This is a genomic window from Halovulum sp. GXIMD14794, from assembly GCF_054457455.1.
This window is the reverse complement of sequence record NZ_JBTLNF010000005.1, coordinates 504385-559695: the sequence shown is the minus strand read 5'-3', so window position 1 is coordinate 559695 and position 55311 is coordinate 504385. Positions and strand designations below refer to the sequence as shown.

Sequence of the window (55311 nt, the reverse complement as noted above, 5' to 3'; positions counted from 1 at the left end):
TGCAGCAGGCGTCGAACTGACCTGACGAGGCCTGTGATAACCTGCCCCCTGGTCACGCTTGGGGCGGGTGCGCAACCCGACCGTCCGTGCTAACACACCGGTGACCCTGGCCGTTGCATCGTGCAACGGCCTCATGCAGTCACGGGAGGGCCCATGGGCCGCACGATCTTCGGCACCGACGGGGTGCGCGGAACCGCCAACATCCACCCGATGACCGCCGAGATGGCGCTGCGCCTTGGCGCGGCGGCCGGGCGGTACTTCCTGACCGGAGGTGACCGGCAACGGGTGGTGATCGGCAAGGATACGCGGCGCTCGGGCTACATGATCGAGAATGCGCTGACCGCGGGCCTGACCAGTGTCGGCGCGGATGTGCTGCTGCTGGGCCCGGTGCCGACGCCTGCCGTGGGGATGCTGACCCGCTCGATGCGGGCGGATCTGGGCGTCATGATCTCGGCTTCGCACAACCCGTTCCAGGACAATGGCATCAAGTTCTTCGGACCGGACGGCTACAAGCTGTCCGATGCCGCCGAAGAGGCGATCGAGGCGCTGCTGGAGGGCGAGCCGGAACTGGTGCCTTCCGAGGAGATCGGCCGCGCCAGCCGGATCGAGGGCGATCGGGCGCGCTATGTCGAGTTCGCGAAGACGACGATTCCGCGCCATCAGTCGCTGAACGGGCTGAAAGTGGTTGTCGACTGCGCCAATGGCGCTGCCTATCGCACCGCGCCCGAGGTGCTGTGGGAACTGGGCGCCGAGGTGGTGCCGCTGGGGGTCTCGCCCAACGGGTACAACATCAACCTCGGCTGCGGCTCGACCGACACCGCTGCTGCCGCCGAGGCGGTGGTCGCGCATGGGGCGGATCTTGGGATCGCGCTCGACGGGGATGCGGACCGGGTGATGATCATCGACGAAACCGGACGGATCGCGGACGGGGACCAGCTTATGGCGCTGATTGCCGGGCTGTGGGCGGATCAGGACCGTCTGGAGAAGGGCACGCTGGTCGCCACGGTGATGTCGAACCTCGGGCTGGAGCGCTACCTCAAGGGCCGGGGCCTGAAGCTGGAACGGACCGCTGTGGGGGATCGCTACGTTGTCGAGGCGATGCGCGCGGGCGGCTACAACCTGGGCGGAGAGCAGTCGGGCCATGTCGTGATGACCGACTATGCGACGACCGGGGACGGGCTGATCGCGGGGCTTCAATTCCTGTCCGCGATGGTCGAGAGCGGGAAGCAGGCCTCGGAACTTGCGCAGGTCTTCCAACCGGTGCCGCAGCTTCTGGAGAACGTTCGCTACGCGCCGGGTGCCGCGCCGCTGGAAGCCGACGCGGTGAAACGGGTGATCGCCGAGGCCGAGGCGCGGCTGGAAGGGGCGGGCAGGCTGCTGATCCGGAAGTCGGGGACCGAGCCGCTGGTCCGGGTCATGGGCGAGGCCGAAGATCCGGCGCTGCTGACCGAGGTGGTGCAAACCGTTGCCGCCGAGATCGCGCGCGTCAGCTGAGCGGGTTTCAGCGTGAAAAGCGGGGATTTCATCGTGAAAACCCCCTTAACCACATGAATTATAACGTGAAAAGTTTGTAAAAACTTCGTAAGCGCGAAAATCCGCCCGTCGAGATGGCTTCTTCAGACCGCCGCCACGGCCGGCCGCTGGCGTTTGCGCGCCAGCACCAGACCCCCGACGATCAGCGCGAACCCGGCCAGTTGCGGACCGGTCAAGGTCTCGTCCAGAAGGGTCACGCCCAGCAGGGTCGCCCACAGCGGGATCAGGTAGCCGACGGTGGACATGAACACCGGCCCCGAGCGCTTGACCGTGAAATAGCGCAGCACATGCGCCATGCCGGTCTGCACCACGCCGAGCACGGCGATGGCGATCAGAGGGCCGGTGCCGGGCATGGTGTCCGGCAGAGCCAGCGGCAGCAGCGGCAAGGCGAAGACCCCGGCGGCGATCTGCGCTGCGGCGCTGGCGGGGATCGGCGGGATCTCGGGCATCTTGCGGATCAGGATCGAGCTGCCCGCATAGCAGGCCGCCGCCGCCAGGAGCGCCAGTTGCGGCAGCACGTCGCCGGACCCCAGCTGCGTCAGGGCGCTGGGCCCTGTCAGCAGCACGATACCGAAGAAACCGACCGCGAATCCACCCCAGCGGCGGGCGCTGACCTCTTCGCCGAGCGCCAGCCGCGAGAGCAGCAGCACGAACAGCGGCGAGGCCGAAATGTAGATCGAGGCAAGCGCGCTGGGCACGCTCTGCTGGCCCCAGGCAATCAGGAAGAACGGCACCAGCAGCGACATCAGCCCGACGGCGGCGCACCAGGCCCAGATCTTCGGGTCACGGGGCAGGGGATGGCCCAGTGCCCGGGCCAGTATCGCCAGCGAGACCGCGGAAAACAGCACCCGGAACACCGCGACGCCGACCGGCGGGAATCCCTGCAACGCCACCGAGATCAGCGCGAAGGACGAGCCCCAGACCACCGTCAGAAGCGCCAGAGAGCCGATGCTGATCCAGTCCTGTTTCATATCCGCTCCGCCTGTTTCCTGCCCCGGCCCCCTTACGCCTGTCGCCGGGCGCGGGAAAGCGCAAACCGTCTTGACCGGTGCGCGGCGCAGGCGTAATCGGGCTGCGGGCGCGTCACCGGGTTATGGGTGAGCGGTGGCGGGCTCAGCAATGTCACCCTGACGACGGAGCCGTCCATGAGCCTCCCCGAAGCGACGCAGGTAGCGCCTGCGCGTGTGCAGCCGACCACCAAGCCTGCACGTCCCGAATTTTCTTCCGGTCCCTGTCCCAAGCGCCCCGGCTGGTCCGCCGAGACCGTTGCCGCGAAGGCCTGGCTGGGCCGGTCGCACCGCGCCGCTGGCGCCAAGGCGCAGCTGAAAGAAGCGATCGACCGCATGGGTGCCCTGCTGGGCGTGCCCGAGGGCTATCGCGTGGGCATCGTGCCCGCCTCGGACACCGGTGCGTTCGAAATGGCCATGTGGTCGATGCTGGGCGCGCGCCCGGTCGACATGCTGGTGTGGGAAAGCTTTGGTGCGGGCTGGGCCTCTGACGCGGTCAAGCAGCTGAAGCTGGACGACTGCCGGGTGATCGAGGCCGGTTATGGCGAACTGCCCGACTTCGGCACCGTGCGCGCCGATGCCGATGTATGCTTCACCCAGAACGGCACCACCTCGGGGGCCCGTATCCCGAATTTCGACTGGATCCCGGCGGATCGCGAAGGCTTGAGCTTCGTCGACGCCACCTCGGCGGTGTTCGCGCAGGACGTGGACTGGACCAAGGTCGATGTGCTGACCTTCTCGTGGCAGAAGGTGATGGGCGGCGAGGGCGCGCATGGCGTGCTGATCCTGTCCCCCCGCGCCGTCGAGCGGCTGGAAAGCTTCGACGCGGGCCGTCCGCTGCCGAAGATCTTCCGCCTGACCAGGGGCGGCAAGCTGATCGAGGACATCTTCCAGGGCGCGACGATCAACACGCCGTCGATGCTGGCCGTGGCCGATTGCATCGACGCGCTGGACTGGATCGAGGAAATCGGCGGCGTGGCCGCGACCAAGGCACGGGCGGATGCGAACTTCGCGGCGCTGCAGGCCTGGGTCGATGCGACCGACTGGGTCGAGAACCTTGTCGCGGATCCCGCGGCGCGGTCGAACACGTCCGTATGCCTGAAGATCGTCGATCCGGACATCGCCGCGCTCGACGATGCCGGGCAGAAAGTGTTCACCAAGGCAATGGTCAAGCTGCTGGAGAAGGCCGAAGCGGCCTATGACATCAACGGCTATCGCGACGCCCCCGCCGGTCTGCGGATCTGGTGCGGTGCGACCGTCGAGACCGCCGATGTCGAGGCGCTGACCCCTTGGCTCGACTGGGCCTTCGCCGAAGCCAAAGCCGCCCTCTGATCTATCTATCCGGGCCGCCCGTTGGCGCCGCGCATGGATCGCGGCCCCGGGCGGGCCTTTGCCACAGGATGACATGACATGCCCAAGGTACTGATTTCCGACAAGCTTTCCGATGCTGCCGTGCAGATCTTCCGCGACAATGGCGTCGAGGTGGATTTCCAGCCGGATCTCGGCAAGGACCCCGTGAAGCTGGCCGAGGTGATCGGCGACTACGATGGTCTGGCGATCCGATCGGCCACCAAGGCGACTGCAGAGCTGCTTGAGAAGGCGACCAACCTCAAGGTCATCGGCCGCGCCGGGATCGGGGTGGACAACGTCGATATTCCCGCGGCCTCGGCCAAGGGGATCGTGGTGATGAACACGCCGTTCGGCAACTCGATCACCACCGCCGAGCACGCCATCGCGATGATGTTCGCGGTCGCCCGCCAGATCCCTGCCGCCGATGCCTCGACCCAGGCTGGCAAGTGGGAGAAGTCGAAGTTCATGGGCTCCGAGATCACCGGCAAGACGCTGGGGCTGATCGGCGCGGGGAACATCGGCTCGGTGGTGGCCAGCCGCGCGCTGGGGCTGAAAATGAAGGTCGTGGCCTTCGATCCGTTCCTGAGCCAGGACCGCGCCAAGGAGATGGGCGTCGAGAAGGTCGAGGACCTGGGCGAGATGCTGGGCCGTGCCGATTTCATCACCCTGCACCTGCCCAAGACCGAGAAGACCGCGAACATCCTGTCGGCCGAGATGATCGAGAAGATCAAGCCGGGTGCGCGGCTGATCAACTGCGCCCGGGGCGGGCTGGTCGACGAGGCCGCCGTCGCCGAGGCGCTGAAATCGGGCCGTCTGGCCGGTGCCGCCTTCGACGTGTTCGCCGAGGAGCCGGCGAAGGAGAACCCGCTGTTCGGTCTGCCGAACGTGGTCTGCACGCCGCACCTGGGCGCCTCGACTTCGGAAGCGCAGGAGAACGTTGCGCTGCAGGTGGCCGAGCAGATGTCGGACTATCTGGTGAAGGGCGCGATCTCGAACGCGCTGAACGCGCCGTCGGTGACCGCCGAGGAAGCGCCGATCCTGAAGCCGTGGATCGAGCTGTGCGGCAACCTCGGCAGCTTTGCCGGCCAAGTGACCGAGCACGCGATCCAGGAGATCGAGATCGAATATGTCGGCCAGGTGGGCGAGCTGAATCTGAAGCCGCTGACCTCGGCGCTGACAGCGGCGATGCTGCTGCCGCTGGTGGGCGAGGGCGGCGTCAACATGGTCTCGGCCCCGATCGTGGCGCGCGAGCGCGGCATCCGGATCAGCGAGACGCGGAAGGACGCGCAGGGCGCGTTCGGCTCCTATGTGCGGTTGATCGTCACCACCGAGAAGCAGACCCGTTCGGTCGCGGCGACGATCTATTCGGATGGCAAGCCGCGCTTCATTCAGATCAAGGGGATCAACCTCGAAGCGGAGCCGTCGGAGTTCATGCTCTACACCGCGAACACCGACACGCCGGGCTATATCGGCGCGCTGGGCACGCTGCTGGGCGAGTTGGGCATCAACATTGCCACCTTCGCACTGGGCCGGTCGTCCAAGGGCGACGAGGCGATCGCGCTGCTGGGCGTGGATGCGGTGGTGTCCCCGGACGCGCTGCAGAAGATCCAGGGGCTGGCGCAAGTGCGGCAGGCGAAGGCGCTGCGGTTCTGATCCGCCGGTAATCCAGCGGAGCGCGCTGGCGCGCGCAAGACCTTCAGCACGGCCCCCCGGGTTGCCCCGGGGGGCCGTGCGCGTGTCGGGCGTGCGTGACGCTTGACCGGTCGCGTGGTTCGGGCACTCTGGTCGTATCTTGGGGAGGATCGGCCATGCTGGACATGCCGTTTATCGGGTTCGGATCGCGCGCCGTGCATCTGCTGCGCGAACTGGCCGCCGACAATTCGAAAAGCTGGTACGAGGCCAACCGCGACGGCTTCGAGGCGCAGATCCGCACGCCCATGGAGCGGCTGATCTCGGAGGCAGCCGAACGCCATGGCGGCGGCGTGAAGCTGTTCCGCCAGCATCGCGACGTGCGCTTTTCGAAGGACAAGAGCCCCTACAAGACCAGCACCTATGGATTGGTCTCGGGTCTGCCGAATGGCCGGGCGCTCTACGTCGCGCTGACGCAGAACGGGTTTTATGCCGGGACCGGTGTCCATCAGATGTCCCCCGATCAGTTGCGCCGGTTCCGGGCCGCCGTGGACGACGAGCAAAGCGGCGAAGCACTCCGTGAGGTCCTTGAGCGGCTGCGCGCTGCGGGGCTCGAGGTCAGCGGCGCCGGTCTGTCGGGCACCCCGCGCGGGGTCGCAAAGGACCATCCGCGAATCGAACTGATGCGCCTCAAGAGCCTGACTGCAGGGGCGCGGCTGGACCCGGACGATGCGGTGGACGGCCGCCGCCCGCTGGAACATGCCTTCCGTACCTGGGACACCGCCGCGCCGCTGACCGACTGGCTGGCCTCCCATGTCGGCGCACCCGAAGAGCTTCGCCGCAGGCCCTGAGCCCCTTTCGGTCGCCGCGCCGTTCGCGTATGGGGTCGGGGTAACTAACCAAGAGGACTTGGCATGGCGAACGTGTGCGTGGTGGGCGCCCAGTGGGGCGACGAGGGCAAGGGCAAGATCGTCGACTGGCTTTCCGAACGGGCCGACGTGATCGCGCGCTTCCAGGGCGGGCACAACGCCGGCCACACGCTGGTCATCGACGGCACCGTCTACAAGCTTCACGCGCTGCCTTCGGGCGTCGTCCGCCCCGGCAAGTTGAGCGTCATCGGCAACGGCGTCGTGCTGGACCCCTGGCACCTGGTGAAGGAAATCGCCGGGATCCGCGAGCAGGGTGTCGAGATCACCCCCGAGACGCTGGTGATTGCCGAGAACACCCCGCTGATCCTGCCCTTCCACGGTGAACTGGACCGCGCGCGCGAGAGCCAGAACTCGGTGGCGCGGATCGGCACCACCGGGCGCGGCATCGGCCCGGCCTACGAGGACAAGGTCGGCCGCCGGGTGATCCGGGTCGCGGACCTTGCCGACGACGCAACGCTGGAACTGCGCGTGGACCGGGCGCTGGTGCACCACAATGCGCTGCGCGCGGGCCTGGGGCTGGACCCGATCGACCGCGATGCGCTGATCGCCCAGTTGAAGGAGATCGCGCCGCAGATCCTGCCCTTCGCCGCGCCGGTCTGGAAACTGCTGAACGAGAAGCGCAAGGCGGGCAAGCGGATCCTGTTCGAGGGCGCGCAGGGCTCGTTGCTGGATATCGACTTCGGCACCTATCCTTATGTCACCTCGTCCAACGTGATCGCGGGGCAGGCGGCGACGGGCGTCGGTGTCGGCCCCGGTGCGGTAAACTACGTGCTTGGCATCGTGAAAGCCTATACCACACGCGTGGGGGAAGGGCCGTTCCCGACCGAGCTGCACGACGATGACGGCCAGCGGCTGGGCGAGCGGGGCCACGAGTTCGGCACCACCACCGGGCGCAAGCGGCGTTGCGGCTGGTTCGACGCGGCGCTGGTGCGCCAGACCTGCGCGATTTCCGGGATCGAGGGGATCTGCCTGACCAAGCTGGACGTGCTGGACGGGTTCGAGACGCTGAAGATCTGCGTCGGCTATGACCTCGACGGCGAGCGTCTGGACTATCTGCCGACCGCCGCCGACCAGCAGGCGCGCTGCACCCCGATCTACGAGGAGATGCCCGGCTGGTCCGAAACCACGCAGGGCGCGCGCAGCTGGGCCGAGCTGCCGGCGCAGGCAATCAAGTACGTCCGCCGCATCGAGGAATTGATCGAGTGCCCGGTCGCGCTACTCTCCACCTCGCCCGAGAGAGAGGACACGATCCTGGTACGGGATCCGTTTGCCGACTGATGAGCCTGAGCTACAAAGCACGAAGACGACTTTCGCTGCTGATCCTCGTGGTCGGTGTGCCGCTTTACATCATCGCCGCCGTCAACCTGGTGGCGCTGTTCGAGCGGCCGCCGATCCTGGTCGAGCTGGGCATCTACGTGGCGCTGGGTATCGTCTGGGCACTGCCCTTCCGCGCGGTGTTCCGCGGGGTGGGGCGCGCCGATCCGGAGGAGGACCGATGAAGCGTCTTGCGCTGGTGTTTTCGCTTCTGGCGGTGCCCGTCACGGCCGAGCAGGTCGGCGAAGTGGACACCGCCTTCAAGCTTCTGGGACGCAATCACAAGATCATCGTGGAGGCCTTCGACGATCCCGAGGTCTCGGGCGTCAGCTGTTTCGTCAGCCGGGCGCAGACCGGGGGGATCTCCGGCTCGCTGGGCCTGGCCGAGGACACGTCGGACGCGTCCATCGCCTGCCGGCAGACCGGGCCGATCGAGATCACCGGCGAACTGGACGAGGGCGAGGAGGTCTTCGGCCGCCGCACGTCGGTACTGTTCAAGCGGGTTCAGGTGGTGCGGTTCTACGACGAGGCACGGAACACGCTGATCTACCTGACCTATTCGGATCGGCTGATCGACGGTTCGCCCAAGAACGCGATTTCCGCCGTTGTGATCCGGCCCTGGGACGCCGCCAGCGGCGAGTGAGGGCAGGAGCCCTTGCGGGCTCCCGCCAATGGTTCAGACCAGTTCGTTGAGTTTCGCCTGAAACTCTTCTGCGGCTTCGGCCGAGAGGAAGAAGCTGCCGGCGTCACCGCGGATGATCTGGCCGCTGCGCACGAGTTTGCCGAACGCCTTGACCTTCGCCTCGGCGCTGATCGGACCGCCGCCAGCGATGGTCTGCACCATGGACATGATCTGTTGGCGGGAGATCCGGTCGGCGCCGTCGATCATCGTCATGTAGCCGGCCGCGGCCGCCATCATGTCCGGCAGGTTGGTCGCCCCCACGGCGCGGGCGAAGCCGGCGGGGGTGGACGGGTCTGCTTCCCCGTCCTCGAGGCGCACTTCGGTCGGGGCGGGTTCGGGCAGGCCACCGTAGCTGGCGTGCAGCCGGTCCTTCATCGAATTGTCCGATTTCCGGGACGCCTCTGCCGGGGCGCTCTGTGCGGGTTTGGCGGCTGCGGGTTTGGCCGGCTGCTCCGTCTCGGGGGCGGCATCGCCGCCGCTGAGCAAGGCACGCAGCGGATCGGCCTTGGCCGCCGGAGCTTCGGCATCGGCGATGGGCTCTGGCCGCAACGGCGCGGGTTTCAAGGGCTCGGGCTTGAGCGGTTCGGGCTTCAAGGGCTCAGGCTTGAGCGCCTCCGGCTTTGCCGGTTCTGCGGTCGCGGCAGGGTGCGCCGCGGCGGGGCCGCCTTCGACCAGGCGCAGGACGCCGCCCGCGGGTTTCTGCGCGGTTTCCGGTTCGGGCTGCGGCGCGTCGGGCGTGTCGGCCTTCTCGGCGGGATCGGCCTGCTTGCGGCGCAGCAGTCCGCCCAGGCGGAAGCCGCCGCGCTTGCCCGAGTCCTCTGCTTCGGCGGCTTTGCCGTCCTTTTCTGCCGTTACGGCCGGTGTCGGCTCGGGCGAGGCCGCGGACGGCTTGGTGCGGAACAGGCCGCCCTTCGGCGCAGGCAGTTCCTCGACCGTGTCGATGAAACTGGGCGTGGGCGGGACCTCGGGCTCGGCTTTGGCGCCCTCGACCGAGAGCTCCGGGCCAAGTCGGAGCGCGGCGACAGGTTTCGCGGCCGGCTTGGCGTCAGGCGACTCGGTCGCTGCCGCGGCCTCTTGCGGCTGGGCCGGGTTCTCGATCCGGAGCGGGGCCGGGCTGAGCGGTGTCTCGACCGTCGCGCGGGCCAGTTCCTTGGGCTGCTCGGTGAGAGCGGCGGCTATGTCCGCGGGCTCGGAGGGCAGGGGGACCGGTTCGGCCGCTTCCGGCGCGGGGTTGGATGCGGCAACGGGTTCGGATTTGTCAGGCGCGGCTGCGGCCGCCGGTGCCTGTTCGTCTGCCTTCGGTTCCTCTTCGGCCGGTTCCTCCCTGGCAGCTTCCTCTTCTGCCGGGGCCGGGTCGCCGAACATCATCGAATCGCCGTGCCAGGGCTCGTGCGCGGGTTCCGCCTCGGCGGTCATCTCCGGCTCAGCTTCGGGCTGGTCCTCCGAGACGGTTTCGTGCTCCTGCGAGGGGGCGGCCTCGGCCATGTGCGGCGCGGGTTGGTCTTCGGTCGGCTGTTCCTGAGGGGCATCCGCGTGGAGCGACTCTGCGTGCTCCGCGCCGTGGTCCCCGGTGGTCTCGGACGGAGCCTCGTGATGCTCGGGTTCCGTGTGCTCCGCCTCGGCCGCATCGGGCTGCGAGGGGACAGCGTGCTGTTCGGAGGCAGCCGAATGCTCCTCGGGCGTTTCGGCGGCTGCGGGCTCAATGATTTCGGGCTCGGCGACGTCGGGCTCTGAGTGCCCAGCCTCCGCAACCTCAACCTCTGCAACCTCAGCCTCTGCAACCTCAGGCTCTGGGGCCTCGGTTTCGGCGGTCTCGTGTGTCTCGTGCTCGGGGGCGTCCGGCGTAAATGGTTCTGTAGAGGCGGTGTCTTCGGGCGCGGGCTCTTCCGCCACGACGTCCGGTTCCACGCTCGGGACCGCGGCGGGCAGGGGATCGAAGCGGCGGATGTGCACGCCGCCGGCGATCGGCTCCAGAGTCAGGGCCGACTCGCCCGAGGCTTCGGCAAGCTTCTCGCGCAGTGCCTCGAAGTTCTCGATATCCTGGTATCCGGCGAAATCAGGGTCGCGTTCGGACAAATCCTGGTAGTAGCGCACCACCTTGCGCATCAGCGGAAAGGGGTTGTCGAAACCTTCCAGAACGCAGGCGAAACCGCCGTATGCCACGGCAAGCTTCTTGGTGTCCTCCATCTCGGTCCTCCACTCGTGCGGAGCCACGGGACCGGGGCCTGTTCCCGGCTGGTGTCCGCCTATCTTCGCCCGACCTTAGGCACTGCTTGCTGGAAACTGAACCCTCTTGCGACTACACCAACCCGGATGCCTGAAATCCTGCTCGACACTCCGGACAACATCACTCTTGTCGGCGGTTCCGCCGCCGCCCGGCCCGTGCTGTCTCGCGCGTTGGCCCTGGCCCCGGTGCTGGTCGCGGCCGACGGGGGGATCGCCCATGCGCTGGCCTGCGGTCATCACCCGGTGGCGGTCATCGGTGACATGGATTCGTTGCCTAATGGTGAAACTTGGCGGAATTCCGACATTAAGATGTTTCCGTTAAGTGAGCAGGAGACCACGGATTTCGAGAAATGCCTCTACTCGGTGCGCGCGCCGCTGATCCTGGGGTGCGGGTTCCTGGGCGGACGGGTGGACCACGCGCTGGCCGCGCTGAGTGCGCTGGTGGCCTATCGTGATCGCCCGGTGGTCCTGCTGGGAGAGGAGGACATTGTCTTCCACTGGCGCAACGGGCTGGCGCTGGACCTGGCCGAGGGCACGACCGTGTCGCTGTTCCCGATGCAGCCGGTGACGGGGACCGCGTCGCAGGGGCTGGAGTGGCCGGTGACGGGGCTGCGCCTTGCGCCTGGGGTGAAGGTCGGAACCTCGAACCGGGCGAAGGGTACGCCGGTCAGCGCCGCTTTCGACGGGCCGGGGATGCTGGGGATCCTGCCGCTGGACGCGCTGGATCAGGTTGCGGCTGCCCTCAGCACTCCGGAACGTTGACCGCGAGCCCGCCCAGCGAGGTTTCCTTGTATTTTTCGCTCATGTCGCGCCCGGTCTGGCGCATTGTCTCGATGCAGGCGTCGAGCGAGACCAGGTGCATCCCGTCGCCGCGCAGCGACAACGAGGCCGCCGATACCGCCTTGATCGCGCCAAGGCCGTTGCGCTCGATGCACGGGGCTTGAACGAGGCCGCGGATCGGATCGCAGGTCATGCCGAGGTGATGCTCCAGCGCGATCTCGGCGGCGTTCTCGACCTGCTCGGGCGTACCACCGAGCACCGCCGCAAGCCCGGCGGCGGCCATCGCCGAGGCCGAGCCGACCTCGCCCTGGCAGCCGACTTCGGCCCCCGAGATCGAGGCGTTGGTCTTGATCAGCCCGCCCACGGCGGCGGCGGTCAGCAGGAACTCGGGGATCTTCTCGCGCGAAGCGCCGGGGACGTGATCGAGGTAGTATTTCAGCACCGCGGGCACCACGCCCGCCGCGCCGTTGGTCGGTGCGGTGACGACCTGACCGCCGGCGGCGTTCACCTCGTTCACGGCCATCGCGTAGACCGAGATCCAGTCGTTGACCGTGTGCGGCGCGGCAAGGTTCTGGCCATGCTCGGCCTGAAGCGCTTCGTGGATGCGGCGGGCGCGGCGGCGCAGGTTCAGCCCGCCGGGCAGTATACCGTCCTCGGTGAGGCCGCGCTCGATGCAGTCGTCCATGACGGCCCATATCCGTGCCAGCCCGGCGTCGAGATCACGGGTGCCGTGCCCGCGTTCGTTGACCCGCTTCATTTCGGCAATGCTCATGCCGCTTTCACGCGCCATGCGCAGCATTTGCGCGGCATTGGCGAAGGGGAAGGGGACGTGGACCGGGCCTTCGTCGTCGTCACGCCGGGCGAGTTCCCGCTCGGTCAGGACAAAGCCGCCGCCGACGGAATAATAGGTCTCGCGCAGGTGCAGGTCGCCGCGGGCGTCGAACGCCTCCAGCACCAGCCCGTTGGCGTGGCCCTCGAGCGCCGGGCCATAGTCGAAGACGACGTCCGTCTCGGGATCGAAGGCGAGTTCGGACAGGCCCTCGGGGCGCAGCGTCTTGTCCTTGGCCAGGTTCGCCTCGGTCTCGGCCGCGCGGTCGGCGTCGAATGCGTCGGGGGCGAAGCCTGCAAGGCCCAGGACGACAGCGCGGTCGGTCGCGTGACCCTTGCCGGTGAACGCCAGCGAGCCGTGCAGGGTGCAGCGGACCGCGGCGGGTGCCCCGGCGCCGGGAATCGCCTCGCGCCCGCTGCGCAGCAGGTCGAGGAAGCGCGCCGCCGCCACCATCGGGCCCATGGTGTGAGAGCTCGACGGGCCGACGCCGATCTTGAAGATGTCGAACACGCTGAGGAACATCGCCGTGACCTCTTTGAAATTGCGTCGCTTTGGCTTTTGAACCCGCCGGTCAAACCGCCTATAAGCCGCCCATAACCTGTTTTTCACGGGATGCCAAAGGGATGCTCGATCGCCTCGACCCGCCTGCGCGGGCCAAGCTCACCGCCGCCTATCATGCCATGGAGTATGTCGAGGACGACATGCGGATCGGTCTTGGGACCGGCAGCACCGCCGAGTGGCTGGTCCTGCTGCTGGGCGCCCGCCGTCATATCGAGGGGCTGCGCGTGAAGGCGGTCTCGACCTCGGAACGGACCGAGGCGCTGGCGAAGAAGATGGGTCTGCAGACCGGCACGCTCGAGGAGATCGGCTGGCTGGACCTGACCATCGACGGCGCGGACGAGGTGGACCCGATGCTGTCGCTGATCAAGGGCGGCGGCGGCTCGCTGCTGCGCGAGAAGATCGTCGCGGCGGCATCCGAGCGGATGGTCGTGATTGCCGACGACAGCAAGCGGGTCGAGACCCTGGGCGCGTTCCCGCTGCCGGTCGAGGTCGTCCGCTTCGGCTGGACCGCGACGCGCAAGCTGATCGAGGACGTGTTGTCGTCGACGGATCTCGACGGCACCACGATCACTGTGCGCCAGAAGGACGGCGAGGCCTTCCTGACCGACGAGCAGCATTTCATCCTGGACCTGCACCTGGAATACATCGACGACGTCGACAGCCTGGGCCAGCGCCTGCTGGCGGTGCCGGGCGTGGTCGAGACCGGGCTGTTCGTCGACATCGCCGACACCGCGATCTTCGGCATGGCCTCGGGCGAGGTGAAGGTGCAGGTGGCTGACGGGGCCCCGGCGCCGCTGGACCCGCCCTCGGACGACCGTCTGCGGGAAATGCTCGCATATATCGAGACACATCAGGGCTGACCCGTACAGGGCGCTCGCCGCGACAGGAGACCTCTCTTGGCAGAATTCGACTACGACCTCTTCGTCATCGGTGGCGGCTCGGGCGGGGTGCGCGCATCGCGCTGGGCGGCCAAGGCCGGCGCCCGCGTCGGGCTGTGCGAGGAATACCGCTACGGCGGCACCTGCGTGATCAGGGGCTGCGTGCCGAAGAAGCTGATGGTTTTCGCCTCGGCCTTCTCGGAATCGGTGGAAGACGCCACCGGCTTCGGCTGGAGCTTCGAGCGCAGCGATTTCGACTGGCCGTTCTTCATCAAGAAGAAGGACGCCGAGATCGATCGGCTTGAAAGCGTCTACCAGCGCAACCTTGAAGCTGCGGACGTGACGATCCACCGGGCGCGCGGCGTCTTGAAGGACCCGCACACGGTCGAGCTGTCGACCGGCGAGACGATCACCGCCGGGCACATCCTGATCGCCACCGGCGGCACACCCTTCCTGCCGGATGTGCCGGGGATCGAGCACGCGATCAGCTCTAACGAGATCTTCCACCTGGAAGAGCAGCCGAAGCGGATGCTGATCGTCGGGGGAGGCTATATCGCCTGTGAATTCGCGGGGATCATGAACGGTCTCGGCACTGCGGTGACGCAGTTCTATCGCGGCGCGCAGATCCTGCGCGGCTTCGACGACGAGGTGCGCGGCCATATCGCCGAGGAGATGCGCAAGAAGGGCATCGACCTGCACTGCGGGCGCGATCTGGTCTCGATCGAGAAGACCGACACCGGCCTCATGGTGAAATGCTCGGACAACAGTCTGACCGAGTATGACGTGGTGCTCTATGCCACTGGCCGGCGGCCCAACAGCAAGGGGCTGGGGCTGGAGGATCTGGGCGTCGAACTGGGCCGTGGCGGCGAGATCTGCGTGGACGAGTATTCGCAAACCGCCGTGCCTTCGATCTACGCGATCGGCGATGTGACAGACCGGGTGAACCTGACGCCCGTTGCGATTCACGAGGGGATGGCCTTCTCGGATACCGTCTTCAAGGGCGTGCCGACGCCGGTGGATCACACGAACATCCCCACCGCCGTCTTCACCCAGCCCGAGATCGGCACCGTCGGCCTGACGCAGGAAGAGGCGCGTGAGCTCTACGATATTGAGGTCTATCGCACTGCCTTCCGTCCGATGTTCCACGCTTTCGCGGACCGCGACCAGCGAATGCTGATGAAGCTGGTGGTCGACAAGGACTCGCGCCGGGTGCTGGGCGTGCATATCGTCGGTCCGGCGGCGGGCGAGATGATCCAGATGGTTGGCATCGCCGTGAAGATGGGCGCCACCAAGGAGGATTTCGACCGTACCATGGCCGTGCATCCCACCGCCGCAGAAGAGCTGGTGACGATGCGCGAGGCGCTTCCGGGCTGACCCCCGGATACGAACCGGCCCGCGGGGCGCGTCAAAAGGCGCGCCGCGCACATCGGGCCGCAACTTGAATTTCGCACCCGGGCCCACACGTGGTAACGGGAATGCGATCAAAGTGTTGCAGAGAGGATAGATCGGCATATGCCAGGATCGAACAATTCCGGCGGCCCCTGGGGCGGGGGCGGCGGCAACAAGGGCGGCGGACGCGGCCCCTGGGGCGGTGACGACGGCAATCGCGGCTCGGGCGGCGGTCAGGGCGGGGGCGGTAATCGGCCTCCGGGCCAGGGCCCGGACATCGACCAGATCGTCCGCAAGGGCCAGGAGCAGCTGCGCGTCCTGATGGGGGGTCGCGGCGCGACCGGTAGCGGCGGGGGCGGTGGACGCCCCGAGGCGCCGAATATCGGCCGTGGCGGCTTTGCCATCATCGGCCTTGTGCTGGTCGGGCTCTGGCTGTTCATGTCGTTCTATACCGTGCGCCCTGAAGAGAAATCCGTGGAGCTGTTCCTCGGCGAATTCTCGTCGATCGGCGAGCCGGGCCTGAACTTCGCGCCCTGGCCGTTCATCACCTACGAAAAACTGGCGGTGACCCGCGAAAACACCGAGGACGTCGGCGTTGGCGGCCGCGGCAGCACGGACGAGGGTCTGATGCTGACCGGGGACGAGAACATCGTCGATATCGACTTCCAGGTCGTCTGGAACATCTCGGATCCGGCTGCCTACCTGTTCAACCTTGCCGATCCCGAGACGACGATCCAGGCGGTGGCCTCGTCGGCCATGCGCGAGGTGATCGGCCGCTCGGAACTGGGCCCGGTCCTGAACGAGGATCGTGGTGTCGTTGCGCGGGAAGTGCAGGGACTGATCCAGGAGACGCTCGACAGCTACGAGTCGGGGATCAACGTCGTCCGTCTGACGCTGGAAACCGTCGATCCGCCCGCCGAGGTGATCGAGGCCTTCCGTGACGTTCAGGCCGCCGAACAGGAGCGGACCACCTTCCGCAACCGCGCCGACGCCTATGCGAACCAGCGTCTGGCCGCCGCCCGAGGCGAGGCCGCCGAGGTTCTGGAGCAGGCCGAAGCCTATCGCGCCCGCGTCGTCAACGAAGCGCGCGGTGAAGCCAGCCGCTTCGTCGCCGTCTATGACGAATACGCCAAGGCCAGCGAGGTGACGCGCAAGCGTCTCTACCTCGAAACGCTGGAGCGCGTTCTGGGCGGCGTCGACAAGATCGTCATCGACGAAAGCGTCGCCGGCTCCGAGGGAGGGGGCTCGGGGGTCGTACCCTACCTGCCGCTCAATGAGCTGAACCGCCGCACCACCACGCAGGAGACCGCACAATGAGCCGTTCGATCATCCTGATCGTCACCATCGTCATTGCGCTGGTGCTGCTGCTGTCGTCGATCTTCATCGTCGACGAACGCGAGAAGGCGCTGGTGCTCCAGTTCGGCCAGATCCGCGATGTAAAGGAAGAGCCGGGCCTCGCGTTCAAGGTGCCGTTCATACAGGAAGTCGTGCGCTACGACGACCGGATCCAGTCGCTGGATACCGAGGAACTGGAAGTCACCCCGCTGGACGATCGCCGTCTGGTCGTGGACGCGTTCGCCCGGTGGCGGATCGCCGACGTGGTGCGGTTCCGCCAGGCGGTCGGCACCGGTGGCATCTTCCAGGCGGAAAGCCGGCTGAACCGGATCCTCGAGACCAACCTGCGCGAGGTGCTGGGTTCGGTGAACTCGAACCAGATCCTGTCCGAGGACCGCGTGTCGCTGATGGCCCGTATCCGCGATGCGGCAGCGACCGAGGCGCAGGCCCTGGGCGTCAGCATCGTTGACGTGCGGATCAAGCGCGCCGACCTACCGCGGGAGAACCTTCAGGCCACGTTCGAGCGGATGACCGCGGAACGTGAGCGTGAGGCGGCGGACGAACGCGCCCGCGGTCAGGAAGCCGCGCAGCGGATCCGGGCGCTTGCCGACCGTACCGCGGTCGAACTGGTCTCGGAAGCGCAGCGCGACAGCGAGATCATCCGCGGTGAGGCGGATGCGGACCGGAACGCGATCTATGCCGACGCCTTCGGACGCGACCCCGAGTTCTTCTCGTTCTACCGCTCGCTCAGCGCCTATGAGCGTGCGTTGAGTTCGGACAACTCGACGATGGTGATCACGCCGGACAGCGAGTTCTTCGAGTATCTGAAATCCGACAGCGGCAATCTGGCGCAGGCGCCGCAGCCCGCCTCGCCGCCCAGCGACGCTGCCGGGGGCGAGGAGTTCGATCCGATCCCGGAGGGTGAGGAGCGTTCTGCCGCACCGTCGGACGATCCCGAGGTGGTGCTGCCCGAGGGCGCGCTGGAGCCCGAGGTGATCGAGCCCGCGGACGAGTCGATGCCGCCGGCAGCCGAAACTCCGACGCCCGAGGTCGAGACCGCGCCGGCGGAGGAAACTGAAGCGGAGACAGAGGCTGACGCCGCTTCCGAAACCGAGGAGGAGCCCGCGAATTGACCTTCGCGGACCTTCTGACAGGGCTCGGCCTTGCGGCCGTAATCGAGGGGCTGGTGCTTGCACTGGCCCCTTCGCGTATGGACGACATTCTTGACCTTCTGCGCAGCATTCCGGTCGACGCCCGCCGCAGTCTCGGCCTCGGTGTCATCGCGCTCGGCGTCGCGCTGGTCTGGATCGCGAACGGCTGAGCGCCCGGATTATCACGCTGCGGTGAGACAAGTGACACAGGGGTTTTGTTGACCTCCGCCCGGAGCGCTCTCAATATGGAGACAGAGGCTTTCCGAAAGACTCTGCATCGATCACCCGACAGGAGGAGATGACGGTTGACCCGGGTTCTGACAGCTACGCGTACCGTGACGGCCGAACAGGGGGTGCGCGCGGCGGCGATCATGCTTCTGACCGCGATCCTGCTATTCGCGCTGCAGGTCGCCCGCGTCGAGGCGCGCGCTCCGGACAGCTTTGCGGATCTTGCAGAAAGACTGAGCCCTTCGGTGGTCAACATCACCACGACCACAGTTGTCGCGGGCAGCGACGGTCCGGCGCCGTTGGTGCCCGAAGGCTCGCCGCTCGAGGATCTGTTCCGCGACTTTCTGGACCGTGACGGACCCGAGCGCCGGGAGCGCCGAGGCTCGGCGCTGGGCTCGGGGTTCGTGATCTCGCCCGACGGCTACATCGTGACGAACAACCACGTCATCGAGTCGGCCGACGAGATCCTGGTCGAGTTCTTTGACGACGGGTTGGAGCTTCCGGCCGAGATCGTCGGCACCGATCCGCGCACCGATATCGCCCTGCTCAAGGTCGAGTCGGACAAGCCGCTGCCTTATGTCGAATTCGGCGACAGCGACGTGGCGCGCGTTGGCGACTGGGTGCTGGCGATCGGCAACCCGCTGGGGCAGGGCTTCTCGGTCTCGGCTGGCATCATCTCGGCCCGGAACCGCTCGCTGCAGGGCGCCTATGACGACTTCATCCAGACCGACGCCGCTATCAACCAGGGCAACTCCGGCGGTCCGCTGTTCAACATGGATGGCAAGGTGATCGGGGTTAACACCGCGATCCTGTCGCCCAACGGCGGCTCGATCGGGATCGGTTTCTCGATGTCCTCGGCGGTGGTCACGCGCGTGGTCGATCAGCTGAAGGAGTTCGGCGAGACCCGGCGCGGGTGGCTGGGCGTGAGCATTCAGAACGTCACCGACGACGTGGCCGAAGCGCTGGAGCTCGAGGACACCAGCGGCGCGCTGGTCACCGACGTGCCCGACGGTCCGGCGGCCGATGCGGGCATCAAGGCGGGCGACGTGATCCTGTCTTTTGACGGCGAGAAGGTCGCCGACACCCGCGAACTGGTCCGCATGGTCGGCGAAGCCGACGTCGGCACCACGGTCCGCGTGCTGGTGTTCCGCGATGGCGAGACCAAGACGCTGCGCGTCACCCTGGGCCGCCGCGAAGAGGCCGAGGGCCTGCTGTCCTCGGGCGATCTGCCCGAAGAGGACGAGGTGCCGCAGTCCCAGGAAGTGCTGGGCCTGACCCTGATGGGCATCGACAACACGCTCCGCGACGAGTTGGGCCTGTCCGAGGACGTGCGCGGCGTCGCCGTGATCGAGGTGGACGAGGACAGCGAGGCCTACGAGAAGGGCCTGCGTCGTGGCGATGTCATCGCCGAGATCGGTCAGCAGCCGGTTCAGACCCCGGAGGACGTGATCGAACGCTTCGAGGCCGCCCGCGAGGCCGGCCGAAAGTCGGTGCTTCTTTTGGTCCGCCGCGATGGCCAGCCGCGTTTCGTGGCACTGACCCCGTAGCAGCCGTCGAGGCGGGTCCGGGACAAGCACGGCGGGGGCTTCAGAGGCAAGCCCCCGCCGGATCCATAAGAGACCAGCCACACGACTTGGCGTCTATCGACGGTCAGGTGCTGGTCCGCCCCGAGCCTGGGAAGGGGCCTCGTTCGTTGCTGTCACCGCCGCCCGGCGACCTGTCGGAACATGCGGCAGTCTGGAGTCGGCTTTCCGGGAGGGCACGCAGATGGATGCCATTCTCCGTCGTTCCGGGTTTCGCATGCAGCCCAGCACGGTCGCCGACCGCATGGACATCGCGCAGCACATCTTCGGTGACGTGGTTGTTGCAAGAACCCTCGTCCACAATGTGTCATCTGAGGAGCGCGCATTCGCGGCCGCTGATGCTTGGATCGACACTCTCGCGGTCGATGGCAAACGCAACTCGGGCAATCCGGACCATATCGGCATGTGGACGATCCGCGACGAGGCTGGGGACAACGCGTTCGTCGGGATACGCGGTGTTTTCGTCGCGCCGGGACTGCCCCCGAACTCCGTAGCGACCTTCGTCGCCGTCGCCAGGGAATACTGGGGCAGGGGCGTCTCGGGCGACTCTTCGGCTCTGTTGTGCGGACGGGTTTTCGAGACATCTGATGTTGAAGCGATCTACACCCGCGTCTGGCCGCTGCTGAACCCGGCGAGCGAGGCGGTCCAACGTCGCTTGGGATTCGTGCCAGCAGAACGTCACACGCTCAGAAGTACTTTCGGCGAAGTGCGCATGACCGAGGTCCTCGAGTTCGACCTGTGGCGTGCATCGAAACTGACGGAAGACGGTTTCGCAGAAACGCTTCGCGAGGTTTCGATCAGGGTCGGTCAACTTGCGGCAGAGGAATTGCTGGGGCTGGACGTCGCCGCAACGCGCATCATCGCCCAGCTGCCTGCTTCGTTGGCAGACAGACCGAAGGTTTGCGCGCGAGTCGTGGAGGATTTGAAGCTCGGGTTTTCCAACCCCGCCTGGGCGAGCTACCGCATGTCACGCGATGACTGGTCGCGGGTGGCAAGGCAGTGAATGGCAGCCGCCGAGCCTTGGCCGGCTTTGGAGGAAGCGTGGATTTCCCTAAGCAAGGAATCTGTGCAGGAGCTGCCAGGACGATCTCCTGTGTTCAAGACTGTCGAACTGAGTGACGGTGATGGACTTTCGCTATGGCAGGCATTGCTCCTGAAAAGGGTATCAGTGCCTCGGCGAGGGCCTTAGACATGTAAGCAGCTTAAAGCGACGACAGCCTTGATCCCAAGAATGTTGGGGCTCTCCGATTGCACGCATTCGTGACCGGCCTACCGGATGCCAGCCCGAAACCCGCTCGGAGGCTTTCCGTACTGTTCGACGAACGCGCGCGTCATTGCCGCGGCGTTCTTGTAGCCGCACCTGATGGCGATCTCGGTGACCGGGTAGTTCGAATGCTGCGCGTAGCGTCGCGCGGCGGCCAGTCTCAGGCGTTTGTAGACTGTCTTCGGCGGTGCCCCGAGGTCGGACTGGAACGCGCGGGCCAATGCGCGCTGCGTCGTCCGGGCGCGCGTGGCAAGTTCGCCGATCGTGAGCGGGGCCTCCAGCGTTGACGACATTAATGCAAGGCAGCCCTCGACGAGGGGCGATACCCTGTGCCTGTAGAGGCGGTCTTTCGGCGCGTCGGTCGACTGGTGCAGGAAGTAGGCGGACACTTCCAATGCGGTGGCCGCGCCGTGCGTGCGTCCGATCAGTTCCAGAAGCAGATCGAAGGCGGTCATGGCGCCTCCACAGGTCATCATGTTTCCGTCGATGACGTATCGTTCCGGCACCGCCTCGACCGAAGGATAGGCTTCGGAAAAGGCGGTCAACTCGTCCCAGTGGATCGTCGCCGGCAGGCGATCCAGCAGTCCCGCCTCGGCCATGAGCCAGGCGCCAGTGTCCATGCCCGCCAGGGTCTTGAAGCGCCGCGCTGCCGCGCTCAGTGCGCGTGCGGTGGTGGAAGTCGCGAAATCCCGGACGTCGAAGCTGGAGATCACGAACAGCATGTCGCCGCCAGGATGATCCCGCAGGCGGCTGCTCGGGATCACGGGCAGGCCACTGGACGAGACGACGGGCGCGCCGTCCAGCGTGACGAACCGCCAGCGGTAAGCCTCCCGCATCAACAGCCCGTTGGTTGCGCGCAGTGGCTCCACCGCGTTCGCGAGGCAGTGATTGGAGAACCGCGGCAGCAGCAGGACCGCGATATCCTGAGTTGCAATGGCAGGCATTGTCCAATTTCGCATGTTTTTTGTCTAATTCGGCATCATCGCATCGGTCAAGCGAGCCATGCTTTCTCAGCGCATCGCAGAGGGGACTGGCATGCAGTTTGGTCTGACCGACGAGCAGGAGATGATCGTCTCTACCGTTCGCAGCTTCGTTGAGAAGGAGATCTTCCCGCACGAGGCAGAGGTCGAGCGGACGGGCTCTGTGCCGCGTGAGCTGGGCGACGAGATCAGGCGCAAATGCATCGAGCTTGGCTTTTATGCCTGCAACTTTCCCGAAGAGGTCGGAGGCGCGGGGCTGACTCATCTCGACTTCACGCTGGTGGAGCGCGAACTCGGCCGCGGCTCCATGGCGCTGACGCATTTTTTCGGCCGTCCGCAGAATATCCTCATGGCCTGCAATGCCGAGCAGCGCGAAAGCTACCTTCTGCCCGCGGTCCGGGGCGAGAAGATGGATGCGCTTGCCATGACCGAACCGGACGCGGGCTCCGACGTCCGGGGGATGAAGTGCTCCGCGGAGCGCGACGGTGGCGACTGGGTCGTGAACGGGTCCAAGCATTTCATCTCGGGGGCCGGGCACGCCGATTTCTTCATCGTCTTCGTCGCCACCGGCGTGGACGAGACGCCCAAGGGGCCGAAGAAGCGGATCACGACCTTTCTTGTCGACCGTGGCTCGCCGGGCTTCGAGGTCAGGGAAGGCTACACTTCGGTCAGTCACCGGGGATACGGGAACTACATCCTCGATTTCGACAATTGCCGCCTGTCGGATGCCCAGGTCCTGGGTGAAGTCGATGGCGGTTTCGACGTCATGAACGAATGGCTCTATGCCACACGTCTGACGGTGGCGGCACTCTGCGTTGGCCGGGCGCGGCGCTGTTTCGATCTCGCCTTGAGCTATGCTGCCGAGCGCAAGCAGTTCGGCCAACCAATCGGCAGGTTCCAGGGCGTGAGCTTCCCGATCGCCGACATGATCACCGAGATCGATGCCGCGGACTGGTTGACCCTGTCCGCCGCCTGGCGGCTTGACCAGGGATTGCCGTCCAACCGCGAGATCGCGAGCGCGAAGCTCTACGCGTCCGAGATGCTGGCGCGGGTGACCGATGCAAGCCTGCAGATCTTTGGTGGCATGGGGCTGATGGACGATTTCCCGATTGAACGGTTCTGGCGCGATGCGCGGGTCGAACGGATCTGGGACGGCACCTCGGAAATTCAGCGGCACATCATCAGCCGTGACCTGCTGCGGCCGCTGGGGGCATGATGCCGGGCCCTGCCAGAGCCGGCATCGAACGGCTCCTGCGGCCGCGGTCGGTTGCCGTGATCGGGGGCGGGACGTGGTGCGCGAATGTCATTGAGCAGTGCCGGAAGATCGGGTTCGCAGGAGAGATCTGGCCAGTGCACCCCACGCGGGACAGCGTGGGCGGCGTACCTGTCTTTCGCGACATCGAGCAACTGCCCTTCGCGCCGGACGCGGCGTTCATCGGCATCAACCGCGATCTTACGATCGAGGCGGTGCGCGTTCTTGCGCGGCAGGGGGCGGGCGGGGCGGTCTGCTTTGCATCGGGCTTTCGCGAAGCGCAAGCCGAGACCGCCGATGGCGCGTTGAAGCAGCAGGCTTTGCTGGAGGCTGCGGGCGGAATGACGATTCTGGGGCCCAACTGCTATGGCTTTCTGAACTATCTCGACGGCGTAGCGCTCTGGCCGGACCAACATGGCGGCGAGCGGGTCGAGAGCGGTGTTGCGATCGTCACCCAATCCTCCAACATCGCGCTCAACCTGACCATGCAGGACCGGGGCCTGCCGGTGGCCTACATGGTCACCGTCGGCAACCAGGCGCAGACCGGGATCCCGCAGATTTCCTGTGCGCTCCTGCGGGATCCCCGGGTTACGGCGCTTGGTCTGCATGTCGAAGGCATCGACGATCTGCGCGCTTTCGAAGCGATGGCCGCAGAGGCGCGGGCGTTGGGGAAGCCCATCGTGGCCCTGAGAGTGGGCAAGTCGGAGCGGGCGCGGGCGGCCACGATCTCGCACACCGCATCGCTTTCTGGCAGCTATGCCGGGGCGCGGGCGCTTCTGGAACGGCTTGGCATCGGGCAGGCTTCGTCCCTGCCAGTGTTGCTGGAAACCTTGAAACTGCTTCACGTTGCCGGTCCGCTGAACTCAGACCGGATCGCCTCGATGTCCTGTTCGGGAGGGGAGGCCTGCCTGGTCGCGGACACCGCTCACGGACATGGGCTCGTGTTTCCGGACCTCGAGCCGGAACAGGTGAGCGCTTTGCGAAACGTGCTCGGCTCGAGCGTCGCGCTGGCCAATCCGCTGGATTATCACACCCACATCTGGGGAGAAGAGGATGCGCTAACCCGCGCTTTCAGCGCCATGATGTGCGGCGATCTGGCGATGGGGTGCGTGGTGCTGGACCTCCCTCGCGCTGACCGCTGCGATACAGCGGCGTGGGAGCCTGTCTTCGCCGCTGTGGTGCGCGCGAAAGCTGACACTGGACGGCCCATGGCCATTCTGACGACGTTGAAGGAGTGCTTGCCGGAGGCGGTTGCAAAGCGGCTGACAAAGTGCGGCGTCGTTCCATTCATGGGGATGGAGGAAGCGATCCGGGCGATGGAAATCGCCGCGTGGCTGGGCCGCGACCGGCTGGCGGCAGAGCCACTGCTCCTGCCACCCGGTATCGGCGCATGCCGGATATTGACTGAAGCGGAGGCAAAGCGCGCCCTTTCCGCCGCAGGAGTGCGCGCGCCGCGATCGGCCCGCGCGGACGGCGCCAAAGCGGCCGCCGAAGCCGCAGCGTGTATTGGCTTTCCTGTAGTGCTGAAGGGCGAGGGGTTCTCGCACAAGACCGACTCGGGCGCCGTCGCGCTGAACCTGGGAAGTTCTGAAACGGTCAGGGAGGCCGCGCAGGGGATGCCGACCGGCAGCTTCCTGATCGAGGAGATGATCACCGATAGCGTGGCCGAGTTGCTGATCGGCATCGTTGCGGACCCCGCTCACGGCTACGTGCTGACGCTTGCGGCAGGTGGGACTCTGACGGAACTGCTGGAGGACAGTGTTTCGCTCCTCGTGCCCGCCGGGCGCGAGGATGTGCGGGCGGCCTTGTTTCGGCTCCGGATCGCGCGTCTGCTCAACGGTTTTCGAGGACAACCGGCTGCGCATGTCGAAGCGGTCCTCGATACCGTGATGTCGCTGCAAGGCTACGTGGCATCGGCCTTGCCGCAGGAAGTCGAAATAAATCCGCTGATGTGCTGTCCTGACGGGGCAATCGCGGCGGACGCGCTGATACGGATCGGAGACCCGACATGACACACACGCCCGTCAGGACCGAGCGCCGGGGCCCGGTTCTGGAAGTCACGCTCGACCGGCCCAAGGCGAATGCCATCGACCTTGCCACAAGCCGGATCATGGGCGACCTGTTTACCGAGTTCCGCGATGATCCCGAGCTTCGCGTGGCCTTAGTGACCGCGGCGGGCGAAAAGTTCTTCTGCCCGGGCTGGGACCTCAAGGCCGCCGCTGAGGGTGACGCAGTCGACGGGGACTACGGCAAGGGCGGATTCGGCGGGCTTCAGGAACTGCGCGGCCTGAACAAGCCGGTGATCGCGGCGGTGAACGGGATCTGTTGCGGCGGCGGGCTGGAACTGGCGCTCTCGGCAGACATCATCCTCGCGGCGGACCACGCCACCTTCGCCTTGCCCGAAATCCGCTCCGGCACCGTGGCCGATGCCGCCAGCATCAAGCTGCCCAAGCGGATCCCTTACCATATCGCGATGGAAATGCTGCTGACGGGCCGCTGGATCGACGCCGAGGAAGCCGCGCGCTGGGGCCTCGTCAACCACGTCTATCCAGCCGCCGCCCTGATGGAGGAAGCTCGCAAACTGGCCGACCTGCTCGCGTCAGGCCCGCCGCTCGTCCAGGCGGCCATAAAGGAGATCGTGCGCGAAGCCGAGGACATGAAGTTCCAGGACGCCATGAACCGCATCACAAAAAGCCAGTTCGCGACGGTGGAGGCGCTCTATCGCTCGGAAGACCAGTTGGAGGGTGCCCGTGCCTTTGCCGAGAAACGCGACCCTGTTTGGAAGGGGAAGTAATCCATGCCGCTGACAATGAACCGAAACGTGTTCATCACCTGCGCCGTGACCGGCTCTGGTGGGACACAGGACCGCTCCCCGTATGTGCCGCGCTCGCCGCGACAGATCGCCGAAAGCGCCATCGACGCTGCCAAGGCGGGCGCTGCCATCGTGCATTGCCATGTGCGCGACCCCGAAACCGGTGCGCCGTCCCGCCGGCTGGAGCTTTACCGCGAGGTGACCGAGCGTATTCGCGACGCGGAGGTCGACGTCGTGCTGAACCTGACCGCAGGCATGGGCGGCGACATGGTGTTCGGCTCGGCCGAAGCGCCGCTGCCGGTGAACGCCGCGGCCACCGACATGATCGGCGCGACGGAGCGCATGGCGCATATCCGCGACTGCCTGCCCGAGATCTGCACGCTCGATTGCGGGACGATGAACTTCGCGGAAGCCGACTATGTCATGACCAACACCCCGGGCATGTTGCGGGCGATGGGCGGGATGATTACGGAGCTGGGCGTGAAGCCCGAGATCGAGGCGTTCGATACCGGGCACCTGTGGTTCGCCAAGGAACTCGTGAGGGAAGGGACGCTGGCCCCGCAGGCCCTCGTGCAGCTCTGCATGGGCGTGCCCTGGGGTGCGCCCAATGACCTGAACACGCTGATGGCGATGGTGAACGCGATCCCGAGCGATTGGACCTGGTCGGCCTTCTCGCTGGGGCAGAACCAGATGCCGTATGCTGCCGCGGCAGTGCTTGCAGGCGGCAATGTCCGCGTGGGGCTGGAGGACAACCTCTATCTCGACAAGGGCGTGCTGGCCACGAACGCGCAATTGGTCGAGCGCGCGGTCACCATCGTCGAGAACTTGGGCGCGAAGGTCATGGGCCCGGCCGAGGTGCGGGAAACGCTCGGCCTGACCAAGCGCGCGCCGGTGCGGGCATGAGCGCGGGGCGCAAGGCGGCCATCGTCGGCGGCGGCGTGATCGGCGGCGGCTGGGCCGCACGGTTCCTGTTGAACGGCTGGGACGTCGCGGTGTTCGACCCCGACCCCGAGGCCAAGCGCAAGATCGGCGAGGTGCTGACCAATGCCCGCCGCGCCCTGCCGGGGCTCTATGACAAGGCGCTGCCGGATGAAGGACAGCTAACCTATCATGTAGACTTGGCGCAGGCGGTCGCGGGGGCCGATTGGGTCCAGGAGAGCGTCCCGGAACGGCTGGAGCTCAAGCACGCCATCCACGCGGACTTGACCCGGCTGGCACCGGCAGAGGCGGTGATCGGCTCGTCCACGTCCGGGTTCAAACCCTCGGATCTCTGCGCGCAGGGTGCCCGCGTGATCGTGGCGCACCCGTTCAACCCGGTCTACCTGCTGCCGCTGGTCGAGCTGGTAGGCGAAGCCGCCCACTGCGCCCTCGCCGCCGACATCCTGCGCGAGATCGGCATGTTCCCCCTTGTCCTGCGCAAGGAGATCGACGCGCACATCGCCGATCGGCTGCTCGAAGCCGTGTGGCGGGAGTCTCTCTGGCTGGTCAATGACGGTGTCGCGACGACCGAGGAGATCGACGAGGCGATCCGCATGGCGTTCGGCCTGCGCTGGGCGCAGATGGGCCTGTTCGAAACCTACCGGATCGCTGGCGGCGAGGCGGGCATGAAGCATTTCATGGCGCAGTTCGGCCCCTGCCTGAGCTGGCCGTGGACCAGGCTTGTGGACGTCCCGGAATTCAATGACGCGCTGGTCGATCTGATCGCGGACCAGTCGGACGCGCAGTCGGGGCATCTTTCGATCCGCCAGCTGGAGCGGCTGCGGGACGATAACCTTGTCGGCATGATGCGGGCGTTGCGCAAGTCGGGCAGCGGCGCTGGCGGGGTGCTGAAGGCGCACGAGGCGACGCTTCCCCATCCCGAGGGCGGCGCGCTGCCGGTGACGGTTTCGCGGCAGGTGCCGACCTGTTGGACCGACTACAACGGCCACATGAACGAGACCCACTACCTGGAGATCGGGTCTCTGGCGACCGACCGATTCATGGAGATGATCGGCGCGGATGAGGCCTATGTCGCCTCCGGGCGCAGCTATTTCACGGTCGAGAGTCATGTGCGCTACCTCGACGAGGTGAGAGCGGGCGAACGGCTTGAAGTGAAGACCCAGGTACTCGATGGACAGGGCAAGAGGATGCACTTGTTCCATCGCATCGAGCGCGGCGACGGAGCCTTGGCGGCCACTGTCGAAACCCTGCTGCTGCACACCGATCTGACCACACGCCGCAGCAGCGCGCCTGCGCCCGAGGTTGCAGCGCGTCTTGCGGAGTTCGCGAGCGCCCATGCCGACATGCCCCCGCCGGACGGCGCGGGGCGCCATGTGGGACAGGCGCCTCACCGGCGGCCCGCGGACGGGTTGGCTTGACGCGCTGGAGTGGCTCTTCTCTCCTATTTGCATGCTCGACTTTGACTAATATCTGCCCGGATCTCTCTCGAAATGGTGCGGGCGGACAAAGAAGCTGAAGTGATCCACGAATGAGCAGGCTATCGGCGTCACGGCTGAGCAAGTGGTGGCTTCAAATTGGGCGGTTCCCGACTGCCGTAATCGCATGCCCCGCTAGGGGAGATGATAGCTCCGCGCATCAAAAGTTTGCGCAGCCTGCGCCGGATGGAGGAATTGAGCACCGGCTCCAGTCGCGGACAGGCAAATGTTCGGTGGCATCTTGGCGTCTATGGCGAACGTTGGACCGCGCTGCGGAGTTGTCCTTCGGCGGGCGCTCATTGGAGGCATTGGCAATATGCGGCTCTATTATCCGGGTAGCGACGGGCCGGCCGACTACATCGGTACCCTGAAGTTTGATGAGGCTTGCGGACATGGATGGGAGGCCATTGAACGATCGCGATCAGAAGGTAGAATCGGTGTCGAAATCCGGGAAGCGGGTTGCGCATACGGAGCTGCGCGGGCTCCCAAATCTGCAAAAGACTTGCTTGGCGACCAGCGACGGCGTAGCAACGCGGCTCGCGAAACACCGCGGAACGCGGCACGATCGCTGGAATGGCGTGTTTTCGAAGTGAGCAGCTGACGGTCTACCCATGACTAATGAAAGAAGATTGCATTCTTGCGCAGCCGCACGCTTGTCCGTCGCTCCCATGATGGATTGGACCGATCGCTATTGTCGGGTGTTTCATCGGCAGTTCTCGTCGCATGCGCTTCTTTATACCGAAATGGTCACCGGGGCTGCTCTGGTGAGGGGTGGGGCCGACTATCTGCTGGGACATGATCCGGTCGAGCATCCGCTGGCGCTGCAACTCGGCGGCTCTGACCCGGCCGAACTGGCCGAGGCGGTGCGGATCGCCAATCCTTTCGGTTTCGAAGAGATCAACCTGAACGTCGGCTGCCCCTCGGACCGGGTGAAGTCGGGGTGCTTTGGTGCCGTTCTGATGCGCGAGCCGGAGCTTGTCGGCCGTATCGTGGGCGCGATGTTCGAGGCCTCGAATGGGGCCGAGATCACCGTGAAGTGCCGGATCGGAGTCGACGAGCAGGACCCGGAGGTGGCGCTGCCAGCGCTGCTGCGCGCCGTGGCGGACGCAGGCGTGCGGCGGGTGACGGTGCATGCGCGCAAGGCCTGGCTGCAGGGGCTGAACCCGAAAGAGAACCGCGAGATCCCGCCGCTGGACTACCCGCTCGTGCGGCGAATGAAAGATGCGTTTCCGGAGCTCTGGATCGGGCTGAACGGCGGGATCACCTCGCTGGACGAGGCTTGCGCGCAGCTGGACGCGGGGTTCGACGGGGTGATGATCGGACGCGCGGCCTATCATCAGCCGGCGGATATCCTTGGTGCGGTGGATCGGTTGGTGTTCGGGACAGAAACACCTGACGTGAGTGCCGAGGATGCCGTCCGGGCGATGCTGCCCTACATCGAAGCCGAATGCACAGCCGGGACGCCGTTGGCGCGGATCACGCGGCATATGCTGGGCGCATTCGCCGGCCGTCCCGGGGCGCGGCGCTGGCGGCGAATGCTGTCGGAGGGTGCGCACAAGCCGGGCGCAGGTCCCGAGCTGGTCCTCGCCGCGCTCGAGCCAGTGCTGGAGGCCGCGGCCTGACGCCGGACGCCTCGCCCTGGGCTGCCGCCGGATGCCTCCGGCGGGGATATTTGAAGAAAGTGGAAGGCGGGTGCCTAGTACGTGGCCCGTCCGCCTGAAAGGTCGAAAGTCGCGCCGGTGGTGAAGCCGCATTCGGCCGAGCACATCCAGGCGATCATCGCCGCGGCCTCGCCGACCTCGAGAAAGCGGCCGCGCGGGATTTTCGAGAGCATGTAGTCGATATGCTCCTGGCTGATCTGGTCGAAGATCGCGGTGCGTGCCGCGGCGGGTGTCACGCAGTTCACCGAGATGTCCATGTCGGCGTTTTCTTTGCCGAGCGTTTTGGTCAGCGCGATCACCCCGGCCTTGGCGGCAGAATAAGCGCCGGCGTTGGGGTTGCCTTCCTTGCCGGCGATGGAGGCGATGTTGACGATCCGGCCATATCCCTGCGCGCGCATCGTCGGCAGCACGGCCTTGCAGCAGTGGAAGATGCCGGTCAGATCGATGTCGATCACCCGGCGCCATTCGTCGATCGGATAATCGGCGACGGTCGCGTTCTTGCCGGCGATCCCGGCGCTGAACACGGCAAGGTCGATCCCGCCCAGTGTCTCTTTAGCAGTAGCCACCGCCGCCGAGACGCTGTCCCAGTCCGCGACTTCTACCGCCACCGCTGTGGCGCCGATCTCGTCGGCGGTGTGTTGCGCAAGATCGATGTCCCGGTCCAGTAGCGCGACCTGCGCGCCCGAGGCGATCAGCCGCTCGGCCACGGCACGGCCGATGCCCTGCGCGCCGCCCGAGACGATGCCGGCTTTCCCGGCTAGGTCGATCTGGTTCATGTCAGTCCCCCCAAAATGTTCTCGTTGTCGGTATGCCGGGGCGCTGCGACCCCGGCGCTCGGTCTCAGTTGACCGGCGTCTTCAGCGCCGTGCCCGCAAAGAAGGCCGCGATGTTCTCGCGCTGCAGTTTGCCCATCGCCTGCCGCGTCTCGACCGTCGCCGAGGCCTGGTGCGGCTGCAGCAACACGTTCTCCAGCGTCAGGAAGCGCGGATCGGGTTCGGGCTCGTTGAGGAAGACGTCGAGCGCGGCGAAGCCCAGTTTGCCCGATTGCAGCAATTCGATCATCGCTTCCTCGTCCACCGTCGTGCCGCGCGAGATGTTGACCAGCATCCCCTCGGGCCCGAGCGCTTCGAGGGCCTGCCGGGTGACCAGCCCCGCCGTTTCGGGTCCGCCCGCCAGCGCGATCACGAGATAGTCGACCTGTGCCGCCATTTCGGCCGGGTCGGTGTAGTGGGTCCAGCCCGCCGGCACGTCCTTCGGGGCACGCGAGGTATAGCTGATCGGCATGTGGAAGGCCGCCAGCCGGTCGGCAATGGCGCGGCCGATGCGACCGAGGCCGACGATGCCCGCGCGCTTGCCCGAGGCCTTGCGCAGCAGCGGATAGGCGCCTTCCTTCGCCCAGCGGCCCGCCCGTGTGTAGGCGTCGGCCTGCGGGATCCGGCGGGTTGCGGCCAGCAGCATGCCTACGGCCAAGTCGGCCACGTCGTCGTTCAGCACGTCCGGCGTGTTGGTGACCTTTATGCCGCGCTCGGAGGCCGCGGCCACGTCGATCGCGTCATAGCCGACGCCGAAATTGGCGATCAGCCCGAGGTTCGGCAGCGCGTCCATCTCGGCCGCGCCGAACGGGTGATGCCCCTTGAAGGCGACGGCGCGGATCTTCGCGGCGGTTTCGGCGTCCAGGTCCGAAGGTTCGGCGGTGTGCACCGTGTAGGCCGCGTTCAGCGGCGCGTTGTCCCAGTCCTGATAGTCTCCGAGCGAGAGAATGTCGGGTTTGGTCATGGGGTCCTCCGGTCTGGCTGGTTCGGGCGCACGAACGGCACCCGTTTGATCTGGTCGCCGCGACCATGCCCCCGCCGCCCGCGCCCGTCCAGCCCGGAAAGCGTAGCGGGATCATGACACGGGCCACCATTCCTTTCCCGCGGGCCTTGCGCGGGCCGCTTGCCGCGCCCATCACCCGCCAAGACCACAGAGAAGGGATCGCCATGCCCCACGTCACTTGGGTTCTTCAGTCCAACGCCATCGGCGCAGCGGACATGGACGCGTTGCTCGCCCACTTGCGCGAGATGCAAGTGCGGGTCGAGACGCTGCGCGTCGTCCCGTTCTCGCACGCACCTGCCGACCCGGTTCCGCAAATCACAGGCCCCTGCGTGGTCTACGGCTCCAGCGGCCTGCTTGCGCTGGCCCGTCGCGAAGGGTGGTCCCCGGCGGGCTGGGACGGCGACGGTTTTTCGGCCTCCTGCACCGTCGCGCGCTACGGGGACCGGGCGCTGAACCATGGCGCGGTTCGCACGACATGGGCCGAAGCTGCAGGCGTCGCCCGAAGGGCTGGCTGGGCGAGGGTCTTTACCCGGCCGGATGCCGAGACGAAGGAGTTCGCCGGAACGGTGCACAGCCTGACTTCGCTCGAGGCGTTCGCGGCCAGACTGGAAGCCTCGGGCTACCTGGAGGGGCAGGGCGCAGATATGATCGTCGCGCCCGCGCGCATGATCGCACGCGAATGGCGGGCCTTCGTCGTGTGCGGCCGGATCGTCGCGGTCTCGCGCTATGCGGTGAACGGCATCCCTGACCCGGAGCCGGGCGCGCCCGAGCCGGTGCTGCGCTTCCTGCGCGAGTCGATCGACGGTTACGCTCCCGCGCCCTGTTTCGTGCTCGATGTTGCGGAAATGGCCGGGGACGGTGCGCTGAAGGTGATCGAGGTAAACTCGATCAACTCCTCGGGCTTTTATGCCGCGGACAAGCGGGCGGTGCTCGAGGCAGTGACACGGCATGTTGCCCGGGAGATCCGCGAACAGCCGGGGGCTTGACCTTCTCCGGGGGCGCGGGTCTTTTGTGCCGCAACGGAAACGGGGGGCGGATGCCTCCGCACGAGGGGGGCAGTTCAGCATGACAATCGCCGACACCCGCGCAGGGCAGGGAGGTGCCGCATGAGCGGACCCGCGATCCTCGCCCTGGGCGAACCGCTGGTGGAATTCACCGAGGTCGACATTCCCGGACACGGGCCGCACTACCGGATGGGCTTCGGGGGCGACACGTCGAACGCGGCGATCTCGGCCGCGCGGCAGGGGGCCAGTGTCGGCATGCTGACCGCGCTGGGGGATGACCTGTTCGGCAACAGCCTGCGCGAGCTGTGGCAGCGCGAGGGCGTGGACGCCTCGGGCGTGGCGACGGACAAGGACGCGCCCACCGGCGTCTATTTCGTCAAGCCGCATGCGAGCGGGCGCGATTTCACCTATCTTCGCAAGGGCTCGGCAGCCAGTCTCTATACGTTCGACATGCTGCCCGCGGACCTGATCCGCAGCGCCAAGCACCTGCATGTCTCGGCGATCAGCCAGGCGATCAGCGAGCCGATGCGGCTGGCCGCCAGCGCCGCCATCGACATGGCGCGCGAGGCCGGGGTGAAGGTCAGCTACGACACCAACCTGCGGCTGAAGCTGTGGGACCTGGACCTGGCGCGGGAGACGATCTTCTCGGCGCTGGAGCGGACCGACATCATCTTCCCCTCGGACGATGAGGCCGAGATCCTGACCGGGCTCAAGGATGTCGACGCCATGCTTGACCGGTTCCTCGAGTTCGGCGCTGAACTCGTGGTGATGAAGATGGGCGCCGAGGGTGCGATCGTCGCCGGGCCCAACCTGCGCGAGCGTATCGCTCCGGCCCCAAGCCAGCCGGTGGACAGCACCGGCGCGGGCGACAGCTTTGCCGGTGGCTTCCTGGCCTATCTGCTCGAGACCGGCGATCCGGTCCTTGCCGCGAAGCGCGCGGGCCGCGTGGCCGCCGGAACCGTCTCGGGCTACGGCGCCATCGATCCCATTCCACGCCGCGAGGCGATCATTCAAGCTGAGGAAAATACATGACCCCCAACGCCTTCAAGCGCGGCCTTAAAGCCGGCGAAGTTCAATATGGCCTGTGGGTCAGCCTTTGCTCGGGGCTTGCGGCGGACATCGTTGCCGACGCCGGATACGACTGGCTGCTGGTGGACATGGAGCATTCGCCCTCGGGGATCGAGACTGTCCTCCACCAGATGCAGGCCATCACACCTTACGGCTCGACCGCGCTGGTGCGCCCGCCCTGGAACGAGCCGGTACAGGTCAAGCGCCTGCTCGACGCCGGTGCGCCGGGCTTCCTGTTCCCGATGGTGCAGAACGCCGAAGAGGCCGCCGCCGCCGTCGCCGCCTGCCGTTATCCGCCCAAGGGGATCCGGGGCGTCTCGTCTGTGCAGCGCGGCAACCGCTGGGGCCGGGATCCGAAATACCTCGACGAGTACGAGGACGAGACCTGCATCCTGGTCCAGGTCGAAAGCGTCGAGGCGCTGGAACGGGCCGAGGAAATCGCCACCGTCGATGGTGTCGACGGCGTGTTCTTCGGCCCGGCCGATATCGCCGCCAGCATGGGCAAGGTCGGCAAGCACACCGACCCCGAGGTGTGGGATGCGATCTACGCCGCTGCCGCGCGTGTTCGGGCCAAGGGCGTGCCCACCGGCACGCTGATCGGCGATCCGTCGATCATCTCGCGCTGCCTGGACGAGGGATTCCTTTTCGTTGCCATCGGCACCGATCACAGCCTTCTGGCCCGCGGCGCCGAGGCGCTTCTGGCCCAGCACCGGCGCTGAGACATGGGACCACGTCATTCCGCATATGACGTGGTCATTATCGGCGGTGCCGCGATGGGCGCCGCTTCGGCCTGGTTCCTGACGCAGGAGCCGGGCTTCGACGGGCGGATCCTGGTGGTCGAGCGCGACCCGAGCTTCGAGTTTGCCTCGACCAGCCACACCAACAGCTGCATGCGCCAGCAATTTTCGAACCCGGTCAACATTCGCATCTCGCAGTTCGCACGGGACTACATCCGCGACTTCCGCGCGGCGATGGGCGGCGATCCGGACGTGCCGCAGATCGACTTCGATCCGCTCGGATACCTCTATCTCGCCGCCACCGACGAGGGCGCGGCGGCGCTGTTCGCCAACCACGATGTACAGGCGGCCGAGGGCGCACGTTCCGAACTGCTCAGCCCGACGGCGCTCAAGGACCGGCTGCCCTTCCTGCAGACCGACGACCTCGTGCTGGCCAGCCTCGGCGGCCCGGACGAGGGCTATTTCGACGGCGCGACGATGATCGCCTGGTGGCGGCGCAAGGCCCGCGCGCTTGGCGTCGAGACCGTGACCGACGAGGCCGTAGGGCTGGAGCGCGCCTCGGGGCGCGTCACTGGCGTGCGGCTGGCCTCGGGCATCACTGTCGGCACGGGATGGGTGGTCAACGCCGCCGGCCCACGCGCGGCGCAGGTTGCCGCATGGGCCGGGTTCAATCTGCCGGTCGAGGCGCGCAAGCGCACCACCTGGGTCTTTCAGTCCGCCGAGCCGCTGGGCGCGAAACTGCCGCTGACCATCGACCCCTCGGGCGTACATGTCCGGCAGGACGGAGCGGCCTTCATGGCAGGCTCGGGACCCGCGTGCGACGACGGGCCGGTCGCGCCCGACGATTTCAACGAGGACCCGGAGCTCTGGGAGGGCCATGTCTGGCCGCTGCTGGCGACCCGGATCCCGGCCTTCGAGCGTTTGCGGGTCTCGGCCAGCTGGGTCGGTCACTATGCCTGGAACCGGCTGGATCAGAACGCGGTGATCGGTCCGATGCCGGGCTGCGAAAACGTGATTCTGGTCAACGGCTTCTCGGGCCATGGGCTGCAGCAATCCCCGGCAATGGGGCGGGGCGTGGCCGAGTTGATCGCGCACGGCGCATATCGCAGTCTCAATCTGTCGGAGCTGGGGCCAGAACGTCTGCTGACATGGACACCCTTCGCCGAGCGGAACGTCATCTGACGCGCATGGTTTGATCCAGCGCAAGGCGCGGACCTGTCCCCGGCGCGAGAGTGACCCGGCAGGAAGGGAGACCATGCCATGACCATCGCATCGCTGCTGACAATCGTGCGGCCCGACGTGCCGGACGAGACGCTGACCGAGAGCTTCACCATGTGCCAGGGCGGGCACCTGATGGTGCTGGTCGTCAGCCAGGCGCCGCCCGCGCCCGCGTCGGCCTATGACATGGTCAACAGCGACGTCTGGCTCGAGGCCTCGCAGGAGGCCCGGGACTGGGCCAGCAGCCGTGCCGAGGAGATCGAGGGCCTGCTGGCCCGCCGCGACCAGAACGGCGAGGTCAGCGCCCATGTCGCGGGACCAGTACATCTGACCGACCTTGTGGCCTCGGCCAGCCGCTGCACCGACATGGTGCTGCTGCCGGTGGTCGCCGACCGTGATCGCGGGCTCGATCGCTCGGTGCTGAACGGCGCGCTCTTCGAAAGCGGCACGCCGGTGCTGACCTATCCCGCCGACAGCCAGCCCAAGGCGCAGGCCGACACCGCGATCATCGCCTGGAACGCCACGCCCGAAGGCGGCCGCGCGGTCCGCGCAGCGATGCCGCTGCTGATGAAGGCGAAGCGGGTCATCGCGCTGCTCATCGACCCCGAGCCCGGCACCCGCGGCCATGGCGCCGATCCGGGCGTGGACCTCGCGCGCTATCTCGGCCACCACGGGCTTTCGGCCGAGATCCTCAAGCTGCCATCCGAGGGAAAGCCCGTCGAGGAGGTGCTCGCCCGTCAGGTGACGGAGCAGGGGGCCGACCTTCTGGTCATGGGCGCCTACGGCCACTCGCGCCTGCGCGAGCGGATCTTCGGCGGCACGACCCACGCGATCCTGGAACAGCCGCCCTGTCCGGTGCTGTTGGCGCACTGACGCCCCACGGCGAAATATTCACTCTCCACGATGTGATAGGAGCGGCGCAGGCCTTGTGACCTGCGCCGCGATGGTTTCTTATGCCGTTGATACAGGCCCGGATTTCCTCAGAAGCGGCCTGGTGAAGGGGGCATCTTGCTAGGCTACTACATCCGAAACTACCTGTTGCGCCCGCTGGCCTGGCTGGCGGGCGTTCTCGTGGTGCTGGGTCTGGCGGCGGCGATTGCGCTCTATTTCTTCTTCGGCGGCGGTGCGGATTATCGCGACTGGACGACCGAACCGGTCCTGCCGTCCGCTGCGCTGGAGCCTGTGCTCGACTCGGACCGACCCGTCGGCGACATCGCGGCCGCCGGGGACGGGCGCATTTTCTACACCCTGCATCCCGCCGCATCCCCGGAACCGCCGCTGCTGATGCTGGCCGAAGGAGGCGAGACCGCAGCCTTTCCCCCCGAGGGCGCGCCCGCCGATCTGTTCGATACGCCGCAGGGTCTGGACCTCGACGCGCAGGGGCGGCTCTGGGTGGTCGACAGTGGCGATCAGGGCTTGGGCGCGCCGACGCTGATTGCGCTCGATGCGACCAGCGGCGAAGTGCTGCTGCGACGGGACCTCTCCGATGTCGCACCCGTTGGTTCGTACCTGCAGGACGTTCGCGTCGACCCCGAGGGCGCGTGGGTCTACATCGCCGACACCGGCTATTGGGCGCAGCGCCCGGCGCTGGTGGTCTACGACGTTGCGCAGGACCGCGCGCGTCGGCTGCTGGACCGGCACGAGACGGTGATGCCGCAGGACTGGCTGATCCGCAATCCGGTCCGCCCCATGCAATTTCTCGGCGGGCTGGTCTCGCTCAAGGCGGGGATCGACGGGCTGGCGCTCAGCGATGACGGGGCGTGGCTCTACTACGCGGCGATGAACCACTCGACGCTCTACCGCGTGCCCACGGCGCTGTTGCAGCAGCCGAACCTGCCGCATGTCCGCCTGGCCGTCGACATCGAGACGGTGGCCCTGAAACCGCTCAGCGCGGGGCTGGAGATGGGCGCGGGGCTGCACACCTTCATTGGCGACGTGGAGCACAATGCCGTGCACCGGTTTCGCGCCGTCCCGCCCGAGGAGGGTGGCGTCGGCACGCTCGAAACACTGGTCCGCGACGACCGGTTGCGCTGGCCGGGCTCGCTGGATTTGGGTCCGGACGGCTGGCTCTACATCGCCGACAGCGGCCTTCCGGATGTGCTGCGCCGCAGCCGCGCGCACATCGAGGCGGCCGCTCCCTACACCATCTGGCGCGTCCAGCCCGACCCGGCGTCGGCAGGCGCGCCGTCGCAAACGTCCGGAGGATGAGATGACCGACCGCAAGATCGCCCTGGTGACCGGGGCCGCGCAGGGTATCGGCTATGCCTGCGCCGAGGCGCTGGCCGAGGATGGTGCCCGCGTGGTCCTGGTGGACCGCAACGCCGAAGGTGTTCAGGCCGCCGCCGCGAAACTCGGTGGCGACGCCGTGGCCGAGACCTGCGACATGGGCGATCCGGACCAGATTTCGGCGCTCTTCGACCGGGTCGAGGCGCAGGTCGGCCCGGTCGCGATCCTGGTCAACAACGCGGGCGTCGCGGTGCCTGGCGATTTCCTGGATATGCCGCTCGAGGATTTCCGGAAGGTCATCGACATCAACCTGACCGGTACCTTCCTCGCCAGCCAGCGCGCCGCGCGCACGATGGTCGCGAAGGGCATCGAGGGCGCCATCGTCAACATGTCTTCGATCAACGCGCAGGTCGCGATCCCAACGATCGCCTCCTATTGCGCGTCGAAGGGCGGGGTGATGCAATTGACCAAGGCCGCTGCGCTGGCGCTGGCGCCGCACAACATCCGCGTCAACGCGGTCGGCCCCGGCTCGATCGACACGGCCATGGTCGCCTCGGTCAACGAGAACCCAGAGGCGATGGCCCGTCTGATGTCACGAACCCCGCTCAAGCGGCTCGGCACGGCGCGCGAGATCGGCAACACGGTCGCCTTTCTCGCCAGCGACAAGGCCAGCTACATCACCGGCGAGACGATCTATGTCGACGGTGGCCGTCTGGGGCTGAACTATACGGTCTGAGGCGGGCAAACGCGGGCGCTCAAGACGACGTGAACCCCACGACAGCCGAAATGCCGCATGCTGGGCCTTCAAGTACAACAAGGGGGGCTATTCGCATGAAACGACTCGCAATGACGCTCGCGGCTATCCTGGTCGCGGCTCCGCTGTCCGCGCAGGACGCGGAGATGAGCTTTTTCATCACCAGCGTGAACCCGGGCAACGGGGCCGATCTGGGAGGGCTGGAAGGGGCGGACGCCTACTGCTCCGAACTTGCGACCGCCGCGGGCGTGACGGGAAGGACCTGGCGCGCCTATCTGTCGACCACGGATGTGAATGCCCGGGACCGGATAGGCGCCGGGCCGTGGGTCAACGCCAATGGAGTCGAGATCGCGGCGGATCTCGATGCGCTGCACGGCGAGAACAACCTCAACAAGGAAACCGCGCTGGACGAGTCCGGCAACGTCGTGAATGGGCGCGGTGATGATCCCAACCGGCACGATATCCTGACCGGATCAAATGCCGACGGCACCTTCGCCGGGCAAAGCTGCGAGGATTGGACCGCCTCGGGCGAGGGTTCGGCGGTCGTCGGCCATCACGACCGGATGGGCCTCGACGAAAGCCCGCCCGCGCTGTCGTGGAATTCCTCGCACCCGTCGCGGGGATGCAGTCTCGAGGCATTGCGCGGAACGGGGGGCGACGGCCTGTTCTACTGTTTCGCCGCCGAGTGATACCGGGTGCCGGCCGGTGGTGCATCCGCCCGGCCGGCACGCCTTGACCGTTTGAAAAGAATCCCCTGCACAGAGTCGGCCCGCGCTGGCATCCTGCGTCCTTGAGGCAGGGACCAAGGGGGGAGCCATGCAATACGCCATCCTGTGTTATCACGACGAGAAGGTCGTCACGTCCTGGACCAAGGCCGAGGACGACGCCGTTCTGGCCAAGCTCGCCGAGGTCCACGAGGCTCTGAAGGCGCAGGGACGACTCGGCCCCGTGGTGCGCCTGCTGCCAACCTCGACCGCCACCACGCTCAGGAAGGACCGCGAGCCGCCGCTGGTCGTCGACGGCCCCTTCGCCGAGACGAAAGAGGCGCTGCTCGGCTTCTACATCGTCGACTGCGAGGACCTCGAGGACGCGCTGGAGGTTGCCCGCGCGCTTGGCAGGGCCAATCCGGGTGGCAGCTACGAGGTTCGCCCCGTCGGCCTCTACTTCCCCGACGACCGCGCATCATGAGCGCCGGGACGGGCTGGATCGGCGATCTGCTCGCCTCGGCCCGGCCGCAGGCGGTTGCGGCGCTGCTGCGCCATTTCCGCGACCTCGACCGCGCCGAGGAGGCCTTCCAGGAGGCCTGCGTGCGTGCGCTACGAACCTGGCCCGAGAAGGGACCGCCGCGCAATGCCGCCGCCTGGCTGATCATGGTCGGGCGCAATGCGATGATAGACGCGGCGCGGCGCACGAAGCGCGAGGCTCCGCTCGCGCATGAGGACGCGATTCCAGACGATGGCACCGGGCAGGACGCGACCGTTGCCCGCATCGACGAGGCCGACTACCGCGACGACATCCTCCGGCTGCTGTTCGTCTGCTGCCACCCGGTGCTGAAACCCACGGATCAGGTGGCGCTGTCGCTGCGCATCGTCGGCGGGCTGTCGGTACCGCAGATCGCCCGAGCCTTCCTTGTCGGCGACAAGGCGATGGAACAGCGCATCACCCGTGCCAAGCGCCGCATCGCCGAGGCCGACGTCGGCTACGAGGTGCCGGGCCCGGTCGAACGGGCCGAGCGGATCGGTGCGGTCGCGGGGGTCATCTATCTGATCTTCAACGAGGGCTACACCACCGGCATCGCCGCCGAGGGCGCCCGCGCGACGCTCTGCGAGGAAGCGATCCGCCTCGGCCGGCTGCTGCAACGCCTGTTCCCCACCGAGCCCGAGATCATGGGCCTGCTGGCGCTGATGCTACTGCAACACGGCCGCGCAGCGGCGCGTTTCGACGATGCGGGCGAAGTCGTCCCCCTCGACCAGCAGGACAAGGCACGCTGGGATGGCGTGCGGATCGCGGAAGGTCTGGCACTGGTCGACAAGGCCGCCCGTCACGCGCAGCCCGGCAGCTGCCAGATCCAAGCCGCCATCGCCGCGCAGCACGCGCGCGAGGACGGGGCCGACTGGGCGCAGATCGCCCGGCTCTACGCGGCGCTCGAACACATCCAGCCCTCGCCGGTGGTGACGCTCAACCGGGCGGTGGCGCTGCTGAAGGCCGGGCAGGCCGGCGACGCCTGGGCGCTGCTCGTGCCGCTGTCCGCCAAGCTCGACGGTTACTTCTACTTCCACGGCGCACGCGGCGCGGTGCTGCGCGAACTGGGCCGCGGCGCCGAGGCGCGGGACGCGTTCAGCAAGGCGATCTCGCTGGCCAACACGCCCGCCGAGGCGGCGCACATGCGCGACCAACTCGACGCGCTTTAAATTTTTCCGGGTGCCCTGTCGGGCAGCGCCCGGCGGCTGCGTCCTAGGAACCAAGGGTGCTTCGGCACCCCATTGCAAAGGAGAGGATAATGACGGCCATCAGCAAGATTTCCCCCTGCCTCTGGTTCGACACCGAGGCCGAGGAGGCGGCGCGGTTCTACGCCTCGATCTTTCCCGACGCCTCGGTCGACCGTGTAATGCGCGCTGCTGCCGACACGCCCGGCCCCAAGACCGGCGCTGTGCTCTTCGTCGAGTTCACGCTCTGCGGCCAGAGCTTCCAGGCGCTGAACGGCGGCGAGGACAAGCCGTTCACCGACGCGATCTCGCTTTCGGTCCTGTGCAAGGATCAGGCCGAGGTCGACCGCTACTGGGACGCGCTGACAGCCGACGGCGGCGCCGAGGTCGCTTGCGGCTGGCTCTCCGACAAGTATGGCCTGCGCTGGCAGATCGTGCCCGAGCCGATGCTGACCTACCTCCGCTCCGACGACGCCGAGGCCGCGGGGCGGGCCATGCAGGCGATGATGGGCATGGTGAAACTCGACATCGCCGCGCTTGCTGCCGCTTACGAGGGCAGGGGCGCGGCCTGAATTCGATCCGATTCAAACCAGAACCGAAGGAGTGAACATGAGCTATTACGACATCATGGTGGCCGCCGTGCCGACCGCCAACCGCGATGCCTACCTCGCACATGCCGACGAGATGGCGAAGGTCTTCAAGGAATACGGCGCCGAGAAGCTGGTCGACTGCTGGGGCGACGAGGTTCCCCCGGGCGAGGTCACCTCGCTGCCGATGGCCGTCCAGTGCAAGGAGGACGAGACCGTCGTCGTCGGCTGGATCCAGTGGGCCTCGAAAGAGGCGCACGACACGGGCTGGGAGCAGGTCATGAAGGACCCGCGCATGGCGCCCGACGCCGGCAAGATGCCCTTCGACGGCAAGCGTATGATCTTCGGCAGCTTCTCGAAGATCGCCGAGTTCTGATCACGGGTTTCCTTCCCCGACCACGGCACTAGGATGGCCGCGACTCACACCCGGGTCGCGGCCATGGCTTGCGCCGGGTTAATGTATACGTTAGCGGTGGGCTGCACCGCAGTGGAGGGGACATGAGCGACATCTGTGTAATCGGGCTTGGCTCGATGGGGTATGGGATGGCGTTGTCCTGTGTTCGGGGCGGGCACCGGGTTTGGGGCGTGGATCTGAACGCGGCTGCGGTTGAGCGGTTTGTCGGGGATGGCGGTCAGGCGGGGGATCTGCCGGGCGATCTGGATGCGGTTTCGGTGGTGGTGCTGAACGCCGCGCAGACCGAGGCGGTGCTGTTCGGGGACGATGGCATCGTGGCGAAGCTGAAGCCGGGCGCGGTGGTGCTGGGGCATGCAACGGTGCCTCCGGCCTTTGCCCGGGACATGGCGGCGCGCTGCGCGGACGCGGGCGTGCATTACCTGGACGCGCCGATCTCGGGCGGGGCGGCGAAGGCGGCAAGCGGAGAGCTGTCGATCATGGCCTCGGGCACGGCGGAGGCCTTCGCCGCGGCCAGGCCGGTGCTGGATGCGACCGCCGCGACGGTGTTCGAGCTGGGCGACGAGGCCGGTGCGGGCAGCGCGATGAAGTCGGTCAACCAGTTGCTGGCCGGGGTCCACATCGCCGCCATGGCCGAGGCGTTGACCTTCGGCATGACGCAGGGCGTGGCTCCGGACAAGTTCGTCGAGGTGATCTCCAAATGCGCGGGCACCAGCTGGATGCTGGAGAACCGCGCGCCGCATATCGTGGCGGGCGACTACACGCCGTTGAGCCAGGTGAACATCTGGCCGAAGGATCTGGGCATCGTTCTGGACATCGCCAGGGATGCGAAGTTTGCCGCCCCGATCACCGCCGCGGCGCTGCAGCAGTTCCTGGCCGCCGCCGGGCAGGGCCTGGGCGGCGAGGACGATGCCGCGGTCGCCAAGGTCTATGCCCGCAACGCGGGACTGACCCTGCCGGGCGAGGTCTGAGCCATGGCCGCCCCGACCGTCGCGCTGGTCGCGCACGATGCGAAGAAGGCCGATATCGTCGACTGGGCGCGCACCCATGTCGCGGCGCTGCAGCCCTTCACCATCGTCGCCACCGGCACCACCGGCGGTCGGCTGGCGGACGAGGCCGGGCTGACGGTCGACCGGCTGTTGAGCGGCCCGTTGGGCGGCGATGCGCAGCTGGGCGCGATGATCGCCGAGGGGCGGCTCGACGCGCTGATCTTCTTCATCGACCCGCTGTCGGCGCTGCCGCATGACGTGGACGTCAAATCGCTTCTGCGGCTGGCGATCCTCTACGACACGCCGCTGGCGGTGAACCGGGCGTCGGCAGACGCGGTTCTGGCGGAACTTTCAAGGGACAGGGCATGACGACGGTATTGGGCTGTATCGCGGACGACTTCACCGGGGCGACGGATCTTGCGGGGCTTCTGGCGCGCTCTGGGGTGCGGGTGAGCCTGCGGATGGGGGTGCCGGGTGAAGCGCCGGATGAAGCAACGGGGGACACCGCCGCCGTCGAGGTGATCGCGCTGAAGTGCCGGACCGCGCCGGTGGCCGAGGCCGTGGCCGAGACCCGCAAGGCGCTGGCCTGGCTTCAGGCGGCGGGCGCGCGGCGGTTCTTCTGGAAGTACTGCTCGACCTTCGACTCGACGCCGCAGGGCAATATCGGCCCGGTGGCCGAGGCGCTGATGGCGGATCTGGGGACCGAGCAGACCATCTATTGCCCGGCGTTCCCGGAAAACGGCCGGTCGATCTTCATGGGCAACCTCTTCGTCGGCCGCCAGCCGCTGGCGGAGAGCCCGATGAAGGACCACCCGCTGACGCCGATGCGGGATTCGAACCTCATGCGCCTGCTGGAGCCGCAGGTGACCCGCCCGGTGGGCCTCGCCGACCGGCTGACGGTGGCGCGGGGCGCCGAGGCCCTGGAAACCGAACTTGACCGGCTGGCGGGCGAGGGCGTGGCGCATGTGGTGGTCGACGCGGTGGCCGACGAGGACCTGGGCATCATCGCTCAGGCCTGCCGCGACATGGTGCTGATGACCGGCGGCAGCGCCGTCGCCGCCCCGCTTCCGGCGCTGTGGCTGGCGGACGGGACACTGTCGGCCGACGCAACGGCGGCCTCGGTGCCGGAGTTGGACGGCAAGGCCGTGGTGCTTTCGGGCAGCTGCTCGGCGATGACGCGTCGCCAGGTGGCGGACTACACCGGGCGCGGCAAACCGGCGTTCCGGCTCGATCCGCTGGCGCTGGAGGCCGAGGGCCCGCAGGCGGCGCTCGACTGGCTGGCGGCGCAGGACCTGGCCCAGGCGCCGCTGCTCTATGCCACCGCCGAGCCCGACGCCGTGCGCGCCGCGCAGGACAGGCTGGGTACCGCGCGGGCCGGCGAGATCGTCGAGCAGGCGCTGGCCAAGCTCGCTGTCGCCGCCCGGAAGCAGGGCGCGCGCCGCTTCGTCGTGGCGGGCGGCGAGACCTCGGGCGCGGTCACCCAGGCGCTTGAGGTGACCCGGCTGGACGTGGGCCGCGAAATCGCCCCCGGCGTGCCCTGGTGCTTCGCCGAAAGCGGCGGCGCACAGATCGCGATCACGCTCAAGTCGGGCAACTTCGGCGCCGAGGACTTCTTCGCCGGCGCGCTCGACACGCTGGCCGCGCTGGAGGCGGCATGAGCGAGGCTGCGCTCCGAGAGCAGATCTGCCTGCTCGCCAAGTCCATGTTCGACCGTGGCCTGACGGGCGGATCGACCGGCAACATCTCGGCGCGCACGCAAGACGGCGGCCTGCTGGTCAGCCCCACCGGCACCAGCTTCGGGCGGCTGGACCCGGGGCGGCTCAGCCGTTTCGACGCGCAGGGCAGGCATATCGACGGCGACAAGCCGACCAAGGAGATGCCGCTGCATTCGGCCTTCTACGACACCCGCTCGACGGCGGGCGCGGTTGTGCACCTGCATTCGTGCCATTCGGTCGCGCTGTCGATGCTGCCGGGGGTGGACCCGGACGACTTCCTGCCGCCACTGACGCCCTACGGGATCATGAAGCTGGGCCGCGTCAAGCTGCTGCCCTTCTTCCTGCCCGGCGATCCGGCGATGGGAGAGGCCGTGCGCGGCCTGGCCGGCAAGCGCACGGCGGTGATGCTGGCCAACCACGGCCCGGTGGTCGCCGGCAAGGACATCGAGGCCGCCTGCAATGCGATCGAGGAGCTGGAGGACACCGCCCGCCTTGCGCTGCTGACGCACGGGCTGAACCCGCGCGGCCTGACCGGCGATCAGGTGCAGGCCCTTGTGAGCAAATTCGACGTGGAGTGGGACGCATGAAATTCTCGGCCAACCTGGGCTTTCTCTGGACCGACCGCCCCTTGCCGGGCGCGATCCGCGCGGCGAAAGCGGCGGGCTTCGACGCGGTCGAATGCCACTGGCCCTACGAGGTCCCGGTCGAGGACGTACGGGATGCGCTGGCCGAGACCGGCCTGAAGATGCTGGGCCTGAACACCGTGCGCGGCAACACCGCGAAGGGCGAGAACGGGCTCTCGGCGCTGCCCGGCCGCGAGGCCGACGCCCGCGCCGCCATCGACCAGGCCATCGCCTATGCGGTCGCCATCGGCACAGCCAACATCCACGTCATGGCCGGCTTCGCCACCGGCGACGCGGCGCACGAGACCTTCTGCGCGAACCTCGCCTACGCCTGCGACAAGGCCGCCCCGCACGGCATCACGATCCTGATCGAGCCGCTCAACCGCTACGACGCGCCCGGCTACTTCCTGACCACCACCGAACAGGCCCGCGAGATCATCGCCGAGGTCGATGCCCAGAACCTGAAACTGATGTTCGACTGCTACCACGTCCAGCTGATGGAGGGCGACCTCACCCACCGCCTGACGGCCCTGCAGCCGGTGATCGGCCACATCCAGTTCGCCTCGGTCCCCGACCGCGCCGCCCCCGACCACGGCGAGATCAACTACCCCCACATCTTCGAAACCATCCGCGACATGGCCTGGCCCACCCCCCTGGGCGCCGAGTACAAGCCCGGCGGAGACACAGACCAGACGCTGGACTGGCTCAAGGCCGCGCAGGCCACCTGACCTAAGGCGCCGGCGCCGGATAGGGCCGCCGCCAACCCCGCGCCGAAAAGCCCGGCTTGTCCGCAGCGCGGGCGGCGTTGATGTCCTTGTCCGCCTGACCGCGGATCATCGCCTCGAGCATCATCGCGGTCAGCTTGCGGTCCGCGGCATCGACGCGCGGGCGCACCGCCGGGTCGTCGAAGAGATTGTTCCGCTCCTGCGGGTCGGCATCCAGATCGAACGCCTGGCAGACGCCGTTGACATAGCGGGTCAGCTTGAACCGGCCCTGCCGCAACATCACCCCGTGCGAGGTTATCCCGACAATCGCCCGCTCCGGATCTCCCGGCTCGCGCAGCGAGCGGTAGAACGGGCGCGGCTCGGGCGGGCAGCCGGCGAGGTCCAGCAGCGTCGGGAACAGGTCCTGCAGCGCCACCGGTTCGGCCCGGCGGCGGGGGGCTGGGGCCTCGCGCATGTCGGCCATGATCAGCGGCACGCGAACCGAGGGCTCGTAGAACAGCGACTTGCCCAGCATCCGGTAATCGCCGACGAAATCGCCGTGGTCCGAGGCAAAGATCACCACCGTGTTCTTCGCGTGCGGGCTGGCGGCGAGCGCGTCCAGAACCTTGCCGATTTCGGCATCCAGCATCTCGATCAGCGCGGCGTAATGGCGGCGGATCGCATCGATCTGGGTGTCGGTCAGCTCGGTCAGGTCGAGGTCTGCCCAGGCCTGCGAATAGCCGTTGATCATCCATTGGCGCAGCTGCTTGCTGTCCTCGGTCTCGGCAATCGGCGGCAGCAGCCCGGCGGCGTCGAGCGCCTCCAGCGCCTCCGGCGTCGGGTCGTAGGGGCAATGGGGCGAGGGGAAACCGACGAAGGCCGCGAAGGGCTTGTCCGTGCCCTGCCGGTCCAGGAACGCGCAGGTCTCGTCGGCCACCCAGCGGTCGACGAACAGGTCCTCGGGCAACCCGGCAAGCCCGGCGCCCTTGGTCTCGGCATAGCCCTGAAGCTCGTTTCCATGCTGGCGGCGCAGTCCGCGCGCCTTCAGCGCCTGGGCGTAGTCATCCTCGAGCGTGATGTGCCGCTTGTCCTCGGCGATGCGCCGCTCGGCGAAGCCCTCGTCGATGTCCCAGGGGTAGAAGTGCATCTTGCCGATCGAGGCGGTGTGATAGCCGGCGCGGCCCAGGATCTCGGGCCAGCTTTCGATCCCGGCTTCGCGCCGGTCGGGGCGCAGCCATTTCTCGTTGTCGATCACCCCGGTCTCGAAGGCGCTGCGCCCGGTCAGCATGGCGGCGCGGGCGGGCACGCACAGCGGGAACGGAGAGATCGCCTGCTCGAAGGTCTCGCCATGCGCGGCCAGCCGCTCGATGTTCGGTGTCCTGGGCGAGGTCGCGCCATAGCAGCCGATGAAATCCGCCCGGAATTGGTCGGGCAGAAGGATAAGGATGTTCGGTTGGGTCATGGAAATGTTCGTCTCAGTTTGATGCGCCGATGCTGAACCCGTCCAGCCGGCTGCGCAGGATCGCCTCGGCGCCCGCGCTTTCGGCCAGTGCCATCTGGTCCGCGTCGAGCTTGCGCCCGCCCGCCCAGGCGTGGTCCGGGTCCGGCCAGGGGATCGAGTCCACCAGCAGTTTCGAATAGGGGTGTTGCGGCGCGCGGATCACCTCGTCCGGGACGCCCGCCTCGACGATATGCCCGTGATAGAGCACGATCACGTAGTCCGCCGCCCGGTAGGCCGTGGCAAGGTCATGGGTGATGTAGACGACCGAGATGCCGTGATCGTCCCGCAGTGCGCGGATGCTGTCGAGAATCGAGGCGCGCAGGCTTGCGTCGACCATCGACACCGGCTCGTCCGCGACCAGCAGCTTGGGCCGCAGGCTGAGCGCGCGGGCAACCATCAGCCGCTGCCGCTGCCCGCCCGAAAGCTGATGCGCGTGGCTGCCGAAGACCGCGCGTGGCTCCAGCCCGACCTTCTGCAGCGAGTCCGCCATCAGGTCATAGGCCTCGCGCTTGCTCTTCGCGATGCCGAAGCGCATCAGCGGCACGAGGAAGGCGTGGTCGACCGTGTAGAACGGGTTGAACGAGGCATAGGGGTCCTGGAACACCGCCTGCACCTCGCGCCGGAAGGCGGCGCGGCTTGCGCGGTCCGAGGCGTTGATGTCCTTGCCCTTGTAGATCACGCGCCCCGAGCTTGGCGGGGTGAACCCCAGCATCAGCCGGCCCAGCGTCGTCTTGCCGGAGCCAGACTGCCCGACCACCGCGACGATCCGCGGTTTCGACGCCGAGAACGCCAGGTCGGCCGGGTGCAGCGCGGTCTTGTCCTCGCGGAACAGACCGCCCTTGTAGACCTTCGAGACGTTCTCGAAGCTCAGCAGCCGGTCCTCGGTGGGCAGGGCGGGCCCCGCCTCGCTGTGCGGCGCGGCTGCGAAGGAGGCATCCGGCGCGGGCATAGCGGGAACCGAGGTGATGAGCGTCTTGGTGTAGCTCTCCTTCGGGGCGTTGAAGATCTCGCGCGTGCTGCCCTGCTCGACGATGCGGCCCTTGCGCATGATCATCAGCCGGTCGACGAACTGCGCCATCAACCCCATGTCGTGCCCGATCAGGATCAGTGCCGAGCCGAGCTCCGACTGCACCTTGTCCAGCGTCTCCATCACCTGCCGCTGGGTGATCACGTCCAGGGCCGAGGTCGGCTCGTCCGCGATGATCAGCTTCGGTTTCATCGCGATGGCGATGGCGATGCACACGCGCTGCTTCATGCCGCCCGAAAGCTCGTGCGGGTAGCGGTCACCGGTGTCGGCGGGCAGGCCGACCTTCTGCATCAGGTCGGCGACGAACGCTCGCGCCTCGGCCTTGCCCATGCGCACGCCGTGGTCGTACATCCCGTCCAGAACCGAGGTCCGCACCCGCGCCACTGGGTTCAGCGAGTTCATCGCGCCCTGCGGGATGTAGCTGACCGTGGTCAGCCGCCGCGCGATCACCTCGCGCGGGGACAGCGCCAGCAGGTCCTCGCCGTCCAGCACCGCGGTGCCCGACGTCACCTTCCCGGGCCGCGGGATCATCCCCATCAGCGCCAGCGCGGTCGTCGTCTTGCCCGAGCCGCTTTCGCCTACGAACCCCAGCTTGGTGCCCGCGTCCAGATCGAAGTTCACGTCCCTCACCGCGTTGATCTGCAAGTGATCCGTGGTGAAGGTGACGCCAAGGTTGCGTACCGAGAGCAGGGGCATCAGGCGCCTCCTTTCATGCGCAGGCGCGGGTTGGCGAACTCGTCCAGCCCGGCCGAGACGAGGTAGAAGCCGACGAAGAGAACGATCAGCACCACGACCGGCGGCGCGATCCACCACCACATGCCCTGCAGGAAGGCCGAGTAGTACATCATCCAGTAGATCGTCATGCCCAGCGTAGGCTCGTTCTGCGGACCTAGGCCCATGGCCTGAAGCCCGACGGCAGCCAGGATCGCGGCGGACACGGCCAGCACGAAGACGGCGACGAGGTAGGGCAGAAGGTTCGGGATCAGCTCGCGCCAGATGATCTCGAGATCGCCCATGCCCGAGAGGCGCGCGGTATCGACATAGCCCATGTTGCGCATCACCAGCACCTGGCTGCGCACCTGCCGCGTCGGCCTGCGCCAGGCCAGCAGCGCGATGATGAACGCCATCGAGAAGGACGACAGCTGCCCCGAGACCGAGGCCGCGATCACCACCAGGATCAGGATCGCCGGCACCGTCAGCAGCACGTCCACGGTCCAGTTGATGATGTTGTCGATCCAGCCGCCGAAATACCCGGCGATGAAGCCGAGGCCCCCGCCGATGGCAGTGCCCAATGCGGCAGCCAAGAGCCCGGTGCGCATCGTCAGCCAGGTGCCCGCGATGGTCACGGCAAGGATGTCGCGGCCCTGGGTGTCGGTTCCCAGCGGATGGTCCCCGCCGGGCGGCATCGACGGAAAGCCCGACAGCGGATCGGCCATGCTCACCGGCCAGACCAGCCGGCCGCCGAAGGTGAAGATCAGCAGCGCGCCGAGCAGCGCAAGGCCGATGGGCAGGGTCGGGTTGCGGTGGAAATAGCGGAAGGTGCGGCTCAGCGCGCCTTCCTCGTGGCTGGCGGTCTGGCGAAGCGCGATGACGTGGCCGGCGTCATCGCCCGGGGCGGTGGTGTCGGTCATGGGGGTCTCCGAAGCGGCGGTGTTCATCGGCGCACCCGCGGGTCGAGCAGCGGGTAGATGAGGTCAAGGACCAGCGTCACGAGGCTGATGGTCAGCACCAGGATGATGACGATGCCGTAGATGGTGAAATAGTCGCCCCCGCGCACCGCCTGCAGCAGCAGGTTGCCGAGACCGGGGTAGGAGAAGACGATCTCGACCAGAACCGCGCCGGTGACGACCTGCCCAAGGGCAAGGCCCAGCGTGGTGATCTGCGGCAGGATCGCGTTGCGCACGCCGTAGGCGTAGAACATCCGGCTATCCGAGACGCCGCGGGCACGGGCGAAGGTCATGTAGTCCTCGCCCTGGACCGTCACCATCATGCCGCGCATCGCCAGCGCCCAGATCCCGATGGAACTGAGGACGATGGACATGGCGGGCAGGAACGCGTGGTAAAGGACGTTCTTCGCGAAATCCCAGTTCCACCCGGCGATCCGCAGCGAGTCGAACCCGCCGCCGATGGGGAACCATTGCGCCTGGAAGGCGAGGAAATAGATCAGCAGCAGGCCGACAAGGTAGAAGGGCACGGCGGCGAAGACCATCATCACCGGCATCAGCGTCCCGGTGATCGCGCCGCGCTTCCAGACCGCCAGCGCGCCCAGGGTCGAGCCCAGCACGAAGGCGACCAGCGTCGAGGTCACCATCAGGCCGATCGTCCAGGGCAGGGCTTGTGCGATCAGGTCCCAGACGCGGGTCGGGAAATAGGCGATGGAATAGCCGAAATCCAGCCGCACCATGTCCCACATGTAGTTCAGGTACTGCTGCCATACGGGCAGGTCGAGCCCGAAACGGGCGTTGTAGCTTTCGCGCAGCTGGGTCAGCGCCTCGGCGCTCATGCCGCCGCCCGAGTCGCCCAGTTGGGCCAGCCGCTCGGAGATCGGGTCGTTGCCCGCCATGCGGGGCAGGAAGAAATTGAGCGTCGCAGCGCCGAGAAAGACGAATACCGTCAGCAGCAGCCGCTTGGCGATCAGGGCCGGGTTCATCAGTCAGGTCCTTGGATCAGAAAGGGTGGGGGCCGCGCGGGAGAGAGGAAACGCGGCCCCCTCTCGCCTCAGCCTTCGTTGGCCGGCTCGAGCTGCAGGTAGAGGTATCCGGCCTGCCCGGTGAAGTACCAGAAGGCGGGCTGCAGATAGGGGTTCTCGGCGCTGGGATAGTTGGTCCAGTGCGTCTCGTTCATCGGGATCCGGTGGTACCACTGGCTCAGCGGGATCTCGACGGCCTGGTCGTACCAGATGTCCATCGCCTTCTCGAAGATCGGCATGGCCTCAGGATCGCCGTCCGCATAGGTCGCGAACTCGTCGACCAGCGCCGAATACTCTTCGTCGCACCAGCGCGAGATGGCCCGGCTGGTGATGCCGCTGTCCAGCGCGAAGGCGTTGTCGCAGTGGTACATCCGCATTGTCTCGAGCGGCGAGTCGATGGAGCCGTTGTGGCCGAACACGCCGATGTCATAGTTCCCCGAGAACAGCTTGCCCGGCGTTTCCGGCGACGAGACGAAGGTGAAGTCGAAGCCGCCCTTGCGCAGAAGCTGCACGATGACGGGGCCGACGGCGCGCATCGCAGGGATCACCTCGACCTCGTACTGCAGGCGCTCGCCATCCTTGGCCCAGAACCCGTCGCCGTCCTTTTCATAGCCCGCTTCCTGCATCAGGCGCGCGCTTTCCTCGAGATCGAAGATTGCGGCGTTGTGCGTGTCGGCGACGTTGTTTGCGACCTCGATATAGGGGTCGAGCGGCGCGAACGCCGGGAATGGATGACGCGAGGCTTCCGAGGCGCCGGAATAGGCCACCTGGATCAGCAGGTCGCGGTCCACGGCCATGCCGATGGCGCGGCGAACGTCGGGTTCGGGCAGGTTCTCGCTCATGTGGTTGAACCAGATCGACGAGACCCACCAGTCGAGGCTGCCGTAGGGGTTCTGATCGCCCGAGAAGGTCGTGACCTTCGGGTTCTGCCGCATGATGTTCTGCACCAGCGCCGCCGTGGGATAGCCCATGGTGATGTCGGCCTGGTTGGTCACCATCAGCTGCGCGCCGCGGTCGGTGTTCACGAATGGAATGCCGACGATGCGCTTCATCGCGGGCAGTTCGTGGAAGCCGGTCTCGGCGGCCCACCAGTCGTCGCGGCGGTCCAGGAAGATCTGCGTCGGCGAGGACAGTTTCAGCGTCCACGGGCTGGTGGTGACGGGCAGGCCGTTCGCCGGATCGTAGAACTTGTACTCGGCCGGGTTCTCGACGCTCGACCAGATGTGCTCGGGCAGCCAGAACATGCCGTTGCCGAAATAGTTCACAAGGAACTTCTTGGCATAACGCGGCATCGGCTTCTCGAGGGTGAACTTCACCGTCAGATCGTCGACCGCCTCGACGGAAGCCGTGGCCAGTGCGAATTCCTGCGCGTTCCACAGCTCGCCCGTCCCGGCGGCACTGTCTTCCATCAACTGCGCGGTGAACACCAGGTCATCGGCGGTGAATGCCTCGCCGTCGGACCATTTCACGCCCTCGCGCAGGTTCACGGTGATCTCGGTGAAATCGTCGTTGAACTCGTAGCCGGTGGCGAGCCAGGGGATCAGCTCGTCCTGGAAGACGTTGTAGTAGAACAGCGGCTCGTACATCGACTTGATGCCGGTGCGGATGTCCGCCAGCAGGATGTAGGGGTTCGCGTTCTCGGGCGAGTTGAACGTCGTCTGCCCGTCCGAGGGGCCGGCGATCACCAGCGTCTCCTCGCGGGGGACCTGCTGGATGTCCTGCGCCAGGGCGCCGGTCGCCAGCAGGCTCGCCCCCAGCATCAAGGCGGCCACGCGGCGGCCACGTCCGTTGATAAGGGTCATTCGATTTCCTCCGTTCTGGGTTCGGTCGGGGCGTTGTCCGCCCCCTGTTGGCGGGCCTGCCGCTCTTCGAGCACAAGCCGAATGGCCCGGCCGGGCGCCGGGATATGCGCACCGCCCGAGGCGTAGATCGTGGTGCCGGTGGTGAACGCCGCTTCCCGCGACAGCAGGTAAAGCGCGGGATCGGCCATCTCTTCGGGCGTGCCCGCGCGCCGCATCGGGTTGGCCGAGGACTGGGCGATGTTCCAGCCATCGGGATTGGCGCGGCGAAAGCCGTTCCGGTCCGTCGCGATCAGCCCCGGTGACAGCGTGTTCAGCGTGACGCCCGCCTCGGCATATTCGACCGCCAGCGCCTCGATCAGGTTCTTCTGCGCGGCCTTGGTCATCGCATAGACCGCCATGTCGGCATTCGGCGCCACGTCCTGCACGCTGCCGATGCCCAGCACGCGCCCGAAGCCGCGCTCGGCCATCGCAGGCAGCGCGGCCTGCAACATCTCGATATTGGTCAGGATATTCAGCCGCAGCTGCCGCTCGACTTCGTCCGAGGTCTGCTGATGCAGCCGCTTGTTGACCTGGATCGAGGCCGACAGCACCAGCCCGTCCAGCGGCCCCATCGCCGCCTCGGTATCCGCGATCAGCTTCGTGCCCGCGCCCGGCTGGCCCAGATCTCCCTCCAGCAGCACGGCGCGCCCGCCTGCATCGTCGATGGCCTTCGCGAGCTTCTCGGCCTCGCCGCCGAAGCCCGCGTCCGCGTCGACCTGCGCGGCGAAGTTCACCCCAACCGTCGCGCCGCAGCGGCCCAGCGCCAGCGCGATGGCGGCGGCGATGCCCCGGCTTGCGCCGGTGATCAGCACCCGCCGGTCGGTGAAATCGTAGAGCGCGGTCATATGCGGGTCCTCAAAGCTTCAGGTCCAGAAAACGGTTCGTCAGGATGTCGATGTGATGGAACATGGCGGCCTGCGCGGCGTCCTGCCGGCGCGAGGTCATACCGCTCAGGATATCCCGGTGATCCTGCACCGAGCGCCGGCGGTTCTCGTGCGTGCGGGTCTGATCGTACCAGCGGTTCCAGAGCGGGCCTCGCCGGGCGCTCCAAAGATCGGCGACATAGGCTTCCAGCAGCGGATTCCCCGAGGCCTGCGCGATCAGCGTATGGAACTCGGCGTCGATCGTGTCGAAGGCGGGGATGTCGTCGATCGCGACCTCCATCCGCTCGATGTTCGCGGCCAGCCTGTCCAGTTGCTCGGGGGTGGCGCGCCAGGCCGCCAGCGAGGCCGACTGCCCCTCGATCACCCGGCGCACCTCCAGCAACTCATAGGGGCCGATCTCGGTGGTGGCGATGGTATCGGCGCGGGCGCGGTCGCGCATGTGCGGCGGCAGCACGTAGACCCCGGCGCCGACGCGGATCTCGATGAAGCGCATGATCTCCAGTGCCAGCAGCGCCTCGCGCACGGTGGTGCGGCTGACCCCCAGCTGCCCGGAGAGGTCGCGTTCGGGCGGCAGCTTTTCCCCGGTGGCGTAATGCCCCGCGTTGATCTGGTCGGCCAGCTGCTGCGCGATCTCCAGGTAGCGCCGTTCACCGCGCGGCAGATCCAGCGGCACCGTCGGAGGGCCGGGCAGAGGTCTGTCGATCTTGGTGAGATGGCTGCGGTCGTCGGGCATGCTCGCAGGGTCCTGTCAGGAAATATTGGTCCGACCGGTCAGGCCGTTGATGACGCGGGATTTCCAGCCGGGAGGGCAGAAAGATGCTTGCAGTGCGATGAAAATGCGCGCATTAATTCCTCACCGGTTGGGATTCTTGTTGTTATGGGTCCAACCAATATTCCAGATAATCAATATTGTCCAGACCAAAACTGGAAAATTGGCCCAACCGGCCTGAAAGGCCTGCTGTGCAACGATAATCGGATTGTGGGGAACATGCTGACTGCGCGGGGCGCAGGGGCGGCCACGCCCTGAGGCGTGGCCGGGATTTGCAGGGCGAGTCGGCGCCGTTTACGGCCGGGTCACTCGCCGGCCGCGGCGGCGGTGAGCTTCTCCAGCGCGCCGCTCATCTTCTCGCGGAACGGCGCATCGGCGGGAATGTCGAGCCCCTCGAACATCGCGTCCACGCTCTCGTAGGTGATGACCGTCTGCCCGTCCACGTCATGGATCAGCACCCGCAGCGGCAGGACCAGTCCGGCGCGAATGTCCTGCTGAAGCGCGGGCGTGCCCAGCATCGGGTTGCCGAAAACGA

Annotated in this window: 53 protein-coding genes (2 of these 53 cut by a window edge); 39 read left to right on the top strand and 14 right to left on the bottom strand. The window is 67.2% G+C overall.

The features are described 5' to 3' along the window. On the top strand, window positions 1–20 hold the final stretch of the coding sequence (locus ACW9UR_RS14435; RefSeq protein ID WP_458917799.1) for a cell wall hydrolase. The gene continues 538 nt to the left of window position 1, outside the view; 20 of the gene's 558 nt are visible here — the last part of the coding sequence; its start codon lies off the left edge, out of view; it ends in the stop codon at window positions 18–20. A gap of 133 nt (window positions 21–153) precedes the next feature. Then, the gene (gene glmM / locus ACW9UR_RS14430) at window positions 154–1494 is read left to right on the top strand and encodes a phosphoglucosamine mutase (protein ID WP_458917703.1); all 1341 of its coding nucleotides are present in this window, start codon (window positions 154–156) and stop codon (window positions 1492–1494) included. A gap of 122 nt (window positions 1495–1616) precedes the next feature. On the opposite strand, the gene ACW9UR_RS14425 is transcribed toward glmM, so the two are convergent. Continuing rightward, complete coding sequence (locus ACW9UR_RS14425; RefSeq protein ID WP_458917702.1) at window positions 1617–2504, bottom strand: DMT family transporter; 888 nt, start codon at window positions 2502–2504, stop codon at window positions 1617–1619. 174 nt (window positions 2505–2678) lie between these two features. On the opposite strand from ACW9UR_RS14425, the gene ACW9UR_RS14420 reads away from it, so the two are divergent. The 6 genes from ACW9UR_RS14420 (at window position 2679) to ACW9UR_RS14395 (ending at window position 8405) form a co-directional block, all read left to right on the top strand. Further along, window positions 2679–3872, top strand: coding sequence for a phosphoserine transaminase (locus tag ACW9UR_RS14420; RefSeq protein ID WP_458917701.1), 1194 nt, complete (start codon window positions 2679–2681; stop codon window positions 3870–3872). A 78-nt stretch (window positions 3873–3950) separates the two neighbouring features. Continuing rightward, window positions 3951–5543: a phosphoglycerate dehydrogenase gene (gene serA / locus ACW9UR_RS14415; protein ID WP_458917700.1), complete on the top strand. Its 1593-nt coding sequence runs from the start codon at window positions 3951–3953 to the stop codon at window positions 5541–5543. 155 nt (window positions 5544–5698) lie between these two features. Next, window positions 5699–6370, top strand: coding sequence for a DUF2461 domain-containing protein (locus ACW9UR_RS14410; RefSeq protein WP_458917699.1), 672 nt, complete (start codon window positions 5699–5701; stop codon window positions 6368–6370). Between the two features lie 63 nt (window positions 6371–6433). Next, the gene (locus tag ACW9UR_RS14405) at window positions 6434–7726 is read left to right on the top strand and encodes an adenylosuccinate synthase (protein WP_458917698.1); all 1293 of its coding nucleotides are present in this window, start codon (window positions 6434–6436) and stop codon (window positions 7724–7726) included. Then, complete coding sequence (locus ACW9UR_RS14400) at window positions 7726–7947, top strand: DUF2842 domain-containing protein (RefSeq protein ID WP_458917696.1); 222 nt, start codon at window positions 7726–7728, stop codon at window positions 7945–7947. The genes ACW9UR_RS14405 and ACW9UR_RS14400 overlap by 1 nt, the downstream gene beginning before the upstream one ends. After that, entirely contained in the window at window positions 7944–8405 is a 462-nt protein-coding gene (locus ACW9UR_RS14395) for a CreA family protein (protein ID WP_458917695.1), read from the top strand. Before ACW9UR_RS14400 ends, ACW9UR_RS14395 begins: the two co-directional genes overlap by 4 nt. A gap of 33 nt (window positions 8406–8438) precedes the next feature. Here the strand turns inward: ACW9UR_RS14395 and ACW9UR_RS14390 are convergent, their stop codons facing one another. Next, entirely contained in the window at window positions 8439–10631 is a 2193-nt protein-coding gene (locus ACW9UR_RS14390; RefSeq protein ID WP_458917694.1) for a hypothetical protein, read from the bottom strand. Window positions 10632–10757: 126 nt separating this feature from the next. On the opposite strand from ACW9UR_RS14390, the gene ACW9UR_RS14385 reads away from it, so the two are divergent. After that, window positions 10758–11432 carry a thiamine diphosphokinase gene (locus tag ACW9UR_RS14385; protein ID WP_458917693.1) on the top strand — a complete coding sequence of 225 codons (675 nt, stop codon included), beginning with the start codon at window positions 10758–10760 and terminating at the stop codon, window positions 11430–11432. Here ACW9UR_RS14385 and ACW9UR_RS14380 read toward each other — a convergent pair. Then, window positions 11413–12801, bottom strand: a complete 1389-nt coding sequence (locus ACW9UR_RS14380) for an L-serine ammonia-lyase (protein ID WP_458917692.1) — start codon at window positions 12799–12801, stop codon at window positions 11413–11415. The genes ACW9UR_RS14385 and ACW9UR_RS14380 overlap by 20 nt on opposite strands. 101 nt (window positions 12802–12902) lie before the next feature. Between ACW9UR_RS14380 and rpiA the strand changes: the two genes are divergently transcribed. The 7 genes from rpiA to ACW9UR_RS14345 all read left to right on the top strand — a co-directional run bounded on the left by rpiA (window position 12903) and on the right by ACW9UR_RS14345 (window position 20407). Continuing rightward, on the top strand, window positions 12903–13700 hold the full coding sequence (gene rpiA / locus ACW9UR_RS14375) for a ribose-5-phosphate isomerase RpiA (RefSeq protein ID WP_458917691.1): 798 nt from the start codon (window positions 12903–12905) through the stop codon (window positions 13698–13700). 36 nt (window positions 13701–13736) lie between these two features. Continuing rightward, window positions 13737–15092, top strand: coding sequence for a glutathione-disulfide reductase (gene gor, locus ACW9UR_RS14370; protein ID WP_458917690.1), 1356 nt, complete (start codon window positions 13737–13739; stop codon window positions 15090–15092). A gap of 138 nt (window positions 15093–15230) precedes the next feature. Beyond that, window positions 15231–16424: an FtsH protease activity modulator HflK gene (gene hflK / locus ACW9UR_RS14365; protein ID WP_458917689.1), complete on the top strand. Its 1194-nt coding sequence runs from the start codon at window positions 15231–15233 to the stop codon at window positions 16422–16424. After that, a complete protein-coding gene (hflC, locus tag ACW9UR_RS14360) occupies window positions 16421–17575 on the top strand; it encodes a protease modulator HflC (protein WP_458917688.1) in 1155 nt (384 codons plus the stop codon). The genes hflK and hflC overlap by 4 nt, the downstream gene beginning before the upstream one ends. Beyond that, a complete protein-coding gene (locus ACW9UR_RS14355) occupies window positions 17572–17763 on the top strand; it encodes a DUF2065 domain-containing protein (protein ID WP_458917687.1) in 192 nt (63 codons plus the stop codon). The genes hflC and ACW9UR_RS14355 overlap by 4 nt, the downstream gene beginning before the upstream one ends. Before the next feature lie 201 nt (window positions 17764–17964). Continuing rightward, complete coding sequence (locus ACW9UR_RS14350) at window positions 17965–19368, top strand: Do family serine endopeptidase (protein ID WP_458917798.1); 1404 nt, start codon at window positions 17965–17967, stop codon at window positions 19366–19368. Window positions 19369–19588: 220 nt separating this feature from the next. Next, entirely contained in the window at window positions 19589–20407 is an 819-nt protein-coding gene (locus ACW9UR_RS14345; RefSeq protein WP_458917686.1) for a GNAT family N-acetyltransferase, read from the top strand. A 266-nt stretch (window positions 20408–20673) separates the two neighbouring features. Here ACW9UR_RS14345 and ACW9UR_RS14340 read toward each other — a convergent pair whose 3' ends face one another. Next, on the bottom strand, window positions 20674–21612 hold the full coding sequence (locus ACW9UR_RS14340) for a GlxA family transcriptional regulator (protein ID WP_458917685.1): 939 nt from the start codon (window positions 21610–21612) through the stop codon (window positions 20674–20676). 91 nt (window positions 21613–21703) lie between these two features. On the opposite strand from ACW9UR_RS14340, the gene ACW9UR_RS14335 reads away from it, so the two are divergent. From ACW9UR_RS14335 to dusA, 6 genes are all read left to right on the top strand, one after another. Next, window positions 21704–22864, top strand: a complete 1161-nt coding sequence (locus ACW9UR_RS14335) for an acyl-CoA dehydrogenase family protein (RefSeq protein ID WP_458917684.1) — start codon at window positions 21704–21706, stop codon at window positions 22862–22864. After that, complete coding sequence (locus ACW9UR_RS14330; protein ID WP_458917682.1) at window positions 22864–24912, top strand: acetate--CoA ligase family protein; 2049 nt, start codon at window positions 22864–22866, stop codon at window positions 24910–24912. Before ACW9UR_RS14335 ends, ACW9UR_RS14330 begins: the two co-directional genes overlap by 1 nt. Beyond that, entirely contained in the window at window positions 24909–25694 is a 786-nt protein-coding gene (locus ACW9UR_RS14325; RefSeq protein WP_458917681.1) for a carnitinyl-CoA dehydratase, read from the top strand. The genes ACW9UR_RS14330 and ACW9UR_RS14325 overlap by 4 nt, the downstream gene beginning before the upstream one ends. A gap of 3 nt (window positions 25695–25697) precedes the next feature. Further along, entirely contained in the window at window positions 25698–26615 is a 918-nt protein-coding gene (locus ACW9UR_RS14320) for a beta-keto acid cleavage family enzyme (RefSeq protein ID WP_458917680.1), read from the top strand. After that, a complete protein-coding gene (locus ACW9UR_RS14315; protein ID WP_458917678.1) occupies window positions 26612–28069 on the top strand; it encodes a carnitine 3-dehydrogenase in 1458 nt (485 codons plus the stop codon). The genes ACW9UR_RS14320 and ACW9UR_RS14315 overlap by 4 nt, the downstream gene beginning before the upstream one ends. Before the next feature lie 668 nt (window positions 28070–28737). Next, the gene (gene dusA / locus ACW9UR_RS14310) at window positions 28738–29748 is read left to right on the top strand and encodes a tRNA dihydrouridine(20/20a) synthase DusA (protein WP_458917677.1); all 1011 of its coding nucleotides are present in this window, start codon (window positions 28738–28740) and stop codon (window positions 29746–29748) included. Between the two features lie 74 nt (window positions 29749–29822). Here dusA and ACW9UR_RS14305 read toward each other — a convergent pair whose 3' ends face one another. Continuing rightward, complete coding sequence (locus ACW9UR_RS14305) at window positions 29823–30563, bottom strand: SDR family NAD(P)-dependent oxidoreductase (protein ID WP_458917676.1); 741 nt, start codon at window positions 30561–30563, stop codon at window positions 29823–29825. Window positions 30564–30627: 64 nt separating this feature from the next. Beyond that, window positions 30628–31563, bottom strand: a complete 936-nt coding sequence (locus tag ACW9UR_RS14300; RefSeq protein ID WP_458917675.1) for a 2-hydroxyacid dehydrogenase — start codon at window positions 31561–31563, stop codon at window positions 30628–30630. 203 nt (window positions 31564–31766) lie between these two features. Between ACW9UR_RS14300 and ACW9UR_RS14295 the strand changes: the two genes are divergently transcribed. From ACW9UR_RS14295 to ACW9UR_RS14215, 17 genes are all read left to right on the top strand, one after another. After that, window positions 31767–32588 (top strand): ATP-grasp domain-containing protein, encoded by an 822-nt coding sequence (locus ACW9UR_RS14295; protein ID WP_458917674.1) that lies wholly within the window; start codon window positions 31767–31769, stop codon window positions 32586–32588. 120 nt (window positions 32589–32708) lie between these two features. Beyond that, on the top strand, window positions 32709–33638 hold the full coding sequence (locus ACW9UR_RS14290) for a sugar kinase (protein ID WP_458917673.1): 930 nt from the start codon (window positions 32709–32711) through the stop codon (window positions 33636–33638). After that, window positions 33635–34393, top strand: a complete 759-nt coding sequence (locus tag ACW9UR_RS14285; RefSeq protein ID WP_458917671.1) for an HpcH/HpaI aldolase family protein — start codon at window positions 33635–33637, stop codon at window positions 34391–34393. The genes ACW9UR_RS14290 and ACW9UR_RS14285 overlap by 4 nt, the downstream gene beginning before the upstream one ends. A gap of 3 nt (window positions 34394–34396) precedes the next feature. Beyond that, window positions 34397–35593: an NAD(P)/FAD-dependent oxidoreductase gene (locus tag ACW9UR_RS14280; protein ID WP_458917670.1), complete on the top strand. Its 1197-nt coding sequence runs from the start codon at window positions 34397–34399 to the stop codon at window positions 35591–35593. A gap of 78 nt (window positions 35594–35671) precedes the next feature. Beyond that, window positions 35672–36502 (top strand): universal stress protein, encoded by an 831-nt coding sequence (locus ACW9UR_RS14275; RefSeq protein ID WP_458917669.1) that lies wholly within the window; start codon window positions 35672–35674, stop codon window positions 36500–36502. Window positions 36503–36637: 135 nt separating this feature from the next. Beyond that, window positions 36638–37837, top strand: a complete 1200-nt coding sequence (locus tag ACW9UR_RS14270; RefSeq protein WP_458917667.1) for an L-dopachrome tautomerase-related protein — start codon at window positions 36638–36640, stop codon at window positions 37835–37837. A gap of 1 nt (window position 37838) precedes the next feature. Then, on the top strand, window positions 37839–38591 hold the full coding sequence (locus tag ACW9UR_RS14265) for an SDR family NAD(P)-dependent oxidoreductase (RefSeq protein WP_458917666.1): 753 nt from the start codon (window positions 37839–37841) through the stop codon (window positions 38589–38591). A gap of 95 nt (window positions 38592–38686) precedes the next feature. Continuing rightward, window positions 38687–39298: a hypothetical protein gene (locus ACW9UR_RS14260; protein WP_458917665.1), complete on the top strand. Its 612-nt coding sequence runs from the start codon at window positions 38687–38689 to the stop codon at window positions 39296–39298. 127 nt (window positions 39299–39425) lie between these two features. Then, window positions 39426–39797, top strand: a complete 372-nt coding sequence (locus ACW9UR_RS14255) for a YciI family protein (RefSeq protein ID WP_458917664.1) — start codon at window positions 39426–39428, stop codon at window positions 39795–39797. Continuing rightward, on the top strand, window positions 39794–41020 hold the full coding sequence (locus ACW9UR_RS14250; RefSeq protein WP_458917663.1) for an RNA polymerase sigma factor: 1227 nt from the start codon (window positions 39794–39796) through the stop codon (window positions 41018–41020). Before ACW9UR_RS14255 ends, ACW9UR_RS14250 begins: the two co-directional genes overlap by 4 nt. An 89-nt stretch (window positions 41021–41109) precedes the next feature. Further along, a complete protein-coding gene (locus tag ACW9UR_RS14245) occupies window positions 41110–41607 on the top strand; it encodes a VOC family protein (protein ID WP_458917662.1) in 498 nt (165 codons plus the stop codon). A gap of 37 nt (window positions 41608–41644) precedes the next feature. Beyond that, window positions 41645–41998: a DUF1428 domain-containing protein gene (locus ACW9UR_RS14240; protein ID WP_458917661.1), complete on the top strand. Its 354-nt coding sequence runs from the start codon at window positions 41645–41647 to the stop codon at window positions 41996–41998. A 122-nt stretch (window positions 41999–42120) separates the two neighbouring features. Next, window positions 42121–43005, top strand: a complete 885-nt coding sequence (gene ltnD / locus ACW9UR_RS14235; RefSeq protein WP_458917660.1) for an L-threonate dehydrogenase — start codon at window positions 42121–42123, stop codon at window positions 43003–43005. Between the two features lie 3 nt (window positions 43006–43008). After that, window positions 43009–43392: a methylglyoxal synthase gene (locus tag ACW9UR_RS14230; RefSeq protein WP_458917659.1), complete on the top strand. Its 384-nt coding sequence runs from the start codon at window positions 43009–43011 to the stop codon at window positions 43390–43392. Then, entirely contained in the window at window positions 43389–44681 is a 1293-nt protein-coding gene (gene otnK, locus ACW9UR_RS14225) for a 3-oxo-tetronate kinase (protein WP_458917658.1), read from the top strand. Before ACW9UR_RS14230 ends, otnK begins: the two co-directional genes overlap by 4 nt. Beyond that, a complete protein-coding gene (gene otnC / locus ACW9UR_RS14220; protein ID WP_458917657.1) occupies window positions 44678–45325 on the top strand; it encodes a 3-oxo-tetronate 4-phosphate decarboxylase in 648 nt (215 codons plus the stop codon). The genes otnK and otnC overlap by 4 nt, the downstream gene beginning before the upstream one ends. Then, the gene (locus tag ACW9UR_RS14215) at window positions 45322–46089 is read left to right on the top strand and encodes a hydroxypyruvate isomerase family protein (protein WP_458917656.1); all 768 of its coding nucleotides are present in this window, start codon (window positions 45322–45324) and stop codon (window positions 46087–46089) included. The genes otnC and ACW9UR_RS14215 overlap by 4 nt, the downstream gene beginning before the upstream one ends. A 1-nt stretch (window position 46090) precedes the next feature. On the opposite strand, the gene ACW9UR_RS14210 is transcribed toward ACW9UR_RS14215, so the two are convergent. From ACW9UR_RS14210 to ACW9UR_RS14175, 8 genes are all read right to left on the bottom strand, one after another. Then, entirely contained in the window at window positions 46091–47527 is a 1437-nt protein-coding gene (locus ACW9UR_RS14210) for a sulfatase-like hydrolase/transferase (protein WP_458917655.1), read from the bottom strand. 13 nt (window positions 47528–47540) lie between these two features. Beyond that, entirely contained in the window at window positions 47541–49289 is a 1749-nt protein-coding gene (locus ACW9UR_RS14205; protein ID WP_458917654.1) for an ABC transporter ATP-binding protein, read from the bottom strand. After that, window positions 49289–50224, bottom strand: coding sequence for an ABC transporter permease (locus ACW9UR_RS14200; RefSeq protein ID WP_458917653.1), 936 nt, complete (start codon window positions 50222–50224; stop codon window positions 49289–49291). Before ACW9UR_RS14200 ends, ACW9UR_RS14205 begins: the two co-directional genes overlap by 1 nt. A gap of 23 nt (window positions 50225–50247) precedes the next feature. Then, window positions 50248–51243 (bottom strand): ABC transporter permease, encoded by a 996-nt coding sequence (locus tag ACW9UR_RS14195; protein ID WP_458917652.1) that lies wholly within the window; start codon window positions 51241–51243, stop codon window positions 50248–50250. Between the two features lie 68 nt (window positions 51244–51311). Further along, the gene (locus tag ACW9UR_RS14190; protein WP_458917651.1) at window positions 51312–53084 is read right to left on the bottom strand and encodes an ABC transporter substrate-binding protein; all 1773 of its coding nucleotides are present in this window, start codon (window positions 53082–53084) and stop codon (window positions 51312–51314) included. Then, entirely contained in the window at window positions 53081–53968 is an 888-nt protein-coding gene (locus ACW9UR_RS14185; RefSeq protein ID WP_458917650.1) for an SDR family NAD(P)-dependent oxidoreductase, read from the bottom strand. Before ACW9UR_RS14185 ends, ACW9UR_RS14190 begins: the two co-directional genes overlap by 4 nt. A 10-nt stretch (window positions 53969–53978) precedes the next feature. Continuing rightward, window positions 53979–54740, bottom strand: coding sequence for a FadR/GntR family transcriptional regulator (locus tag ACW9UR_RS14180; RefSeq protein WP_458917649.1), 762 nt, complete (start codon window positions 54738–54740; stop codon window positions 53979–53981). 341 nt (window positions 54741–55081) lie between these two features. Next, window positions 55082–55311: the 3' portion of a DUF302 domain-containing protein gene (locus ACW9UR_RS14175; RefSeq protein WP_458917648.1), read on the bottom strand. It continues 214 nt past the right edge of the window; 230 of the gene's 444 nt are visible here — the last part of the coding sequence; its start codon lies off the right edge, out of view; the stop codon is at window positions 55082–55084.

What these genes read in the sequence shown, in the direction of transcription:
- ACW9UR_RS14190 (WP_458917651.1), bottom strand. Translation starts at nt 53,084, where the DNA reads ATGACCCTTATCAACGGACGTGGCCGCCGCGTGGCCGCCTTGATGCTG.
- ACW9UR_RS14245 (WP_458917662.1), top strand. Translation starts at nt 41,110, where the DNA reads ATGACGGCCATCAGCAAGATTTCCCCCTGCCTCTGGTTCGACACCGAG.
- ACW9UR_RS14315 (WP_458917678.1), top strand. Translation starts at nt 26,612, where the DNA reads ATGAGCGCGGGGCGCAAGGCGGCCATCGTCGGCGGCGGCGTGATCGGC.
- ACW9UR_RS14335 (WP_458917684.1), top strand. Translation starts at nt 21,704, where the DNA reads ATGCAGTTTGGTCTGACCGACGAGCAGGAGATGATCGTCTCTACCGTT.
- ACW9UR_RS14200 (WP_458917653.1), bottom strand. Translation starts at nt 50,224, where the DNA reads ATGACCGACACCACCGCCCCGGGCGATGACGCCGGCCACGTCATCGCG.
- ACW9UR_RS14410 (WP_458917699.1), top strand. Translation starts at nt 5,699, where the DNA reads ATGCTGGACATGCCGTTTATCGGGTTCGGATCGCGCGCCGTGCATCTG.
- ACW9UR_RS14230 (WP_458917659.1), top strand. Translation starts at nt 43,009, where the DNA reads ATGGCCGCCCCGACCGTCGCGCTGGTCGCGCACGATGCGAAGAAGGCC.
- ACW9UR_RS14210 (WP_458917655.1), bottom strand. Translation starts at nt 47,527, where the DNA reads ATGACCCAACCGAACATCCTTATCCTTCTGCCCGACCAATTCCGGGCG.
- hflC (WP_458917688.1), top strand. Translation starts at nt 16,421, where the DNA reads ATGAGCCGTTCGATCATCCTGATCGTCACCATCGTCATTGCGCTGGTG.
- ACW9UR_RS14305 (WP_458917676.1), bottom strand. Translation starts at nt 30,563, where the DNA reads ATGAACCAGATCGACCTAGCCGGGAAAGCCGGCATCGTCTCGGGCGGC.
- ACW9UR_RS14290 (WP_458917673.1), top strand. Translation starts at nt 32,709, where the DNA reads ATGAGCGGACCCGCGATCCTCGCCCTGGGCGAACCGCTGGTGGAATTC.
- ACW9UR_RS14185 (WP_458917650.1), bottom strand. Translation starts at nt 53,968, where the DNA reads ATGACCGCGCTCTACGATTTCACCGACCGGCGGGTGCTGATCACCGGC.
- rpiA (WP_458917691.1), top strand. Translation starts at nt 12,903, where the DNA reads ATGCTCGATCGCCTCGACCCGCCTGCGCGGGCCAAGCTCACCGCCGCC.
- ACW9UR_RS14400 (WP_458917696.1), top strand. Translation starts at nt 7,726, where the DNA reads ATGAGCCTGAGCTACAAAGCACGAAGACGACTTTCGCTGCTGATCCTC.
- ACW9UR_RS14300 (WP_458917675.1), bottom strand. Translation starts at nt 31,563, where the DNA reads ATGACCAAACCCGACATTCTCTCGCTCGGAGACTATCAGGACTGGGAC.
- ACW9UR_RS14280 (WP_458917670.1), top strand. Translation starts at nt 34,397, where the DNA reads ATGGGACCACGTCATTCCGCATATGACGTGGTCATTATCGGCGGTGCC.
- ACW9UR_RS14195 (WP_458917652.1), bottom strand. Translation starts at nt 51,243, where the DNA reads ATGAACCCGGCCCTGATCGCCAAGCGGCTGCTGCTGACGGTATTCGTC.
- ACW9UR_RS14260 (WP_458917665.1), top strand. Translation starts at nt 38,687, where the DNA reads ATGAAACGACTCGCAATGACGCTCGCGGCTATCCTGGTCGCGGCTCCG.
- ACW9UR_RS14240 (WP_458917661.1), top strand. Translation starts at nt 41,645, where the DNA reads ATGAGCTATTACGACATCATGGTGGCCGCCGTGCCGACCGCCAACCGC.
- ACW9UR_RS14255 (WP_458917664.1), top strand. Translation starts at nt 39,426, where the DNA reads ATGCAATACGCCATCCTGTGTTATCACGACGAGAAGGTCGTCACGTCC.
- ACW9UR_RS14215 (WP_458917656.1), top strand. Translation starts at nt 45,322, where the DNA reads ATGAAATTCTCGGCCAACCTGGGCTTTCTCTGGACCGACCGCCCCTTG.
- ACW9UR_RS14420 (WP_458917701.1), top strand. Translation starts at nt 2,679, where the DNA reads ATGAGCCTCCCCGAAGCGACGCAGGTAGCGCCTGCGCGTGTGCAGCCG.
- ACW9UR_RS14425 (WP_458917702.1), bottom strand. Translation starts at nt 2,504, where the DNA reads ATGAAACAGGACTGGATCAGCATCGGCTCTCTGGCGCTTCTGACGGTG.
- glmM (WP_458917703.1), top strand. Translation starts at nt 154, where the DNA reads ATGGGCCGCACGATCTTCGGCACCGACGGGGTGCGCGGAACCGCCAAC.
- ACW9UR_RS14250 (WP_458917663.1), top strand. Translation starts at nt 39,794, where the DNA reads ATGAGCGCCGGGACGGGCTGGATCGGCGATCTGCTCGCCTCGGCCCGG.
- ACW9UR_RS14295 (WP_458917674.1), top strand. Translation starts at nt 31,767, where the DNA reads ATGCCCCACGTCACTTGGGTTCTTCAGTCCAACGCCATCGGCGCAGCG.
- ACW9UR_RS14275 (WP_458917669.1), top strand. Translation starts at nt 35,672, where the DNA reads ATGACCATCGCATCGCTGCTGACAATCGTGCGGCCCGACGTGCCGGAC.
- ACW9UR_RS14395 (WP_458917695.1), top strand. Translation starts at nt 7,944, where the DNA reads ATGAAGCGTCTTGCGCTGGTGTTTTCGCTTCTGGCGGTGCCCGTCACG.
- ACW9UR_RS14345 (WP_458917686.1), top strand. Translation starts at nt 19,589, where the DNA reads ATGGATGCCATTCTCCGTCGTTCCGGGTTTCGCATGCAGCCCAGCACG.
- otnK (WP_458917658.1), top strand. Translation starts at nt 43,389, where the DNA reads ATGACGACGGTATTGGGCTGTATCGCGGACGACTTCACCGGGGCGACG.
- ACW9UR_RS14350 (WP_458917798.1), top strand. Translation starts at nt 17,965, where the DNA reads ATGCTTCTGACCGCGATCCTGCTATTCGCGCTGCAGGTCGCCCGCGTC.
- ACW9UR_RS14325 (WP_458917681.1), top strand. Translation starts at nt 24,909, where the DNA reads ATGACACACACGCCCGTCAGGACCGAGCGCCGGGGCCCGGTTCTGGAA.
- otnC (WP_458917657.1), top strand. Translation starts at nt 44,678, where the DNA reads ATGAGCGAGGCTGCGCTCCGAGAGCAGATCTGCCTGCTCGCCAAGTCC.
- ACW9UR_RS14180 (WP_458917649.1), bottom strand. Translation starts at nt 54,740, where the DNA reads ATGCCCGACGACCGCAGCCATCTCACCAAGATCGACAGACCTCTGCCC.
- ACW9UR_RS14265 (WP_458917666.1), top strand. Translation starts at nt 37,839, where the DNA reads ATGACCGACCGCAAGATCGCCCTGGTGACCGGGGCCGCGCAGGGTATC.
- dusA (WP_458917677.1), top strand. Translation starts at nt 28,738, where the DNA reads ATGACTAATGAAAGAAGATTGCATTCTTGCGCAGCCGCACGCTTGTCC.
- ACW9UR_RS14385 (WP_458917693.1), top strand. Translation starts at nt 10,758, where the DNA reads ATGCCTGAAATCCTGCTCGACACTCCGGACAACATCACTCTTGTCGGC.
- serA (WP_458917700.1), top strand. Translation starts at nt 3,951, where the DNA reads ATGCCCAAGGTACTGATTTCCGACAAGCTTTCCGATGCTGCCGTGCAG.
- ACW9UR_RS14340 (WP_458917685.1), bottom strand. Translation starts at nt 21,612, where the DNA reads ATGCCTGCCATTGCAACTCAGGATATCGCGGTCCTGCTGCTGCCGCGG.
- hflK (WP_458917689.1), top strand. Translation starts at nt 15,231, where the DNA reads ATGCCAGGATCGAACAATTCCGGCGGCCCCTGGGGCGGGGGCGGCGGC.
- ACW9UR_RS14330 (WP_458917682.1), top strand. Translation starts at nt 22,864, where the DNA reads ATGCCGGGCCCTGCCAGAGCCGGCATCGAACGGCTCCTGCGGCCGCGG.
- ACW9UR_RS14390 (WP_458917694.1), bottom strand. Translation starts at nt 10,631, where the DNA reads ATGGAGGACACCAAGAAGCTTGCCGTGGCATACGGCGGTTTCGCCTGC.
- ACW9UR_RS14405 (WP_458917698.1), top strand. Translation starts at nt 6,434, where the DNA reads ATGGCGAACGTGTGCGTGGTGGGCGCCCAGTGGGGCGACGAGGGCAAG.
- ACW9UR_RS14205 (WP_458917654.1), bottom strand. Translation starts at nt 49,289, where the DNA reads ATGCCCCTGCTCTCGGTACGCAACCTTGGCGTCACCTTCACCACGGAT.
- ltnD (WP_458917660.1), top strand. Translation starts at nt 42,121, where the DNA reads ATGAGCGACATCTGTGTAATCGGGCTTGGCTCGATGGGGTATGGGATG.
- ACW9UR_RS14320 (WP_458917680.1), top strand. Translation starts at nt 25,698, where the DNA reads ATGCCGCTGACAATGAACCGAAACGTGTTCATCACCTGCGCCGTGACC.
- ACW9UR_RS14285 (WP_458917671.1), top strand. Translation starts at nt 33,635, where the DNA reads ATGACCCCCAACGCCTTCAAGCGCGGCCTTAAAGCCGGCGAAGTTCAA.
- ACW9UR_RS14380 (WP_458917692.1), bottom strand. Translation starts at nt 12,801, where the DNA reads ATGTTCCTCAGCGTGTTCGACATCTTCAAGATCGGCGTCGGCCCGTCG.